The following is a 57445-nucleotide window of genomic DNA, read 5'->3' as shown; positions in this document are numbered from 1 at the left end:
TTCGGAATCCATTATAATATCCGCCACGCGATCCTTCGATCGTCTCTTCTTCATTCGGATTGCCCTGACGAAACTCCTCACGATTTGCCGCAATCAGCTCGGCTGTTTTGATGGCTGTACCTGAAGGAGCATCCAGCTTTTGATCGCCGTGATATTCGATGATCTCCACATTGGGCATATGTTTGGCAGCCTGTGCGGCAAACCTCATCATCAAAATAGCTCCGATGGAAAAGTTCGGGGCAATCAACCCTCCAATGCCTTTCTCCTGACACTGCTTGTCCAGCTGTTCAATCTGCTCCGGCGTAAAGCCGGTAACACCCATAACAGGTCTAACCCCATGACGGATTGCGATCTCTGTATGGGCATAGGCATATTGGGGGACGGTGAAGTCCACCATAACCTGTGGTTTCGTCTCTGCAAAAGCCATCTCGATATCGTCGGTCAAAAGCACCCCACATTCAGGCAGACCGACAAGTGTTCCGGCATCCGTGCCTACGCCGGAGCGGTTAACCGCCGCTGCGAGCTCCAGTTCAGGATCTTGAAGCACCAATTTCACGACTTCACGGCCCATCCGGCCAGCCGCTCCAATTACGGCAACGCGTATTACTTCACTCATCTTGGCTGCATCTCCTCACTATGTTGGCTCAATCGGCTGAATCCATTTCATAACAATCCCTTATACCCTATGAAATGGATTCTTATTGTATAGACTTCATACGCTGCTTAATTTCCTGTAATAATTGATGCAGTTGCACATTCTGCGGGTCCAGTAACAGTGCGTCACGAACGGACCTGGTTGCAAGGTCGAACTCATTCAGGTCGCTGTATGCAAGAGCAAGCATGATATGCGCTTCCACATATAACGGGTCAAGTTTAACCGCCCGTCTCAGCAAATCGGCCGCCTGAACATATCGTTCATGTGTTCCGTTCCCTGCCTGTTCGAGCAGCAATTTGGCCTGTGTACTGAGCTGTTTGGCTTCCAGAGTCTGTAAATGCAACACATACTCCTCTATGCCCTGAGACAGCTCAACAGCCTTACGTGCGTAATCAAGCGCTTGACTCAAATGCTGACTGCGGGCATGTGTAATGGAACAGCGATAATAGAGCTCCGCATGTTCCGGGTGAGCATCGATGGCGGATTCAAACCAACGAATCGCCTGTTCAAAATCATTTTGCAAAATGCAGCGGTATGCTTGCTGCATGTACTCTTCCGGTTTCATCATCCAAGCTGTCCCTCCCCATTGAGGTGATGGTACAGCATATGTAATCTACGCCTAATCGGTGTTTTTAGGAGTCCACCGATCTGCATCGCGTGTGTTAAATTTATGCATGACTTTGTTATGGGCCTCTGCCAGATCAATCCCTAGAGAGTTCGCAAAACAAATCGTGATAAATAAAATGTCCCCAAGTTCAAGCTCAATGGAATTTTCTGCTTCGGAAGACTTTTTCGGTTTTTCGCCGAACTCATGATTGACTTCCCTCGCAAGTTCTCCCACCTCTTCAGACATCCGAGCCAGCATGGCCAGCGGACTGAAATATCCTTCTTTAAACTGGGAAATATACAGATCAACCTCACGCTGCATTTCTGCAATGCTTTTCTCCATGAGAACGGATTCTCCTTTTGAAATTGTGTCGTATTTTACCTAATATATCAGTTATTTAGATTCACTTCCACCATCATAAATGACAAATCATTTTTAAAGAATCGATAAACAGGTATACTAAGGTGGGAATGATTGCTTTCACATTCTAATTTGCAAACGGAGAGTGAACTTATGAGCACTTCCAAAACCTGGGTTCAATTCAAAATGATTCTGCCCATCCTGTTGGGAACCGCATTATATGCCTTTGGACTTCTGTATTTCATCATTCCCAATCAGCTCATGGAAGGCGGAGTAACGGGAATTACGGTGCTGCTAAATTATGCGTTCGGCATCTCTCCTTCACTAACAACCTTAGTTGTTAACATTCCGCTTTTTCTGATTGGACTCAAAATTCTGGGCGGCAGACAGATGATCTATACAGGCGTTGGTATTGGAGCACTGACAGTGTTCCTCTGGTTGTTCGAAAAATGGATACAGATCGGCTGGATCGAGCCGCTACATACCGAGAATGATCTTTTGCTTGCGGCATTATATGCCGGGGTCACCCTTGGCGCAGGGCTTGGCATCGTATTTCGCTGGGGCGGAACGACAGGCGGCTCTGACATCATTGCCCGCATTCTCAATCGAAAATATGGATGGAGTATGGGACGTGTATTGCTGGGGATCGATTTCATCATTATTGGCATTTCGCTCATATACATTCCAAAAGAAAAAATACTGTATACGCTGGTCGCTGTATTTATCGCCTCTAAAGTGATCGACTTCATTCAGGAAGGAGCATATTCTGCTCGCGCCTTTATGATTATCAGTGATCATGCACCGGAAATTGCCGACTTGATTACCCGTGATATGGATCGCGGCGTCACACTCATTCCAGCTGTTGGTGCCTATTCAAAACAGGCCAAGCATGTAGCCTATTGTGTCATTTCCAGGCAAGAATTCAGACGTTTACAGACGATTGTGCGCTCCGTTGATCCCAGAGCTTTTGTTATCATCAGCGATGTCCATGATGTGCACGGAGAAGGGTTCAAGGAAAGTTGATCCAGATTGCTGAAAAAACCTCGAATCATAAGAAGAGCCAGCGAATTGGCCATTCTCGGAATCGGGGTTTTTCTATTTTTCTATTGTTTTGTTTAAATTCAGCGGCGAAAAGGAAATATCCCCTGCTGCTGTGCCCGGTATTTACGATAACCTGCATAACCAAGCGCTGCTACGATCACGGAACTAATGAACAATCCGGCAGCCCTGCGGTTGGGACCTTCAACAAATGGTACAAAGGCACTTTCGTCCTTTTCCCGACCAAACAACTGGTTCACCAGCTCTTCACCATGAATGACCATACTCTTCAATTGGGCAATATCAGGTTGCTTGGCCGTTGTCAGACCCTTGGTATGAGATAACCAGGCGTCCAGCTGGGCAATTTCGTAGGGTTCACGGCGGATCATAGCCGCAGGGCGGATGGTCTCATAATGCTCTTCCAGCAAGGCATAGCGGGTTCCTATTATCGCTGCACTTTGCTGCTGATCAGCGGCGGTTGATAGCGCATCAAGATCATTTTTCACAATTTTATAATACTGGAGCCATAAAGGTTTGGCTGGATTAGCAAGACTGTCTGCTGCAAGCCGAAGTTTGGCAGAGGCCAGCTGGAGTGACGCCTCATCACTTTTAACCCGGACGGCGGCTTCTTTCACTTCAACAATGGTTTCGGATAGGGCGTGTATGCCTTCGACTGTCGTTTGACCCTCAAAGGATATATGCTCCAGACCTTTACTGATTCGCAAAATACTGCCTCTCACTTCCTCAATATCATGATCGAGGGCATGTCGATACAGCAGCGCCGCTTCTTCATTTAATTGCTCAATTGAATTTTTGACAGAGACTTCTTTGCTCTTCTCTTCGTTAACCCCACTACTTTCCGCTGATACGCTGTATGACAAGTTCGTCCAGAACAGCAGAGCCATGAACGACACCACCATTAATCCAGTTTTGATCCTGAACGTTCTCTTCATGGACATCCCTCCCACCATCAATGTATGGCAGGGTGTAGCCCCTTAGAACAAGCTTGCTCATTGAAATTAGGCCCGTCTTGCCTGTCTCAAGGCCACCCATGCACACAGGATGCTCACCAGCGTCAGTCCTACAGTGAAATTGCGCACACCATCCAGATGATCCATCAGCGATGCAGGCAGCCAAGGGAAAATGTCATAGGTATAGTCTACTGTATCATTTAGCAAAGTCCACAATCCGGCAATCACCAGGGCCCCCCATCGGAAACCGAAGAACCGTACATACAGCAAAGCTTCAACAGCCATCGCGCTATGCGATGCAATTAACATCCAATCCTGCCAGTTTTGCGAACCTCCCTGCATCCAGCCAGCAAAAATAATGGATACCGCCCATACACCATACTTTACCGAAGTGACTACGGCGAGCGCCTGAATGACATGTCCGATCCAGTTCAGGATTCTGGACTGCGGCTTGTACAACACCCACAATAATGACAATGTGAAGAACAAGCTCGCTGTCGGACTATCCGGCACAAACACAATCTGCCACAAGGGTTGCCGTGCCAAAGTATACTCCAATTGATCCCCGTACCATATGTATCCGTACACCGTTCCCAATGCATTACACCAAAATAAAAGCCACAGGAAATAACGGTTCGTTAGAAATTCCCGGCTCCAAAAGTACGATAAAGCCACATCTTCTGCCCCTTCCATTCTATGTGTTCAGCGTTCCAAAGAAAGGTGTTGCGAAAATCTCCTCAAAAAAACCTGACCGCATAAACGATCAGGTTTCATTGCTTATTTCGATTTTACTGTTCCGCCTTCTGTTTCGCAAGCCATTCTGCCAAGTGATTGATGTCGTCATCTGTCAAACCTTGGGCGATGGCGTTGTCATACTGAGCAGGCATGCTGTTATATCCTTCTTTGATAATCGTCAGGATTTCTTCCTGGCTGTGTTTATCACCTACACCACGAAGTGAAGGTCCGCCTGCTCCCTTCATATCGGCGGCATGACATCCAATACAACCGGCCTTTTTGAAGGTTTCCATTGCCGGATCATCCTTGTCTACGATGGCCACCTCTTGTTTCTGACCTGGCGCATTCGACGTAGGAAGACCCTGCGCGTGTTTCTCCCGCGCTTCTTCTTCACGCTGAATATGTTCCGGCTTCTGACCGCTTGCTTCCAATTCATGCTTGTAATGCGTCCACGCCACGTTAGTCAGATAGAAGACCGACATTATCGACAGAATCATGAGTGAAGATGCAATAGGGCGTTTGTAGAAGCGCCGCTCTTTGCCTGTATCCAGAAATGGAGCCAGCAACAGAGCGCCGAAAGCAACTCCGCTGACCCCCAGCACCCCCAATAGGACATAATCGCCTGAAGCATACGGGTATTTCAAATACTGGTACAGAAAAAGGAAATACCAGTCCGGCATCGGAATAACCGATGCACTTGGATTGGCCGGATAGCCCAAAGGTGCAGGCTCCGAAATCGTTAATACCAGAATACCAACCAGTACAACGACACCAACCATCCATTCCTTTAACAAGAAGTTAGGTATAAAAGCCTCTGATTTGCCGGGATACGCCGTGTAGTCCGGTGGAGTAATAAACCCCGCCCCTTTACGGACCCGTGAATCCCCAACGAAGATAATCTTTTCCTGGTCATCCGACTTGTGTCCGTGAGCCATGTCGATTCCTCCCTTCTCAATTATAGTGGTCCCGAAATGCCCTGTCTGCGGATCATAATGAAGTGTCCGACCAGAAGCACCAGAAGCACAGCGGGGAGGAAGAATACGTGAAGGGCAAAGAACCGCGTTAACGTCTGTGCACCTACAATAGTTCCGCCTTGCAGGAACTCTTTAATGATCGGCCCCAGCCAAGGAACCGTATTCGCTATCTCCAAAGTAACTTTGGTTGCAAAGTAGGCTTTATTGTCCCATGGTAACAAGTACCCGGTAAGCCCCAGACCCAGCATGACAAAAAAGATCAGCATGCCGACAACCCAGTTCATTTCGCGCGGTGCTTTGTAAGAGCCGGTAAAGAACACACGCATCGTATGTAAGAACATCATAACGATAACCAGACTGGCTCCCCAATGGTGCATACCGCGTACAATTTGGCCGAAGGCTACTTTGGTCTGCAAATACTCGACACTGGCGTAAGCATTAATAATATCAGGCACATAGTACATCGTCAGGAACATTCCTGACAAAATCTGAATTACAGTGATAAAGAACGTCAATCCACCAAAGCAGTAAACGAATGCGGAAAAGTGATGAGCCGGGTTAACGTGCTCTGGAACTTCATGATCCGCAACGTCCCTCCAAATTGGCGTGATATCGAGACGCTCGTCAATCCAGTCATAGACATTTTTAAACATCTGCGTTCACGCCTCCTATTTGACTCGGGTGTTCGGAACAATGTCGCCCAAATAAACCCAGCCCTGATCTTCTTTAACCACATACTCATCCAGTGGCTTCGGGGCTACGGCAAGATTCTTGCCTTCTTTGTCATAGTGTGCGCCATGGCAGGGGCAATGATATTCATCAGGGAACTGCTTATCGCTATTCCAACCTACGGTACAACCCAAATGTTTACAAATGGGTGAAAGCGCATAAATTTTACCCTGTTCATCTTTCCTGATCCAGGCGATTAACGAAGCATTGCTCAAATACCAACCGTCTTGTTGCTGCAGTTCAAACGTAAATTCTTGAGGTTCATTCGTAATTTTGCTAATTTCTGCTACTTTGACAGAGGTGCCTTCTCCCTTGTGCTGCAAAATCGGGTCCACCGCAAAACGGACCATAGGAAGTATTGCACCGGCGGCCATGTAGGCGGTAGCTCCACCAAGCGTGTACGTCAAAAACTGCCTGCGTGACATCTCCATGCGGCTTGGCAATTTCATCGAAGCTTCGTGCTGGTCATGCTCACTGCTCATACTGTCTCCAACCCCCTTTTTCAGCCAACTCTCTCAATCGTTTTCATTATCAGAAATTCCACGACTTACTAGAACATACATAATCATATAGTAGCCCTAGAACACCGTCAAGAATTTGTCACACATTTTTAAGGTACATTTGTAAGCGTTATTAAAAAAGTGTTGGTAAATTGTCACATTTGTCACTGGAAGGTCATCTTTTCCATAACTCACGAATTTTTTCCCCGACAAAACGCGCAATTCCGTCTTCTCCTACCTCTTGAGTCAAAATGGAGCGACTTAAAACCAAATCCGCGAAAGGAATTTTGGCTTTTTCCAATACACCATCCGATGACATTACAACCACATATTTGAAACCGGAAGATTTAAGTTGTTCGCATAAGGTATTTAATGCCATTGACATATCTGGATATCCGTAATGGAATGCAGGGTAAGTCATGATACGTCCTTTAAAAGGAATCTCCACCAAATCCAAAAAATCTCTAAGCCGTTCCAGCGCTTCTGTCGTTTCAACCGGAGTCTGCTCGCCATTCAGGGCTGTATATGGAATAAGGCATGTATCCAGATAGAGTTGCAGTTCCGCCCAGCTGTCTTGAGACATCTCACTGAATTTCAATTCCCTAATTCCCCTCTCTATCCATTTTATTCCCATATTATATATGACCCTATATTATAAATCCAGAGATTCGTGTAGAACGGGTACTTTATTATCTTTTATGATGTTTTTCATAAACAAAAAAAGAAATGCGTTTCCACGCATTTCCTGTATTTTTATTTTGACATGCTCATCAGTTTATGGCTTTCAGTTCATCCGTCAGATTCCGGAAAGCTACTTCGTCTCCGGTAGCCAACGCCTTATCGATTTCCATATACAGCTTCTCACTGCGCTGTTTACGAAGCGCGTCGTCCCACACCATCTCAGCAGCCAGCCCCAACATGACTTCATACGTAACTTTCATTTTATCCAATAGGATGCACCTCCAAAACGGATTTAAGAGCTCCTATATTCCTTTCCTTTGGAGACATAACCTAGTGTAGTTCTTGACATCCGCTCAAGATCAGCATCCGTCAACTCACGTATCACTTTGGCTGGTGTGCCCAAAGCAAGGGTATAGGGCGGTATTTTAGTATTTTCAGTGACAACAGAACCGGCCCCGATCAGCGTATATTCGCCAATTTCGGCTCCATTGAGAAGGATAGTTCCCATACCAATCAGTGAACCTGTTCCGATACGACAACCATGGATGATCGCAGAATGTCCTACCGACACATCGTCTTCCAAGATCAAAGGCTGATCCGTGTTGACATGTCCAACAACATTGTCCTGTATATTACAACGTCGTCCAATTACAATCGGTGCCAGATCGGCTCGCAGCACAGCATTGAACCAGACTGTAGACTCTTCCCCCATTTTGAGATCACCTATAAGTTTGGCCCCTTCAGCCATATATACCGAAGGGTGTAACTGCGGTTGAATACCTTTGTATGGAATTATCATTCGTATCACTCCTTAATTTGGGAGTGATTTTAGCAACTTGTCCTTCAATTGTCAAACATGACAGGTGTAATGTCCTTGGACAGCGAGCGACAAGATGACGCGAGACGTGAACCCCATGCTGTCATTTGTATCGTTCGTCCATCCGTATGCTCCCCAATACGAAGCATACCCAGATGAAGCATCATTTTGAGTACCCTGTTGTCATAAATCGTCTCTGCTGTGTCGTAGTAGAACGGCTGAATGAAGGGACCTATCTGGCGGAATAAAGACTCTGCTGTTGACCAGCCGGCTGCACATTCTCCTGTCCAGTACACGATGGAGGACAGATTGGGAATAGCACCTTTATAAAGTCTTAACCAAAACCTAAATAACTGTATCATCTCGGCTGTTTTCTCTGCCCCCAGCTTGTCTTCACCTGATGGGGACAATTTCAGCATGCCATGGTCCTCACGTACCAGACGATGATGAAAAGCGTAGTCATAGATGAAGGCAAATCGGTCGGGGTAGTCTTTGAACGAACGACCATAGCCGAATCTCCATCCAGCTTTTCCCACCAGTGTTTCACTGACATGCAAATGCTCCATGATCTGCTGCTGAGAACGTCGATACATCATGCCCTCTGCATTTAGAGCAATTTCTTGCTGCTGGACAAATTGCAGAAACAGCTTGAGATCTTCCGCGAGAAGATGGTATTCATCCCTGTACACGGAAGGCTCGCTTGTCTGTGCTATCCCTGCCTTCAGGCGGTTGGCTAGTACATCCCGGAATCTCATTTGCAAATCCTGGGGTACCTGATACAGGTATCTTGTCTGCTGAGTTGTGCCATTGAACAACCATCCGCTCTTCGTAAAGCGTACGATAAGATCACGAGGACTGGCTCCAGCCTCACTATCTTTTTTGTCCATCGACTGGCGAGCAATGGCGACGAGCTCCTCCATCCCGAAATATTGCCGGGCATCAAACAGCAAGTTGTTCAAAAATCGCAGATCTACTTGATTCAATTCGCGAACCTGCTGTTCGAAAAAAGGTCTGCTGCCCAATGTAGTGAGGATACTCTGGATGAGTTCATGTTTGGAATTGGGCTTGCACTCGCATTGATAATAGTCTGCTATTCGATTAAGCTGGCCGATATCGGCAAAAGTAAGCATATCCGCTAGATTCATGGGTCCATCGCCTCGCCCGCTGACTACTTTTTGGCTGATGATTCGGGGCCTGAAGTAGTTTGGTTTTGTAAACATCGTTGACGGAATTCCCATGATCTAAACCTCTTTTTTTGGAAATTTTTTATGTTTTAACCATACTATGCCCGAAGTAGCCTGCTCAGAAGAAGAATGAGAGGTTCAAATTCATATAGAAGTTCTCATGCAAATGTTTAATTCAATATTTATAGAGTGGCAGTTATAAATTGCTATAACGCAAAAAAACAACCTGAGCTAATTACTCAGATTGTTTCGCCAGATCCATTGAAAGGTGTCTTGTGCAGTTGTAAAGCAATGGACTCCAATTCTCACGTTCCTTCTCCAGGATTGTAAGCGACAGGTTACCAATTCGTTCCGTATAGCGGTCTTTATACAAAGCTGAAAGCAGATTGGCAAGGAAAGCGCCATGAGAGACAATCAGCACATTTTTGTCCTGATAGGCCTCCCATAAATCCTCCAGAAAGCCCAAAGCTCGTGATTGAATATCAGCAATCTGTTCCTGGCCCAAATCCAGCGTCTCCCAGGTAGTGCCCCAGCGAGCGATACGTTCTTCGGATGTCAGACCTTCAATCTGACCAAAGGCCCTCTCCTTCAAACGTGCATCTGGCTCCAACAAGGGAACATTTAGAAGCCCGGAGATGATCTCTCCAGTCTCCTGAGCCCTGGACAGCCCGCTTGTAATGATATGGTCCCAGTGATACTCTTCGGAGAGCAAACGTCTTCCCAGACGCAGTGCTTGCTCACGACCTTCTGCATTCAAAGGTATATCTGTCTGCCCCTGAATGCGTCCTGCCGCATTCCAATCAGTTAGACCGTGACGAATAAGCCCAATCCTCATCTCATCCCTCATTTCTCTATACGGTGAACGAAAGCCTTACCTAAGCACGTGCACCTTGTTTGCGTTTGTTTGTTGTACGATGCATACGTCCAAGAGAGAACAACGCCATACCTATGGCGAGCAATGACAACGCCATCCAATACTGAGGGTAGGCCGGCCCCATGCTCACAACGAAGGGCTCCATAATACTCCCTCTGTCCGCTCCCGTCATATTGTACTTGTACAATCCAGAAGAAGAAGGTTCACTACCCGCCACCCCAGTCTCCAAAATACCCGTAGAGACCACTCTGGTCTGTTCAGCTTCCGATACATCCGGCTTAAACATCGCCATGTACAGAAAGCTGCATAAAAATATTGCCAGGAACGCAGCAATCCACAAAGACATATGCTTGCGGATCACAGCAGAGAAACGATTCACCTTTGCCTCTTCCGGCAGCAGCCATGGAGACTCCGCATAGATCCGGTCCATAACATTACGGTTTACTTTCTCTGCTTGTTGTTCTGTCACTGGGACCGGTATGCTGTGCAGCAGAATCTGAGCTTCTTCCCAGACCTCAAATTGCTGCGAGCACTCTTCACAACCAGCGAGATGAGCATGAAATGCAATCCGCTGAGGATGAGCTTCCGGCAAGTCCCAGACCAGTGCAAACAGTTCCTGGGCTTCATTGCAATTCATCGGTTCTTCATCCCTTCATATGGCTCGTAGACCGGTTCGAAGAAATAAGGTTCCAATTGAGTTTTTACGCTTGACCTTGCTCTGAACAATAACGATTTCACAGAACTGACGCTCTGCCCAAGAATATTTGCAATCTCCTGGTAGTCTAGTTGATCATACTCACGGAGTATAATGGCAGAACGCTGCTTCTCCGGTAAATTGTTAATCGCATCTCTAACCAGCATCACCCGCTCACTGCGCAATACAGCATGCTCTGGCGCGTTCTCGGAAGGAGCGATCGGTACAATACCGCTCTCTTCGAGCGGAACACTCCCGCTGCGCTGTTTGCGAAGCTCACTCAGTACCGTATTTCTCGCTATGGTATACAACCAGGTTGAGAATGAGGCATCCACCTCTCGGAATGAGTGCAGACTGCGGAACGCCTTATAGAAAGTCTCAGAACAGAGATCTTCCGCAAGCAGCTCCATATTGGAACTTTTCAACATATGATATACGAAAGCCAGTATTTTACGCTGATAACGACTCATCAGCTCGGAATATAACTCCAGGTTACCTTCCTTGATCTCTCGAATCAACTGGGAATCCGTCATTTGAGTGCGACCCCTCCTCGCCCATCCATGTGCTTCTCCCCGTTCGACTCTATCCATGTATTACCGAACAGGCACAAAAAAGTTGCGGTTCTCACCGCATAAAACAGCGGTCAGTGCCTTAACAGGCCTTCCCGCCAAATTCCCCTATGTAATGGCAATTTCCCCAACGTTTCTACATTAACAGTATTTATTGTACAACGGTCTGCATCATTCTGGCAAATCCAGTGCTCCTCATCGCAGCCCGACCTGTCATTCATATGCGCCATTTTTCGCCTGTATGACTTTAATTTGGGTCATTTTATACTAGCCGATATTATATTAGACGAATGGAGTCCCGAAAAAGTTGAAGGAAATAAACATCATTTTAAAATTCCTCATCATTTCTTTGATAACATTTAATTTCTCGTTACCCTGATCGGATGTATTTTAAACCAACAATTCCCATATACACCGTTTCACTGCTCCTTCGAACTGGATTAAATCCCCTGAATTGACGAAAGTTTTAATTAATTCAAACAATTTTACTCAAAGTGTTGACAAAATGAAAACGTATACATATAATAAAAGTACAGTATGGTTTCTCTCCACTCCTATCCAATAACTGTATTGCTCCACGTGAGCAATGGCCGCTTATGTAAGCGGTCTTTTTTTTGTCCTTTTTTAGTTATGTACAGTAACAACTGCTTAACAACACCAAAAAAGAGGGCTTTCGCCCTCTCTTATCTTGCTAAACCCACACCTGATACCCAAGAGAATCCAGCAATGCCTTGGCCCGTTCCATATCCTCTTCCTGACGAAAAGACAAACGCATAATGCCCGGAACATCGACCCGGTTCTCAATAATCTCCATATTACTCAAGTTAATATCATTCGCCCCAAGCTCAGTGGCAATCTTCCCGATCATCCCCGGAGCATCCTGCACATCCGTATAAAGATCAAATAACGACGAGATCATACCTTTCCGTCGTTCAGGCAACACGCTGCGGAACTCGCGTGCCTGTCGGAACGCCTCTTCAATGCCCTCACCATTCTGTTGCTCCAGCATATCGGTAAAAGCAGTCATCTGGTCATTCCAGTCCTTCAGCAGGCCCAGCAGCACCTCACGGTTGCTCAGCAGGATATCTCTCCATACAATGGCATCACTGGAGGCAATCCTGGTAATATCCCGGAATCCGCCTGCAGCCAGCATTTTATACAGAGGGTTCGATTCATTATATTCACGTACCTGATTCACTAGCGCCACCGCAATAACATGCGGCAAATGGCTGATCGCCCCCACAATATCATCATGCAGCATAGGCTCTACGCGAACAATCTGGGCACGTGTATACGCAAGAAGATCAGACAATCTGCCATAGGCTTCCTCAGGTACATGTTCTGAAGGGGTCAAGACATAATAAGCATTCTCGAATAACACAGCCGAGGCGGCATCCACACCCGCACGCTCTGATCCGGCCATCGGATGACCGCCGATAAAGTATGCATCACTCATGCGGACATGTTCAGCACATGCTGCAATGGAAGCCTTGGTGCTTCCTACATCCGTAATAATGCATCCCTTTTTCAAGGGAAGCTTGGATAATTTTTCGAAGTAGGTTTCCAGCAGACCTACAGGTACACACAAAAAAATAAAGTCAGCATCCTCTACCGCTTCCTCCAGAGAAAGCGTAGCATCATCCACTACTCCGCTTGTTATGTACTTATCCTTCAGTTCAGGCAGGTGAGCATAGCCCATCACCGATACACCAGGCTTGCCTTTAAAGCAAAGCGCAAGTGATCCGCCGATGAGCCCTACACCGATCATTGCAATTTTTAGTTTCATGGGTCCTCACTCTTTTCGTCGCCAGTATTAAGGGCGTACTATCGCCTTCTCAGCCAGCGTGTTCTCCAGTGCCGTGACAAACGCACGATTCTGTTCTGATGTACCGACGGACACACGAATGTACGTTGGGTATTTATCAAATCCAGCACGAACAATAATGCCCTGCTTAAGGAGGGATTGGAACGCATCCCGGGATGGCATACCGACATCAACCAAAATGAAATTCCCCTGCGAAGGGAAAAATGGAAGTCCCAAATGCGTAAATTCATTTTGCAAATAATCGCGATCTTCTTTATTCCGCTTGGCGCACTCCTGGATGAAGGTCTGATCCTTAAGTGCAGCCTTCGCCGCAACTTGACCGAAACGTGAAGTATTAAACGGCTCACGCACACGATTAATGAGATCAATCACTTCCGGTCGTGCAATACCATATCCAATGCGTAATGATGCCAGCCCATAGATTTTGGAGAATGTCCGCAAAATAACCAGGTTAGGATAACGCTCAATCATAGGAATGCTTTGTGGATAAGCTTCATCCGTTACAAATTCATAATAAGCTTCATCCAGCACAACCATGACATGAGAAGGCACACGGTCCATAAATGCCGTCAATTCCTGCTCTGAGATGATTGTACCTGTTGGGTTATTCGGGTTACACACCCAAACCGCTTTCGTCTTATCATTAATTTGTGACAGCATGGAAGTCAGATCATGAGTTCCATCTTTGAGGGGGACTTCAATGCTGACAGCACCCTCAATGTCCGCGTTGCTTTTATACACGGAGAACGTCTGGTCCGCCATGATGTTCTCGTCCCCCGGGAGGAAGAATGCACGAGTAATCAACGCAATGATCTCATCCGATCCACAGCCAAAGATCAGATTATTCCGTTCCACACCAAGATGCTTAGCGAGTACTTCGCTCAGCTCCACGGAACCCCCATCCGGATATATGCTTACATTAACCAACTCTTTGGTGATTGCTTCAAGTGCAGCAGGCGAACTACCGTATGGGTTCTCGTTGGAAGCCAGCTTAATCACTTGCTCCAAACCCAATTCACGTTTTACTTCTTCAATCGGTTTGCCCGGCTGATATACAGGCAAATGTACAATTTGGGACTTCGGTTTCAACCCGACCGCCTCCTGTTCGCTAAAATAGTTATGGACATGCTCAGCACGTCGCTGAGCATGTCCCAAGGATATAACATTATTCAATCCCTATCCTTTTAATTGTGCCACAAAGTTGCGAATTTGCAACAATCCCGCCTCACGTGTATCCGGGTTTTCAAGAAGAGGAATCGCTTCTTCCACCTGACGAACGATCGCACTGCCGACAACTACACCGTCACAGATACGGGAGAAGCGAGCCACCTGCTCGTGGCTGGAGATACCAAATCCTACAGCAACCGGGAGGTCTGTCAGACTTTTGACCGTTTCAATGAAGCTTTCTACGCCATCAAAGAAAGAAGCTCGTTCTCCTGTTACGCCCAGTGAAGAGACACAATAGATGAAACCACGTGCTCCTGTAACAATACGTTCGATCCGGGCGTTAGAGGTAGGAGCCACAAGTGGAACTAAGTGCACACCTGCTGAATCCGCACGGCGACGCATATCCTCTGCTTCCTCAATCGGAAGATCAGGGATGATCATGCCGCTGATTTCATGTTTGACCAACTCTTCAAAAAATTCATCCAGCCCGGTCTGCAGCACCGGATTATAATAAGTGAACAGCACAAAAGGCATCTTTACACCCTCCGCACGTGCTCTTGCTGCTGTTTCCATACAAGTCCGAATCGTGATCTGACTTTTCAGGGCACGCTCCGAAGCACGCTGAATTACGGGTCCGTCCGCGAGCGGATCGGAATAGGGAACACCGAGTTCCAAAATGTCCGCTCCCGCCTGTTCCAGCTCCTTAATGATTTCCACCGTTGTATTCACATCTGGATCTCCAACAGTAAGGAATGGAATCAATGCTGTCCGGTTCTGTTCTTTCAATTGCCGGAAGGTCTGGTCCATCAGGTTCATGCCAAGTCTCCTCCCGTATATTTCATAATCGATTCAACATCTTTGTCACCACGACCGGACAGACAGATCACAACGATATCATCAGCACTGAGTTCAGGTGCGAGCTTGATGACCTGAGCGACAGCATGTGCTGACTCCAACGCGGGTATGATCCCTTCTGTTCGGCTTAGCAATTGAAGGGCGTCCAATGCTTCTTGATCCGTAATGGGTACGTATTTCGCCCGTTCGATGTCCTTAAGATAGGAATGTTCGGGACCAACACCCGGATAATCAAGTCCTGCCGAAATGGAATGCGCTGGCTGAACCTGACCGTATTCATCCTGCAATAGGTAACTCATCGAACCCTGGAACACGCCATGTGTTCCTTTGCTCATCGTAGCCGCATGGAATTCGGTATCTACCCCTTTACCTGCAGCCTCAACACCAACAAGCTTCACATCCTGATCTTCTATAAACGGATAGAACATGCCGATGGCATTACTTCCCCCGCCTACAGCTGCAACAATTACATCCGGCAACCGTCCTTCAATCTCCTGAATCTGACGTCTGGTCTCATCACCAATGACTCTCTGGAAGTTACGAACCATCATTGGGTACGGATGAGGACCTACTACGGATCCAAGCACGTAAAAGGTATCTTCTACATTACTAACCCAGTAGCGTAGTGCCTCGTTACCTGCATCTTTCAATGTCCGCGTCCCCGATGTGACCGGAATGACTTCTGCTCCAAGCAGCTTCATCCGAAATACGTTCAGCTGTTGTCGCTGTGTATCTTCTTCACCCATAAACACTTTACATTCAAGCCCCAGCAGTGCAGCGACGGTTGCCGTGGCAACACCATGTTGCCCTGCACCCGTTTCTGCGATCACTTTCTTTTTACCCATCCGTTTAGCCAGCAGTCCCTGTCCAATAGCATTATTGATCTTGTGCGCTCCTGTATGATTCAGGTCTTCGCGTTTCAGATAAATTTTGGGACCACCCAAGCGGCGAGACAATTGCTCTGCATGGTACAAAGGTGTTTCCCGGCCAGAATACTCACTTAGCAAATAATTTAATTCCTTGTTGAATTCCTCGTCTTCTGAGAAGTGGCTGTACGCTTCTTCCAGCTCGATCAGAGCGTTCATTAGTGTCTCAGGTACAAAGCGGCCTCCGAAGGGACCGAAACGCCCGTGTTGATCCGGCAATTGATGTGTCATGCCTGCTTCACCCTTTCTACAAATGCTGTTATTTTCGCAATATCCTTCACACCTTCGGACTCTACGCCGCTGGATACATCGACGCCGTCCGGTTCATATGTCTGTATCAGTTGTTGCACATTATCCGGCTGTAATCCACCTGCCACAAACAACGCAATTCCTTGGTTTCTCGCCCATTCGGCATAGAAAGGAATTCGTTCCCAGGCAAAGGTTGTACCAGATCCCCCTCCATAGAGCGGGTCGTAAGTATCGAGCAATATGGCGTCCACCACATTTTTATATGGATCAAGTGCCATCAAGGCATTATCTTCAGTTAATGAACCTGCTTCATCCTTCGGAAAAGAAAAAGCCTTGAACACTTCAGTATCAAAGCGCTGCTTCACCTGTTCACAAAAATCCGGCGATTCCTGTCCATGAAGCTGAACGACTTCCAGGGGTGAAACCTTCATGACACGGTCCAGCTCTTCGAGCGTGGGATTCACGAAAACACCCGCCAGCTTCGGCCGATCAAACATCGTCCACTCCAAAAGAACAGTTCTTAGCTCGGCACCCTGTTCAGGTGTAATACGGCGTCGGGATGGGGCAAAAACAACACCAATGTAATCCACAGGCAAGTTTATCATCGATTTTAGCACTTCAACGTCCTGAAGTCCACATATTTTTACAGCCGCTGCCGGCTGGCTTCGCAGGTTTTTATCTACGCTGCTTGTGCCGTCATTATTGAATGCATTCATGCTTTGGGACCCATCAGTTCATATACTGCGGCCTCAACATCATCCTTGCGCATCAGATGCTCCCCAACAAGGATACCATGTACACCTGCCTCAATAAGAGATTCCAATGGCTGCGGACCGTCAATTCCACTTTCACTGATCAATGTTACGCTATCCGGAATCAAGCCCATCAAATCCAACGTGGTGTTCAGACTGGTTTCAAATGTTTTCAGATTACGGTTGTTTATACCTATAAGTGTTGCCTGCGGAATATCCAATACTTGCTCCAGTTCGGTCCGATCATGGACTTCAATTAAAGCATCTAGACCCAGACTTTTGGCAAACGTCAGATATTGACGCATCTGTTCGGGTGTCAGAATGCTCGCAATCAGCAAAACAGCATCCGCACCAAGCAGCCTCGCCTCGGCAATCTGTCGTTCATCTATAATAAAATCCTTGCGCAGCAGCGGTATGTTCACCGCCTGATGAATGGCCTGCAAATATTCGCTATTTCCCTGGAAATAAGAAACATCGGTTAATACCGAGATACAATCTGCTCCAGCCCGCTCGTATGCTGAAGCAATCTCTACCGGATGGAAATCAGGACGGATCAGTCCTTTGGACGGAGATGCCTTCTTCACCTCTGCAATGAGGCCAAGCTCACGGTTGCGGCTTTCTGATAAAGCTCGTTCGAATCCACGCGTATTGGGTAATGCCTCTATCTTTTTCAGTGCTTCGTCCATCTGAAAGGTTTGTGCGAGAACTTCAACTTCTTTATGCTTGGTAGCTACGATTCGATCAAGATACATGACTGTACGCCTCCGTTGTATGAATTAACTGTTCCAGTTTCCCGGCAGCCTTGCCGGAGTCTAAAGCTTCTGTCGCCATCAACACACCTTCTGCAATGGTGTCTGCAAGACCAGATACGTAAATGCACGCACCGGCATTCAAGAGAACGACATCACGGTATGCACTTTGCTCTCCCTGGAAGATCCTTTTAATAATTTCGGCATTCTGGGCTGCATTTCCTCCAAGGACCGATTCCAGCGGATGCAATGACAGCCCCACATCACGTGGATCAAGATCATAGGTCTGTACTTCACCGTTACGCAATTCAGATACCTGGGTAGGTGCGGAAATACTGATTTCATCCAGACCATCATGACTCGCAACGACCAAAGCTCTTTTCAATCCCAAACGATTCAATACCTCAGCAATCATCGGAGTCCGGCTGCGGTCATACAGGCCAAGCAATTGGCGATCGGCTCCGGCAGGATTGGTTAGCGGTCCAAGCATGTTAAAGATTGTGCGTACACCGAGCTCTTTTCTTGGCGCAGCTGCATGTTTCATGGAAGGATGATACACCTGGGCAAAACAGAAACAGATTCCGATATCGTCCAGACATTGTCTGGCCTGCTCACCGTTCAGATGAATATTTACACCGAGTGCCTCAAGTACATCTGCACTTCCCGCTTTGCCCGAAGCTGAACGGTTGCCATGTTTCGCGACCCGAACCGAGACGGCCGAAGCAATGATGGCGGATGCTGTGGAAATGTTGAATTTGTGAATACCTGATCCGCCTGTTCCACAAGTATCCAGCAAGCCGCTGCCATCCGTGAGGATACGTCCGCCTTGACCACGCATGGCTTCCGCAAACCCGGTAATTTCATCCACCGTTTCTCCCTTCATCCGCAAAGCCATAAGCAAACCTCCGATTTGAGCCGGAGTCGCTTCACCTCTCATAATGGAATACATCAAGTCGCGTGCTTCAGCCTGCTCCAGATGACTGCCCTCCAAAATTTTGGCAAGACCATTCTTCATTCCTTCCGCTTGGTTAGCTTCCTTTACGGACCTTTTGGATTCTTCATTCAATACTGGGTTCATACTCATATCCGGTCTCTCCTCTCTCAGTTCTGTACAGCTGTGGCTGGAGTAACAAAATAATCAGCGTTGGCCAGGTTCATGATGCTGTCCTTTTCTTTTGCCGGAAACATGGCTTCTGCTGTACGAATCGCCTTAAGGAGTGCCTTGGCCTTATTTACCGTTTCTTCATATTCATTCTCTGGCAACGAGTCCCATACGATTCCGGCTCCAGCCTGCACATATGCTTTTCCCTTTTTAAAAATAATCGTTCGAATGGTGATACAGGAATCCATGTTGCCTGAGAATCCCAGATAACCAATGGCTCCTGCATACGCACCACGCGCTTCTTTCTCCAGCTCCGCTATAATTTCCATTGCGCGCAGCTTTGGTGCACCGGATACTGTTCCCGCAGGCAAGCATGATAGAAATGCATCGAAGAAGTCCTTGTCTTCTCTAAGCTCACCTGTAACGTTGGACACCATGTGCATGACGTGCGAATATCGTTCGATTTCCATGAACATGTCACATTTCACACTGCCGAAGTTAGATACACGTCCCAGATCATTGCGGCCCAGATCCACAAGCATCAGATGTTCTGCACGTTCCTTCTCATCCTGAAGCAGATCCGCTGCCAGCGCTCGATCTTCCGCTTCCGTAACTCCTCTTGGGCGAGTTCCCGCAATTGGCCGTGTCTCTACGCGGTTTCCATCCACTTTGACCAGAGCTTCCGGTGAAGTTCCAACAATAATCTCATCATCCATCTTCAGATAGTACATATAAGGCGATGGGTTCAATGTCCGAAGAACCCGATACACGTGAAGTGGAGAAACCTCCGTATCAATGTGGAAACGCTGGGATAATACCACTTGAAAAATATCACCTGCACGAATGTATTCTTTGGCTTGCTCCACATTGCCGATAAACTGTTCTTTGGTTAGATTGGATTGAATATCCCCTAATTCAATGTCTCCTGGAATGGAGCGCGGATTCAGGTTCTCCCCAGGTCCTTGCTGCTGTAATCGTTCAGCGGCTTGTTCCAGCTTCTCTGAGGTTAAGGCATAAGCCTGACGAATATCATCATCCGTTGCACCGTCTTTCACGTGCACATTCCCCACCAGCAGCATCTGCTGCTTCACATGGTCGAACACGATAATCTGGTCACAGAACATAAAGCGAATATCGTCCATTTTCAGATCATCCAACGCATGAGCTGGGAGCTTCTCATAATATTGCAGCAGATCGTATCCAAAGAAACCAATGGCCCCGCCCGTAAATGGCGGCAGTTCATCATCTTTCGGACTGCGATACTTACGCAGCAGCGCTTTGAGTTCTTCAATCGGTTTGCCTGGCAGTTCTCGAATCTGTCCCGCTTCTTCTACCACAATCCGGCCTTTTTTGGCTGAGATCATCAGGAACGGATCTGTACCGATGAAGGAATATCTTGCCCATTGAATCCCGCCCTCCACACTTTCCAGCAGAAATGCCCGGTCGTTGTCAGCATAACGGCGGAAAATCCGAATTGGGGTCTCCATGTCTGCCAGAATCCGTTTGACTACCGGAATCAGATTATATTCATTCGACATTTTCAGTACTTGATTAACGTTTGGCGTTATCATCAGATCACGTCCTTTCAGATTAGGTAGAAGAAAAGTACTACATACAACAAAAAAGCCTCTACCATCAGGTAGAGGCTTGGTTATAAGCTGTTTCAACAGGTTGGTGCTTCATAAATAACAAGTCCCTATACATGCATCCTTACCGAATTATCACACAGGCAGTTGTATGGATGTATCATCCATCCAAAACAAAGGAAATGTAGCGGCATACACTGATCTTCTCCAATTCATGCATTCTTTCAAAAAAATGCAATAAGGATATCGAATGTGTTATACCAAAACAAACGATGTCATTGAGACACGTTCGCTTCCCTTAACCCTGTTTCAAATTCCGTAGCATGACGTACCGCGAATCAGTTGACCGGCTTCTGTTGCTCCGGCTACCACCCGCTGGACTCTGCTATATACTCCACTCATCTCAGCTGCTCTCAGCTCAATCTCATACTCTACTCAACTGGTTCTCACTATACATCATTCCGAATGATTTGACAACCACTCTCATGTTACGAATTGGAGGGTGCCGCCAAATCGGGACGGAGAGACTGTGCCCCGTTAAGATACACATGGTTGATTTCATTCTGACCTTTTGCTGTGTTGATGTGTACCATAAAACGAATGCACTGCGGCAAAGCTCCTGCAACCGGAACTTCGAGTGCACACATCAAGGGTACAAGCTCCCAGCCGTCCAACTGACGAATCGCCTTTGCCGGGAACGCAGCATCCAGATCTCCTGTCATCGTAATCCACACACTGCAAATATCTTCAGGTGTAATCTCGTTACGATCTACAATTTCCTGCAATAGTACAGCCGTTTCTTTCAAAATCTGTTCTTCGTTGTTATGCGTGACCGTTGTAGCCCCGCGAATTCCCCGAGTAACCATCGCTTCTATTCTCCCTTCTTGAGCAATTCAATGACGTCACGTACTGCCGTTACAGGCACGTCTTTTACAATTCGGGCAGCGCCGATCCGATCAGGGATAATGAAGACCATATGACCTTCACGGAACTTTTTGTCGTGCATCATGGCTTCCATTAATGCATCCGTATCCAGATGTTTTGGCATCGTCACCGGAAGGCGCAAAGAACGCAGCATGCGGACCGTATCGTCATAGAGTCCTGCCGGCGCTCCCAGCTTCTCGCCAAGCAATGCCGACCCTGCCATACCAATGGAGATGGCCTCTCCATGCAAAAATTCGCCGTAGCCGGCAATCGCCTCAATGGCATGACCAATCGTATGACCCAGGTTTAACAACGCACGTTCTCCATTTTCACGTTCGTCTCTGGATACAATCTCCGCCTTGATGCCACAGCCACGTTCCAAACCGTATCCCAGAGCTTCTGGATCAAGGGCAAGCAGTTCCTCCGCATGCTCCTCACACCAGTATGCAAAAGCTTCGTCCCGAATCAGTCCGTGCTTTAACATTTCTGACAAGCCAGCTGAAACATCGCGTGGCGGCAAGGATTGAAGAGTATCCACATCATAGAGCACAAGCTCTGGCTGATGGAATGCACCAATCATATTTTTCGCCAGTGGATGATTGACTGCTACCTTGCCGCCAACACTGCTGTCGTGCGCCAGGATCGTCGTAGGCACTTGTATAAACTTGATTCCGCGCATATATGTAGCAGCAACAAAACCAGCCAGATCTCCCACAACACCGCCACCTAAAGCAACAACAGCCGAACTGCGGTCCAGCTTGCCTTCGATGGCAACAGTCATCATATCTTGATAAACCGAAAGGGATTTCGATGTTTCACCCGAAGGAACAACTGCTGAGACGACCATAAATCCTGCCGCACGCAGCGTTTGTTCAAGATCTGACAAATATTTGGGTGCCACATTCTCGTCGGTAATAACGAGCAGCGGGCTTTTTTTAGTCAAGCCATATTGCTCAAAATATTGAGGTGCTTGAGCCAGCAGGCCGCTGCCAATCAGGATTGGATAAGAGCGTTCCGCCAACTGCACTGTCAGCTGGCGCATCTTAGTAATTCTCCAGTTGATTATTGTAGCTTTCAAAGTTTGCGCGGATTTCCTCCATGGAATCTCCACCGAATTTCTCAAGGAAAGCCTTCGCAATTTCCCAGGCTACCACATGCTCCATAACGACACTAGCTGCCGGAACCGCACATGCATCTGAACGCTCAACCTGAGCTGTAAATGCTTCTTTTGTATCGATATCCACACTTTGAAGCGGTTTGTACAATGTAGGAATAGGTTTCATAACTCCACGTACCACAACCGGCATTCCGTTGGTCATTCCACCTTCGAATCCGCCAAGACGGTTAGTCGCCCGATGGTAACCGCGCTCTTCACTATGCATGATCTCATCATGTACCTGAGAACCACGAATTGTTCCGGCTTCGAAGCCGATACCAATTTCAACACCCTTGAATGCATTAATAGACATTACACCCTGAGCGATTCGTGCATCCAGTTTGCGATCATACTGTACGTAGCTCCCAAGACCCACAGGCACACCTTCAACGATACATTCCACGATTCCCCCGATGGAGTCGCCTTCCTGCTTGATTTGGTCGATGTAGGCCTCCATCTTCTTCTCGGTTTCTGCATCAGTCACACGTACGGAGGAAGCTTCTGTCACTTCGATCAGTTCATCGATCGGCAGATCCTGATAAGGTGCTTCGATCTCTCCAATGCGCAGCACACGTCCTGCTACTTTGATCCCAAATTCAGCAAGGAATTGACGTGCAATGGCGCCACAAGCTACACGAACGGTTGTCTCACGAGCACTGGAACGCTCCAGTACGTTACGCAAGTCTTTCAGGTTATACTTGAGTCCTCCGTTCAGATCAGCATGTCCCGGACGTGGACGATGAACGCGACGTTTCTCTTCATCGCTGCCTTCAATCGGCTCAATATTCATAATCTTCTGCCAGTGTTTCCAGTCATTATTTTGAACGACCAACGCTACGGGAGCACCCGTTGTATATCCGTGACGGATACCACCAACGAAATTGGCCTGATCCTTCTCGATTTGCATCCGGCGACCGCGGCCATATCCTTTCTGGCGGCGTTGAAGCTGGAAATTCAGCTCTTCAAAGTCAATATTCAGATTACTAGGCAAACCTTCAATAATTGCGGTTAATTGGGGTCCGTGCGTCTCCCCTGCGGTTAAATAGCGTAAACTCATAATACGTTCCCCCTTTAAACTGTTAAACTTCACATTGCTAAAATCCCATAATTTCTTTGCTTATTATAGTATAGCTGACGGGCTTTGACAAGAAAGCCGATCGTTTCTTCCCCCAGATTGACCTCCTGGATTAGTGATAACCAAGATTATGACGTGTGTGGGTTATTTTCCATCCAACCGTTATACAAATAACCGCCTGGACACATGTACATGTGCACTCCAGACGGTTATGACATCAAATTGAAGTTATTTTTTGCGATAAAAGAATGTCTCCGCTGTCTCCAGACCATATTGCCCCGGGGAGAAAATCTGTTCTGTACTGCCCACAAATAAAATACCGCCTGGACGCAAGCTTGCTGCAAACTTATGGTACAGCAGGTTTTTGGCTTCCTCGGTAAAATAAATCATGACATTGCGGCACACAATCAGATCATACCCATCGTCAAAACGATCGAGCAACAGATTTTGTTTCATGAACTTGACCGAACTTTTTAATTGCTCATCAATGCGGTATACCAAGCCATCCTGCTTGAAGTATCGATTGGCCGTTTCCTTCGGTACGTCTTTGAGCGAGCGTTCCATATAACGCCCTTCCTTGGCTTTCGCGAGAGCTCCTTCATCCAGATCACTTGCTGTGATGGAGCTTCCCTTAAGAATCCCCATCGTGTCCAGTATCATCGCCAAAGTGTAAGGCTCCTCGCCTGTGGAGCAAGCCGCACTCCAGACTTTAACTCCACGTTTCGAACCCTGCAACTCAGGCAGGATTTCATCTCGCAGCACTTCCCAGCGATTGGGATTCCGCCAAAATTCCGAGACGTTAATGGTCATGCGATCCAGAAACTCGTAGAACAGTGACTTGTCTTTCTGCATGGCATCAAAAAAGATAGAAAACGTATGAAATCCGTTTTTGTTACGAAGTGTGGTCAGCCTTCTTTTCATCTGGCCTTCCTTGTATTGAGCAAGATCAATGCCTGTGCTCTCTTTGATTTTACGAATAAATCCGGTGTAATCCGGGTCTAGTAGTTGTTCCTGCTCCAGCATCGTATCACCCTTCTGGCTAATAAATTACAACCAGGCTGCGATGCTCTTGTCGTACGTTACCAGCTCATCGGGAGCAAAGAAGTTTGCTGCTTCACGGGAGGCACTTTCAGGTGAATCTGCTCCATGAATCAGATTATGCGGTGTGTGGCTGGCGAAATCTCCGCGAATCGTTCCGGGAGCCGCTTCCTTCACATTGGTTTTACCGATTACGATGCGCGCAAGCGCCACGATGTCGTCACCTTCCCAAACCATGGCAAATACAGGTCCAGAAGTGATGAAACTCACCAAATCATCGAAAAACGGTTTTCCCTCATGTTCAGCATAATGGCGTTTGGCCTGATCCTCAGACATCTGCACCAGCTTGCCTGCCACCAACTTAAATCCTTTGTCTTCCAGACGGCTAACGATACGCCCAATCAAACCACGCTGCACACCATCCGGCTTCACCATCAAAAATGTACGATCCATCGGCTCACTCCTCACTCACGGTTCAAAGTTATTTCATTATGTAAACGCAATCCCTTTGATTGTAACATACATGTCCAGATCCTCCCAATGAGGAATGTCACATGTTTGTTATTTTTTGAGTAGATTAATGAGTACGTTTGACTACAAAATGTGCGATATCACGCAGGTTTTTGGTCGTCTTGATGTTAGGCAGTTGATCCAGAGCATCGAGCGCTTTCTTCATATATCGGTCAGCCAGGGCTTCTGCTTTAGCAATTCCTTGACTTTGGCGAATCATTCCAATAGCGTCGGATGCACTTGCCCGCCCTTCCTCATGCTGAACACGGGAAATTTCCTTTAGCAAAGGTTCACGCAGCTCAGGCTCCTGCAAGGCGTACAATACTGGCAGCGTAATATTGCCCTGCTTCATGTCACTGCCTGGGGGCTTGCCCAGCTGCTTCTCGGTGCCGACCAGATCAAGTACATCGTCCTGAATCTGGAAAGCCATGCCCACATTGTAACCGTAGGTATACAGCAACGAAGATTCATGTTCCGGCGCACGAGTAGCAAGCGCCCCCAACTGGCAGCTGACAGCAATAAGAAGCGCCGTTTTGCGACGAATTCGCAAGAGATAGTTGCGTACACTTTGTCCCGTATTGAAAAAATCTCGAATTTGCTCCATTTCACCAATGGACATCTGCACCATAGCTTTGGCCAGAATACGGTGTATCGCCGGGTCGGACAGGCCTGCTGTCATTTCAAGCGCTTTGCCGTAAATATAATCTCCGGTATACATTGCAATCCGATTATCCCATTTGGATTTTACCGTTGGTTTGCCACGTCGTGTCTCGGCATTATCAATAACATCATCATGAACCAGGGAAGCGGAGTGAATCAATTCCAACGGAACTGCTACCAGCTTCAGGCGTTCGATGTCGTATGTACCATATTTCCCGCCAAGCAGCACAAATACAGGGCGTAATCGCTTTCCACCTGCCTTAAGCAGGTGAAGTGAGGTTTCGCTCAGCAGTTTCTGTTCTCCCTGAACACTGCGATACAACTCTTTTTCAATGTAATTCATGTCCTTTTTTAACAACCCGAAAATATCCAATAGTTTCATTCGTTCACCCGTGTCAGCGTATTATCAGTCCATAAATCCATGCTTACCTTCCCCTCCAGCAAGTCGGGCCTGCAGGCATAACGAAAAACCAGGGCTTGCCTTTCCTGCTTGCGTTCTTCTTTAACGTACTAACCTTGTTCGAATGTCAGGGCTGACATCCGGGAATTAAACTCTGCGACTTGTTCTGAAACATAAGTCCAGAAGCTGCCGGAGCATGGGTCAAGGCTGTGGTTCATACGAAGCTTAACCATCAGCGCTCACCAATACCCCGGTATTTGGGGGCGACCAAGTCACTTATGCACTTACGATCAGATACAAAGCGAGAGGACTTGATCCTATCCCCGTTCATCCGGTTCTCCCCATCTTGTAAACAGTTGATGTGGAATGCGCAGGCTATCGAGCACTTTACCCACCAGAAATAGAATCAACTCATCCATCGTTTGGGGCTTGTAATAAAAAGCAGGCATGGCGGGTATCATTCGAACACCAAGCCGGGTGAGCTTCAACATGTTTTCAAGATGAATCGCATGCAGTGGTGTCTCACGAGGGACCAGAATCAGTGTTCTTCCCTCTTTCATCATAACATCGGCAGCACGGGACATCAGATTGTCGGACGACCCTTGTGCAATCGATGAAAGAGTGCCCATGGAACATGGCATAATAATCATGCCTTCTGCCAGAAACGAACCACTTGCGATGGAAGCACCAATATCACTAACGGAATGATAGATCAGAGAACCGGCACGATTGCCGAATTTTTCTTCCAGCATACGGTCACGGTTCGTAACATCCCATTCCATTTCTTCTTTCAATACACGCCAGCCGGCGTTGGATATCACCAGATGCACGGTGTATTCCATATCAAGCAACGTTTCAATTAATCTGATGCCATATATACTGCCACTGGCTCCGGTAATTCCGACAACGAGTCGTTTATTCTCCGGCAGATTCATCTTTATTTCACCGCCAGATCAATTAGAGTGAATGTAAATACAACCAGGCTGAGTACACTGTTCATGGTAAAGAACGCAGTTTGCACCCGGCTCATGTCATTTGGCGATACAATATAGTGCTCATAGAAAAGAATACCATACGTAATCAGCATTCCTGCACCATACCACCAGCTCAGATCAGTCATCAATAACAGCGCAAGAAAACCAACTGCGGTAATCACGTGAAAGAACTTGGCGATCTGCAATGATGTGTTAAGACCGAAACGGGAAGGTATGGAATGAAGACCCTCACCCTGATCGAACTCCAAATCCTGACATGCATAGATGATATCGAAACCGGCTGTCCAGAACACAATCGTAACGTACAGCACAATCGCTGTCCAATCCATTGTACCCGTTACAGCTACCCAGCCCCCAAGCGGAGCCAGACCAATGGTCATGCCGAGTACTATGTGGCACAGCCATGTGAAACGTTTGGTATATGAATACAATACCAACATAAATACAGCTATCGGCAGCAGCTGCATGGATAACACGTTAAGGTTAGACGAGGCCCAGAACAAGAGCACAAACGACAATATGATAAAAATAACGACCTCACCGTTTTTTAACAAACCGGCCGGAATTGCTCTCATCGCGGTACGTGGATTTTTCTTGTCGATCGCCTGGTCAATCATGCGGTTCAAGCCAAAAGCAGCGCTTCTTGCGCCAATCATCGCCAGTAACACCCACATAATCTGCAGCCAGGTTGGGAATGTATCATTCACTACCATGGAACCGAGAATGGCTCCCATAAATGCAAAAGGTAATGCGAAAAGCGTATGTTCAATCTTGATCATTTCTAAAAAGATGCGAATTTTCCTAAACATGCTGATTCTCCTTGGTTCCAATATGCAGTGCCGCGATACCTCCGGTCAGAGGGTAGGCCTGCACTTGCTTCAATCCGGTTTCTGCAAAAATGTCGGCCAGTTCCTTCCTCCCTGGAAAAAGTGCCAGTGAGTCCGGCAGCCATTTATACTGCTCATAACGTTTGGCAAACAATTTGGCAATCTTCGGTAGTAATTGTTCAAAATAAAAATAATAAATAGCTTTAAACGGTTGCCATGTCGGCTTAGATAACTCCAGACAGACTACCATACCTCCAGGCTTCACGACACGCTTCATTTCCGACAGAACCTGACGAAGATCAGGAACGTTGCGTAATCCAAATCCAATAGTGACATAATCAAATGAATTGTCCTCAAAGGGAAGTGACATCGCATTGCCTTGAACCAGCGTGATCTGTTTCTGACGGTTTACAGCATTAACCTTCGTCTGTCCAACTTCCAGCATATTGCTGCTAAAATCAAGTCCATGCATGTGACCCGTTTCACTTGCCTGGGCCATGGCGAGTGTCCAGTCACACGTACCGCAGCATAAATCGAGCCCAGTATCGCCTTTGGACATATTCATCTTCTTCATGGTGAATTTACGCCAAGCCTTGTGCCTGCGGAAACTCAGAATATCATTCATAACGTCATATTTCCCGGCTATACTCTGAAAAACCGAATGGACAAATTCTTCTTTCGGTTTGGTCTCCCCGCTCCCCATTCGTCTGTCTCCCCCTCAATCTTCCCTTACTGCCGCGTGTGAAGGCTGCAAATACGTCAGGTAAGGCTCCAGGATTGCATCGAACTCATGCAAGCCCAATTGATCTTCCTCGTCTTGCAACAACTGCTGTATGCGGTGTGTGCAGTCGCGAAGCTTGTCCAGCAGAACCTCGCCAATCCGATGCCTGAGGACCATACTGCTCCATGTCCGTGCATCCATCTCTGGCTGACGAAGCCATTTCTGCTCGTCCTCGTTGCCGTGTTCGTAAATATGCCAGAAAGCATAACTGTGATAAAAGTTCTGATCGTGGTTCATCCGTCGCAACTCTTCCGCGATCATTTCGCAGCAGCTGAATTCCGACAGCAGATTGTTCCATAGGGACTGTTCCTTAGGACCAATCATGTCTGAAAAAGAAAGAAACAGCTGCATCTTCAGCTGTACCGTTTCACGCAAGTATTCTTCAGCCGAAACGAGGAGTTTTTTCATCCGTTCATACAGCGTCATCTTGCGTGCATTCACTTCGGATACAGCACCACTGAGTTTGCCGATCATTTCAATTCTGCCCGCATGAGCAAGCAGCTGATAGAAACGACTGCTCAGATAGTCTCCGGCAAGCACGTTCAACTGGCGTGAACGCATCTCCTGTTCTCTGCGCTCTCCGGATATCGTATCAATTCGATCATGCGTATCCATAGCCAACTGAACGAGCGAGGTTGCAAGAGCGTATAGCTCGTCATGCACCTTTTCGTCTGTGCGGCCCACAAATACCTGCAGCAGACGTGCCCGGCTATCCGGAAATGATGGGATTTCCGTATGTTGTCGAATCATGTCGTAATCCGTATATTTCTTTGCTAGTTGGGGTACGCGATATGAATTCATTCTCAGCCTCCGAGCCTTTACATTGTTAAACCATTTCTGCACTACAATCTTATATATTATAGCATATGTTTATCGGGCACGCACTGAATCCTGCTATTCTATTACCCCTGACTTGTCATTTCGAATTGCTTCTTCCACAGTTCCGTCTCCATCATATGAAACCAGTCCTTTAATTCTTCCGAGAGGATTGGACTTTTCCAGCTTCGAAGCGTTTCGATTGCATACATCGGCCATTCTCCACGCCGGAAATCAGCTGCAAGTAATAAATGCCTTTTGTGCAGCCATTCGTCCTCAGCCATTACTCGCAGCAGCACCTGGTTCACATTGTCGAGACTTTGAAAACCAAGATCAGCCACAGCAGCCATATTAGCATAGATTTCGGTGTAACTTGTGCCGGTTCCGATAACTTTCAGATCGAGCGTCAAAATCGATTGTTTCCATTCCACTCTGGCGATGGGCGTGGATAATTGAAGGGTACTCAATACATCCACCAGATTTTCTTCCGATAACTGGGCTGGATACCTTGTGGCAGAGACTGGTTGTGCCCTTTCTCCACCCCATGTTCGAATATGTAAGGTTTGTATGGCAACAAGCAGAAGGACCGCTGCAACCGTTGCCAGCAGTGAAGCAGTCACGATCATCCGCGGTTTCATAAATGCCTCCCTGCCCTTACCTGTTAGTGTAGTCTGTCCGGTAAAGGCTCATACCTCATTGTACAATGAAAAAAAGCAGGCTATGCCTGCAATTTTCATTATTCGGACTGAACCTGCCCATGCTTGGTAATCAGCGTAGCTTTTCCACGGATTTTAATGGCTGAAGTGTGGTTCGTAAATTGGGCAAACATGACTTCTCCCTTGTCCAGCTTCTCGGTATGATGAAAGCGTGTATCCTGACCTCGGGTTAAGCCGATCACCTGGACACCATTCTCCTCTGCCTTAATTACAATATAATCACTGCCGGTTGGATGATCCATCACGCACAACCCCTCTCCTAGTTCAATAGCGTTAATGATGATAAAGATTGTTTCATTTGTCAACCAACCCTTATCTGTATAGTGCGCAATATTTTGTTTCCCCTTGGTCATACTACCCTTAATCCCTCCACAGAAAGGAGAGACTTCATGAAATATGCCCCGGCAGCACTGACAGACGAGCATATTCTCCAATTAAAAGAAATAGAGCAGCATCTGTCTGCAGCCGCTGGAGAAGAACTCATTCTCATTGCCTATGCACAACAATCGGACGAGCCAGAGTCCCTGATTAAAAGGGAGACAGAACATTAGTGGGCAAAAGAAAAGGCCGTGAACAAGTCACGGTCTTTTTGTCGACATATGGAATATGTAGAAATCTTATTTAATTCCGTCTTTGAGCGCTTTACCTGGTTTGAATGCAGGAATTTTGCTCGCAGGAATTTCGATTTCTTCACCTGTTTGCGGGTTGCGTCCTTTACGTGCAGAGCGCTCGCGAACTTCGAAGTTCCCAAAACCAACCAATTGTACTTTGTCTCCGCTTTGAAGAGCACCAGAGATTGCTTCGAATACGGCATCAACCGCTTTCGTTACATCCTTCTTGGACAATTCAGTTGCTTCAGACACTTGTGTAATCAAGTCTGATTTGTTCATTGTTTTTTCACCTCCTGAATCAATGTCCTGAATGTTATACTGTGTTTCCGTTTTATAGCGAAATATACGTTCATACGCAAAAAATCTACGTACATCTTGAGCGTGATGAACACCAATCTCCGCCTGCGGTCAACAGTCATTTCCGGCAGAATGTCGCCTGAAACAAAGGTTGTTTCGGACGCCGAACAAATTTTATACTAATACAGACAGCACACAATTTCAAGTGCGGTTGCGGTTTAAGACGTAAAATGTAACTGCCAGGGCAAGCACAAGCACTCCACCTTTGACAATATCATGGGTGAAATATTGGACATTCATCATGGTTAAACCGTTAACCAGTACACCAATTAGAACCGATCCGATAAACGTTCCAATTACGTTCGGTTTACCTGCCCCAAATACAGAGAAACCGACAAACACAGCTGCCACCGATTCCATTAACAACGGAGATCCGGCATCAATTTGACCTGATCCTACCTTGGAAGCATAGATAATACCGCCAATTGCAGCAAATACTCCAGCTGCCACATAGGCCAGTGTGCGCACCTTTTTCACCTTGATTCCAGACAGACGTGCCGCTTCCTCATTGCCCCCGGTAACGTACATCTGGCGACCATACTTTGTATACGTCAAAAAGATATGAACAGCAATAACGGCAACGAGCAGCAGTATGACTGAAATCGGCATGCCCAGCCATTTTCCCTGCCCAATCAATAGAAATGTGGGATCCATCTCCCCGGCAGCTTTACTCCCGTCAGGAAATTGCATATGGTTGTAAATCGTGTATCCCTGGGCATACGTTTTATGAATACCACCAATGATATACATCGTGGCTAGGGTAGCCAACAGGTCCGGAATTCGCATTTTCACAATCAGCAAGGCATTGAGCAATCCGATCACAGCCCCGATGATCAGCGGAACAATAATGACAACGGCCAACGGTTGCTGGTACCAAATCATTAATGAGGCGGTCACGACGGTTGTCAGTGAGACGGTTGCTCCAACCGAGAGATCAAAACCATCAACAATGAGAGATAAAGTAACACCAATCGCTACAAACGTCACGATGGAGATTGAGCCCAAAATATCGGTCAAGTTACTGTACGTAAAGAAGTAAGGTAACTTAATTCCGAAAAATGCAATAACACCAATGATAACGATAATCGCGCCATAACGGAACGCAAAATCCAATGATTTATCTTTCATGCTTCCACCTCTTGTCCACCGCTTGCATAGTATAGCAGCTGTTCTTGGTTAGTCTCGCCCCGTTTGAATTCCTTGACAATAGTCCCTTCACACATAACCGCAATCCGATCACCAATACCCAATCCTTCATCCAGTTCACATGTGAAATAGATTACAGCCTTTCCTGCCAAAGCCAATTCGTTAATAATGCGAAAAATGTCGCTTTTTGCACCGATATCAACACCTTTTGTCGGCTCATCAAATATAAATACGTCTGCATCTGCATTCAGCCATTTGCCAATAGCCACCTTCTGTTGATTGCCACCGCTTAAATATTTCACTTCCTGCCGCACGGACGACGTTTTGATTCCGAGTTGCTGTACCAGAGATTCTGCGTTCTCACGTTCACGCTTTCGACTTACAAAGCCCAATGTACTCAGACGTCCCAGTAACGGCAGACTCAAATTGCGTTCCACATTTTCCTGGATCAGAATCCCCTGTTTACGACGTTCTTCCGGCACGGAAACAATGCCAAGAGCGGCGGCGTCCGCAGGTTGGGAGAGGTGAAGCTCACGGTGATTAAGCCGAATTTCTCCACTCTCCAGACGATCTGCACCAATGAGCAAGCGAGAGCATTCCGTTTTGCCGGCACCGACCAGGCCTACCACGGCAAGCACTTCGCCTCGACGAACAGACAGATTCACTCCTTTGACCCTGACTCCACGACGAAGCCCATGTGCTTCCAGCAGTACCTCGCCTATGGGCGCTTCAGTTTTGGGAAACTCTTCCTCAAACGGTTTTCCCAGCATTTGCGTCACCAGATCATTAATCGTAAGCCCCTGTGCTTCATCTGTGAACACATGCTGCCCATCTCTCATTACTGTGACCCGATCACAGTGACTCGTAACTTCTGGAAGACGGTGAGTAATGAAAATACATGCCACACCTCGATCTTTCAATACATGCACAATTCTAAAAAAGGCATCGGTCTCTTCCTGGCTCAAAGGGGCAGTGGGTTCATCAAATATAATAACCTTGGCGTCCTGAATCAGAATGCGTGCCAGTAGAATCATTTGTTTCTCTGCCAATGTCAGGTCGGCTACTTTTTTGTGTACCGATATGTCTGCTCCCAATTGCTGCAAAGCTTCAGCCGCACGCTGTTGCAATTTCCGAGGACTTTTCCACCAGCCTCCGCCAGACGACGCCAGGTGGTCCAGCATGATGTTCTCAGCAGCCGTCAACTGAGGCACCAGTGCAGCATCTACCTCTTGGTACACACAATGAATACCATTGGCCTTGGCCTCACCTGGCGAAGAAAATTGAAGCGCTTGTCCACTCAATCGGATTGTGCCTTGATCCAACTGATATGCGCCAGACAGAATTTTCATCAAAGTGCTCTTCCCCGCACCATTTGCACCCAGAAGTGCATGAATCTCTCCGCCCTTTACCGAGAACTGCACATCTTTCAGGGCAGGAATGCCTGCAAACTGTTTATGAATGTGTTCCATTTGAAGCAGAATCGGTACAGTGCTCATGACGCAAACCTCCTATCACTCCCCGCTGGGAGTATTGCTATTCTCATACAGTTAAATTTCGTCATCATGGTTGGAAAAAGCGCGCCTTGCGGCGCGCCCCTTACGCTGCTTTATTTAGCAGTAACTCCGTATTCTGACATCCAATCCTTGATTCCCTGTGTACTTCCTCCCCAACCCTCAACATACTCGGACAGCTCTGAAGTGGAGATTTGTTTGTCAGGCAGCGCCTCACGTTGCACATAGACTGGATTGAGAACCACTTGGTCTTCCGTCTCATCCCCGTTCAGTTTCTGGTAAGCATAACGAACCTGTACACGACCAATGTCTGTTGGATCAACCGCTGCGGAAGCAACCCACGGATTTTTCGGATCTTGGATCATCTGCAAGTCTTCATCACTCATATCAATGCCGTACACTTTGATTTCATCCCGTCCCGCTTGCTGAATGGCACGTGCAGCACCTTTGGCGAACTCATCCCATGCAGTCCAGACTGCTGTGATTTCACCTTTTGGATATTGTTTCAGAATGGCTTCCATCTTGGCTTGTGTATCCAAAGCTGGGTTCTGTGCTGAACCAAATGTCGCAATCTCCTTAATATCCGGGTTATCTTTCAAGAACTTGCCGTAGGCAACTTGGCGGCGTTCCATCGGTGCAAATCCGGCTACCCATACTTTTACGATGTTGCCCTGTCCATTGATGTCCTTCTTCATTTGCTCCAATGTCAATTCAGCCATCTTTTGATCATCCTGGGACAGCACTGTTGCTCCAGGAACGCTAATATCTGCGTCGAATACAACCACCGGAATATTTTGCGCTACTGCCTTTTTTACACCTGGCTCCAGCAAGGAATCCCCGTGGTCGGTCAAAATGGCATCGAACTTCTGATTAATCGCGCTATCCAGCAGCGAAACCATCTTGGCTTTATCATTATCGGCAACAAACGTAGTCAGTTCCCCACCGAATTTTTCGATTTCTTCTTTAACGCCTTGCACATATTGCTGTGAGAACGTACCTGTGTTAAATTCCATAATCAATGCGACTCTCTTGCCGCTCAATGGACCAGTGACCGCTTCGGTCTTGGGCTTGTCCTCCGTCGTCCCCGAAGCTGTAGTCGAAGCAGGTTCTTTTTTGATCCCGCAAGCGGACAGCGCTAATGTAAATACGAGCAATACACTCAACCATACCCATTTTGTATCTTTCTTTTTCATCTCTGACTCCCCCTGTTCACACTCTCTGTGATCTCGATCACAATCGTTGAATATTAATATAACGGCTAATCCCTAGTATGTAAATGGGTTTTAGCAATTTAAAGCTAAAACTCGCTAAGTTTTCACGAAACATCTATCTTTCCATCCAATTCATCCAGAATCAAGTAAAAAACGAAACAAAGAAAAAGACCGTAAAGGGGGGCCTTTACGGTCTTTTGGCATTAGAGAATAATGGCGATCAATCCACCCGAACCTTCGTTGATGATACGTCCCAGCGTCTCTTGCAGTTTGTATCGTGCATTGTCCGGCATCATCGCGATCTTACCCTGTATACCTTCTCTCACGATGGAGTGCAGCGAACGACCGAACATATCTGAATCCCATACCTTGATTGGATCGTTCTCGAAGTCCTGCATGAGGTACCTCACCAGTTCCTCACTCTGCTTCTCCGTTCCGATAATCGGAGCAAACTCCGATTCTACATCCACCCGGATCATGTGAATGGAAGGCGCGGTCGCTTTCAGACGGACACCAAATTTGGTCCCCTGCCGAATGAGTTCTGGTTCATCCAGTGCCATCTCGGCGAGAGATGGCGCTGCAATACCGTAACCCGTCGTTTTGACCATCTCCAGCGCTTCAGCAAAGCGATCATACTCTCTCTTCGCATGGGAGAATTCCTGCATTAGCTGCAGCAGATGATCCTTCCCTCGAATTTCAATACCGACGACTTCCACCAGGATCTGATCGTATAATTCATCTGGTGCATACAAGTCAATTTCCGCCACGCCCTGCCCCATATTCATGCCGCTCAGCCCTGCTCGGTCGATGAATTCATACTCCATAAACTGGGCGACAACCCGATCCACATCACGCAACCTGCGAATATCCTTAACCGTGTCGCGTACTGAGTTTTCGTAGTTGCTGCGCAGCCAGTGGTTCTCATTGAGCACCATCACCCAGCTCGGCAGGTTTACATTCACTTCATGTACAGGGAATTCATAGAGTACTTCACGAAGCACTCCTGTCACATCATCTTCTGTCATTGTCGCTGCACTGAGTGTCATAACTGGTATGTCATACTTGGCTGCAAGCTCACTGCGCAACTGCAGTGCTTCCTCACTGCGAGGACGGGTCGAGTTGATCACCAGTACAAACGGCTTACCGACTTCCTTCAGTTCAGCAATAACCCGTTCTTCCGACTCCACATAGGAGCTGCGGGCAATTTCTGCGATCGTACCATCTGTTGTGACAACCACACCCAACGTGGAATGCTCCTGAATGACCTTGCGTGTGCCGATTTCTGCTGCTTCCTGAAAAGGAATCGGCTCTTCGAACCAAGGTGTGGAGATCATGCGAGGTCCATTCTCATCCTCGTAACCCTTGGCTCCTTCCACTGCGTAACCTACACAATCCACAAGGCGCACATTGACATCCAGTCCTTCGGCAACCTTGATTTGAACCGCGTTATTGGGTACGAATTTTGGCTCCGTAGTCATGATTGTTTTGCCAGCTGCGCTCTGTGGCAGTTCATCAACTGCCCTCGCGCGGTCTGCCTCGTTTGTGATGTTTGGCAACACAATCGTTTCCATGAAACGTTTGATAAATGTTGATTTACCCGTCCGGACTGCGCCGACAACCCCGAGATAGATATCCCCTCCGGTCCGCTCGGCAATGTCCTTAAAAATGTCCACTTTCTCCAATGAAATCCCCTCCCTAAATTACTCCGAAGGAAAAATGCTAAAGAGCATCCGCTTCGTTTTTTCAATCAGAAGACTGAAATCCCTGCAACGGTAGAGCCGCCTTTGTGAGTGCCCGGAAGTCGTCCGCCGCCGAACGTTGCATTCTGATGAAACCGGCGAAAGCGGCGTTAACTCGTACATGCAATTGGACTAGTATCATCTTATGTATCCGTATGCAGCATTATGACGCGTTTTTTGTTTTTTTCTCAAGGTAGTGACCTTATGAGAATCGCCTTCTCTCGGACTGCGCGTCTTTATTTCAATCTACTTTATGTGCAAGGCGAAGCATTTATGACCTTTCCATTGATTTGTAATTGGTGGTGTTCGGCGAGCCTTACGAAAGTTATACTTAAGAGGAAACCATTATAAACAGAGCAGAGCATAGAAAAGAGATGAGCAGAGAAAGGTGAGATGAGTGTGGCACAGATCAAGATTTACGGATTGAGAGACCAACTGAATCCAATAAAAGAGCAGCTTTCACAAGTCATACATTCCGTTACGATGGATGTCTTGGGATTACCCGAGAACAAGAAGTTTCATCGGTACTTCCCTATGGAGACGGAGGACTTCCTCTTCTCTCCGGATCGTTCAGCAAATTATACAATTATTGAAATTAGCATGTTCGAGGGCCGATCCGATCTGTCGAAGAGAGAACTCTTGATGCAATTATTCTCAAGGTTAAATGATCAATTGAATTTGTCAGCCATGGATGTGGAGATTACCCTGTTCGAAACGCCGCGCAGTCATTGGGGGATTCGTGGATTGCCTGGAGATGAGCTTGACTTGTCTTATCAAGTGGATGTCTGAACAAAGTATTCTGAACTTTTTCTTGTTTACTCTGAATTGCAGATGAACCTGTCATTAAAAAAGGGATGTCCCGTAAGTCATGAGCATGACGGCGGACGTCCCTTTTAGCGTTATTGTGGTCTAACGAACCTGTGCACGTTACTTAATGAAGTTAGTGTTAAGCAAAATCAACTCGCTCTTTAATCACTTTGTGCAACCAGGGCATTATTTTCCCAAGCGTAAGCAACCGATTTTACAGGAACAAAGTAAGAATGCTCCAGCAGCACTTCACGCATATCCCCTGCTTCCGTCGGGGTATTTTCCGACTTCTCTACTGCCTGCATAATGTCAAAGGCGTAATCCACATAAACATTGCCCTCATCGTCCATCATCAAAGGAAGCTCCTGACCCGAGTATACACTGTTGAGCGTAACCACTGGAGATCCAGCCTGTGCGGCTTGTTCCATATCGACAGCATATAGCCCCGGATACAGTTTTTCCCCACTTGGCAGTTGATTATTATGTACAGATTTGTATTGATTGACCATTCGCTGGACATCATTAACTTTCTGCACTGTTTGCAGATCCATAACTTTGACAGTCGGCTTCACTTCTTCATCCTGGATGATAAAGTAAGCGCTCCCACCGCTCTCAAAAGCAGTTCCAGGAATTTCATCCAAATATCCCTGCTGTTTCAGCTTGGACAGATCGACTCTAAATTTTTCATATTTAGGTGTTTCCATATCTGCATTAACGATGGGCAATATCCCCTGATCCTGTTGGAATGCTTCTACTGCCGTCTGGATCCGACTTATACTTTCCCTGTAAGCAACCTTGGGATCAGCATTACTCTGGGATTGATACATGCAACCACTCGCTGTCAACGCAAACAGCAGGAGTAACAGCAGACACGTCATCTGCTGCTTTGCACGCCGCCGTCCGCTTAACTTCACGTATTTCCACTTCTCCCCATTCATCCGTATCCTCCTCGAATCGTTCCCTTCAGGTCTACTTAGAACCAGTCATCCTCTTCCTGCTGACGCTCTAATTGTTTGCGAATTGCCGCCTTCAGGGGATCCTCCGGTACGTGAACTGCCATTGATCCCCTTACCTTCGCTTGACAAGCAAGCCGAGTCCCTGCATCCAATAGCGAACCCAGCTTATGCTTCTCTGCATCCGTTGGTAGGTGCAGTGCTGCAAGATGCTCTGCGTCCACTTTCACCTTACACATCAGGCAGGCTGCCTTACCATCGCATCGGGTCGGTATTTTTACACCTGCACGTCGTGCAGCATTTAGCAGTGTTACCCCAGGTTTTATCCGAATCGTTTTGTTTTGTGGTAAAAATGTAATCGTGTAATCCATTATTTGTCCTCCCTCAGCCTACTGGGTCCATTCAAAACCAACAAGCTCTTCCACTTCTGCTCTGAAACGGCTTGTCCATACATTTTGCTGCCCCAATAAAACCATTAGAGGTTGATGCAATTCTGGCCTCTGCCGAATCTGTCTTGCAATGGGTTCATAACGATCAGCTCGACCTCTCAGCAGATTGAATAACAGCTCATGAGCAAGCGGCATCAGTCTTACGGAGTAGGCACCGACCTTGGCTTCAGTTGCATACTTCACCAAGACATGTTCAATCTCAATGCGATACCAGCTTTTTCTTGACCATACTTCGAACCCCCCAACCAGCTCCAACGCACAATTCCCCACCTGATAATGACTGAGGAGTGATGCGTAAGGTCCAGTCCTATCTACTACCGGCTCGTCCAACCCCACTCCAGGAGCAGATTTATGCAGTTCTTTGGCTGCGGTGATATCGGCGTAAATATCAATATCTCTGGGAGGCTGCAGTAACTCCACCTGCTGAAGCAATAGACCACAACTTCCCCCAAGCAACCATGTGTAAGGCTCTGTACTCCAGGCTTTCGCCGTTTCCAGCAAAGCCGCGTGCAATTCCGGAAAGCGTTCTGTCCGATCCTCCGTTTCATGCGGCCCCATCGGCTCACCTTCCCCTCATCCGTTTTCGTTGTGTCAGTTCTTATGATGTGTTTATGCGGATGTTATCTCTCAGGTTAGGAGGATCAGGTCAGAGAAGCAATTCCGCCGAAAAAACCAATCAGCATAATTAGAAAAGCAATTAAAGAAAGAATTCCTCGTACAATGCCTTTTGTTTTGGCACGAGCAAACGTAATCAGGAATACAGATAGTCCCATAATGAGGATGGCGACCAAAGACAGCCACATCTTGTCCATTGCGCTCATAATCCAGAAGTCTCCCCTTCAATCCGTTATTCATCACTGACACTGTGACAATTGCAATTATTATAACACGAAACTCGGCCCAACTTTCCAAAAAAAAGACAAAAAGCAAGTCGGCAGAGGCCGACTCGTCTTTTTGTCTTGCTCGACAACCTGCCAGGGCAGGTGCGATCTATTATTTTTTCATCATCATTTTCATTAATGATTCCATACTGTTTGGGTTTAATCCGCTTTTTTTGACGGCACTTACAATGTCCTGAACGGTATCTTCAGATACTGGTACTTTCGCCATAGCGGATACCTGCTTGATCAATTGGCGCAACTGAGCTTCATTCTGCATGGTGGACGGTTTCACTGTACTCGCCAATTTCTTGACGGCACCTTCTGTGATTGTTTTGCCTGTTTTTTTGTTGATCGCCTTCAGCGCATCTTTGGAAATGTTGTTACCCATTCGTCTCCCCTCCTCCGGTAATACTCATGTGTATAGTATGAGTGCACCGCAGAAAAGGTGAATAAGCTTACCGTTTCGAAGAATTTGCCTATATCGCCCTCAAATCCATATTATGAGTGCCATTGCTCCCAGGTTTCAAGCGTCATGACTTCCATTTCGGTTTTCGGATCACGTCCCATTAAGGCTTCAACCGCAGCCCGCGGCTCTCTTTCCTGAAAAAGAACGTGATACAGCTGATCTGCAATCGGCATTTGAACACCGTATTTCTGAGAAATGAAGTAGGCTGCCTGCGTGGTTCGAATGCCTTCCACCACCATGCCCATGGAATTCAAAACATCGTCCAGTTTTTGTCCTTGACCCAGCATGGACCCCGCTCTCCAGTTACGACTGTGCTGGCTTGTCGCGGTCACGACCAGATCGCCGATCCCTGCAAGCCCCGAAAATGTAAGCGGATTTGCACCCATCTCCACACCTATACGGGTGATTTCAGCAAGTCCACGGGTTAACAAGGCAGCCTTCGCATTGTCACCAAAATTAAGCCCATCGGACATCCCCGCACCAAGAGCAATGATGTTCTTGAACGCTCCTGCCAATTCAACACCCAGCATATCGCGATTCGTATAGACACGGAAATAGGCATTCATGAACAAACCTTGGGCTGCCTCGGCAAAAGCTTTGTCCAATGAAGCTACAACAACCGTTGTTGGGCAACGCTTTACCACTTCTTCCGCATGGCTTGGACCGGAGAGTACAACGATATGTCCTTCTTCACATCCAAGTTCTTCCGAAATGACGGTGGACATTCGTTTCAGGCTCTCCGTTTCAAAGCCCTTGGTTGCATGAATAATTAACATTTCCGGTTTGTAATACGCCTTAAGCTGGTGTGCCACCGAACGCATCGCCGATGAAGGAGCAACAATTAACACCGCTGAAGCCCCTTCCACTGCCGTTGCCATATCCGTTGTTGCATGAATACGGGGTGACAGCTCTGCATCGGGAAGGTAGCGTTGATTGGTATGTTTATTATTGATCTCTGCGGCCTGGTCTTCGCCACGTGTCCACATGAAAACGTCCAACTGATTGGCAGCCAATACACTGGCGAGTGCAGTTCCCCAACTGCCTGCAACCAGAACAGCAACTTTTTTAGACAACGCGTTTTCCCCCTCCAGGGTTTTTCGATCCCAATTTATTTTCCTGTCCTTTGGCGAGCTTCGCAATGTTGGTACGATGTCTCCAGAACGCAAACAGACAAATAATCAGACTCCCCCAGAAGATACTCATCGAATATCCGGGTAACACAAGGATGAAGAGCGGTGTCAAAGCTACAAAAATCAAGGAGCCCAGTGAAACATACCGTGTCATTACGATGGACAGGATCGCAAATACTCCGGCACAAAGCGCAGGAACAAGAGCAAGAGTCACGAGCACACCAATGGCTGTCGCGATGCCTTTTCCTCCACGGAAACGGAAGTACAGCGGCCAGTTATGTCCCGCAATAGCAGCAATCCCACTGAGTGCAGGAATCCAATCGGAACCGTTACTGAGCCAAACCCCAATCCAAACAGCCGCAATACCTTTAAGTACATCCAGCAGCAGTACGAGAATTGCCGGTCCCTTACCCAATATCCGCAATGTATTGGTAGCACCAGCATTTCCGCTTCCGTGCTGACGGATATCGATCCCCCGTAGTGCTTTTGCAAGGAGGACACTAAAGCTGATTGAACCGAGCAAATAGCTCAGTACAATCGCTGCGATTTGTAAAATCACAAACTTCTCCCCTAACCTTCGTCGGACTTCCTCCGAGTAAATATACGAATAGGCGTCCCTTCAAAATCAAACGCTGCACGAATTTTATTCTCCAGGTAGCGTTCGTAAGAAAAGTGCATCAATTCCGGATCGTTCACAAAAATAACCATGGTTGGAGGTTTAACAGCAACCTGAGTTACATAGTTAATGCGCATTCTGCGTCCTTTATCTGTCGGTGGCGGATTAATCGCCACTGCATCAGAGACCACATCGTTGAGCAAATGCGTCTGAACACGCATGGAATGCTGCTGTGCTACACGTTGCACAACAGGCAATAATTTTTGTAAGCGTTGTTTCGTTTTAGCTGACAAAAATACCACCGGAGCGTAAGTCATAAATAGGAAATGGTCCCGAATTTTTTTCTCAAACTCGTTCATTGTTTTATCCGACTTTTCCACAACGTCCCATTTGTTTACAACAAACATAGAGGCTTTACCTGCTTCGAATGCATACCCAGCAATATGCTTGTCCTGTTCAATAATGCCTTCTTCGCCATTAATAACAATCAGAACCACATCTGCACGTTCAATGGCACGCATGGCACGCATCACGCTGTATTTCTCCGTCGTTTCATACACTTTACCGCGCTTACGCATACCTGCTGTATCAATCAGCACATAGCGCTGGCCGTCTTTTTCGAAGGGGGTATCAATTGCGTCACGCGTCGTTCCAGCAACATCACTGACAATAACACGTTCTTCGCCCAAAATGGCGTTAACCAGTGAAGATTTCCCCACGTTAGGACGTCCGATCAGAGCTACACGAATGACATCGTCATCGTAAGTCTCTTCCTCAAGTTCAGGCAATTTCTCGACGATCGCATCGAGCAAATCACCTACACCCGTACCATGACTTCCCGATACTCCGATTGGATCACCAAATCCAAATCCATAAAACTCATAAATGAGCTCACTGCGCCCGATATTATCCACTTTGTTAACGGCTACAACGATAGGCTTGCCTGAGCGGTACAACATCTCTGCGACTTCTTCATCAGATTGCGTAATCCCTGCTTTTGCATCACACATGAATACAATAACATCCGCTTCTTCAATGGCGAGCTCTGCCTGCATCCGGATTGATTTTAGAATGACGTCCTCGCCGTCGATTTCGATACCACCGGTATCAATAATGCTAAATGGTTTACCGTTCCATTCACCGATTCCGTAGATCCGGTCACGGGTAATGCCCGGCTTGTCTTCCACAATGGCCAATCTGTCGCCGATAATCCGATTAAAAATGGTGGATTTGCCCACATTCGGTCGCCCGACAATTGCCACAACGGGTCTTGCCATACATTCCACTCCTCCTGTCCATACTTACGATACTCATCATAGCAAAAAACACCTGTCTTGGCTAACGTTTCATGCCGTTATACTCGCAATAACAACAATCGGCGAACCCGCTTGGGCTCGCCGATCTTGCTTTTATTGTTCAGCAAAATATGCAGTATATAACTAAGAACCATGCACAGATAACTTATTTGAATTTGCTGAGTTTGTCACCGAAGCGTTCGCCGAGCGTGATACTCAGACCTTGATTGCTCATGGAAACGTTCGGGTTATTGATTTCTTCACGTGGAGCGTTGTTTCTTGCTGGTCTTTCCGATTTAGGCGCTTGTGCAGGAGCTTCTTCTGTTTCTTTGATGCTCAGGCTTACACGTTGCTCAGAAGGGTTCATGTCCAAGATTTTAACTTGAACTTCTTGTCCTTCTTTCAGCACTTCATGAGGAGTGCCGATGTGTTTGTGGGAGATTTGCGAGATATGCACAAGTCCCTCTACACCAGGAGCGATTTCAACAAAAGCACCGAAGTCAACCAGACGTTTTACAACACCTGTTACGATATCGCTGGAGTTGAATTTGTCGCCAGCTGTTTCCCAAGGACCTGGTTGAACAGCTTTCATGCTCAGGCTGATTTTACCTTTTTCAGGGTCAACTTTCAGCACTTTTACGTTTACTTTATCGCCTTCAGACAGAACGTCCGATGGTTTGTCAACGTGTGTCCAAGCCAGCTCGGATACGTGAACCAATCCGTCTACTCCGCCTACATCAACAAAAGCACCAAATTGAGTCAAGCGTTGTACCGTACCTTCGATGACTTGACCTTCTTGCAAACCAGCCATAACCGTTGCTTTGTTTGCTTCGAATTCTTGCTCCAATACGTCTTTTTGGGAAAGGATCACTTTGTTGTTCTCACGGTCGATCTCTTTCACTTTAACACGCAATGTGCGTCCTTTGTAATCGCTGAAATCTTCAACGAAATGGCGTTCTACCATGGAAGCCGGGATAAATCCGCGTACGCCCACATCTGCTACCAGACCGCCTTTAACAACGTCAGCTACAACAACTTCGAATACGTCTTGGTCTTCAAAATGCTTTTGCAATACGTCCCAAGCGTTTTCGCTGTCGATTGCACGTTTGGACAGAACGAGTTTTTCTTTCTCGTCATCGATGCTAAGTACTTTAGCTTCAACTTCTTGTCCAACTTCAACTGCATCAGACGCGCTGTCTACATGTAAAGAAGACAGTTCACGAATTGGAATTACACCGTCATATTTATATCCAATGCTCACATAGGCTTGGTTATCTTCCAATTTGACGATGGTTCCTTTTACGGTATCTCCTTTTTTCAAGGAAACGAATTGATCCAACTCATCTTGGGTTGCTTCTTGATTTTTCATTTCTTCCGACATGTCAAATACCCTCCTCAATTCAAAAACCCCATTATATTCAAACCTGCCTGTAGCAGAGTTCAAAACACTTTCAGAACAGAATGCATAGCTTAGCTTCCCTCAAAAAAATGGAAACATGCACTCCGTTGTCCTACGTCACCTTGCTTACTTGCTCGGCACGCCCGTTTCCACCATTTCGTTAATCTTGGACATAATCTTCTCCGTCGCTCTCTCCAGAGCATCTCCGGATGGATCTTCTTTGAACTCGTCCAAATTAACAGGTGCTCCATACACAACTTTCATCTTACGAAAAACCTTGTAGTTACCGATAATAGCAGTAGGAATAACAGTAGCACCACTTCGGAGAGCAAAGCTTGCTGCCCCTTTTTTACCGATGCCTCCATCATTATGACGGCTCCCTGAAGGGAAAATACCGAGCACTTGACCATCACGCAAAATGTTGAGCGAGGTCTTGATGGACTCCTTGCTGACACCTCCGCGTTTAACGGGGAAGGCGCCTACGGCTTTGATAATTCGGCCAAAGACCGGAATATCAAACAACTCGCTTTTGGCCATAAAACGCACCTGACGGCTAATCTTGATACCCACCGTTGGAGGGTCAAAGTTACTGATATGATTAGAACATAAAAGTACGCCGCCTTCTTTCGGGATGTTCTCCCGTCCAACAGCTTCCAGGCGGAAAAGAAGGGTGTAAATGATCCGCAGTAATGTGCTGCAAAATGTGTAAATCATAGACCGATCTCTCCTCTGACCATTGTGCAATAAGACACGATTTTGTCAACCACTTCATGGATGCTCATCTTGGTTGTATCGAGCACTGTAGCGTCCTCAGCACAACGAAGCGGGGAAATTTCCCGACCTTCATCCAATTTGTCACGGGTGGCAATGTCTCGCTCAAGTTGCTGCAACGTCAGTCCTTCAGAGGGGTCCAGTTCTTTGAAGCGGCGAAGTGCACGCTCTTCCACACTGGCAGTCATGAAGATTTTCACTTCCGCATCGGGCAATACTGTCGTTCCGATATCGCGTCCATCCATGACGACGCCCTTGCGCAAAGCCATTTGCCGCTGTGTATCCACTAATTGTGTACGCAGCCCCTCGATTTGCGCATATCGGGACACGATTCCCGTCACTTCACGGGAGCGGATTTCCGAGGTTACATCTTCCCCATTACAGAACACTTTCTGTCCGTCGGGATCCGGTTGTAAATCAATAACCAGCTTTTGGGTTTCCTGAAGCACCTCTGGCACATCTTCCGGAGAGATTCCTTTCCGAAGCATATGCAGGGTTACCGCACGGTACATTGCGCCAGTGTCGACATATATATACGCGAGCGCTTCTGCAACCAATCGGGCCACCGTGCTTTTCCCGGCACCGGCAGGTCCGTCAATTGCAACGTTCATTTTCCCGTTCTCTGATGTGTTCTGGCTTGCCAACGGGGCATTCCTCCTCAAACGATAAGCCTCAATAAAAAAACAGGCATTGCCTGCATCGTCAAAATTATACCACACTATACACATGGATGCAAAAACAGACAAATCAGTGATGCTCCTGATCGTTTACCATTTGCACCTGAATTGGTGTACCTTCCAAACGGTCAATCCTCGTCATATTCTTTTTCAAATCAGGCACTTGAAGTAATAATTGATATATCACAAGCAGGATCAAAAGGAGCATGATCAGCTTCATAACCCTTCTCTCCATCCTCATGGATAACACATAATACAGGCGTTTGTATCTTCGGGATGCATGACGATTGTTCATGGAGCCGAACCTCCGTTTTTCCATTACCGTTCCCACTACTGTCCCTTTTTATCCCAGACAAACAACATTTTATTTCGTTCGATAATCTAATTGTCGTTCAAAACAAAACTTGATGATCTTCTGTCGTTCCGAATCTGTAATCTGCACGAACTTTAACATGCATAGCTGTCTGCCTGTTTCCAGTGTTTTGATTCGAACCACTTCAGCTTCAAAATTCGCATGTTCAATTGCTGCATTACGATAGGGAATCAGCAACCAGCATTTCAGCTTCTGTCCTTCAGCAATGATAAAGCCGGGTTCACCGTATATGGATAACCCACCGCCCCCAATATCTTCAGTCAACCCTACTGCACGGGTCAAATCTTCACTCTGGATGGCCATTTCAAGATTTGCATGGACACGCAAAAAACTGCGACGCTGGATTTTGGTAATGTCATCCGGTAATGGCTTGCGGATTCGTACAAGCCGGACAACGTCTTCTTCAAATCCGGTCACGTACGTGTTGAAATAATGACGGACCCCATCTTCCGTAATATAAGAAATGGACAACTCCTCGCCAAAAAACAACCTTTTCAGCCGACTGCTTCCTTGCTGCATCGGAACTTCGATCAGAAAACTGTTATCGTCTACATCTGCAATGCGTGATTTGTACTCTTTGCTTTCCTCTTTTTCATCTGCAGAGGCAATCTGGATGTATAGAACTTCATTTATTTTGGGAAACAAGCTGTTCACCGCCACCTTAGCTTTTATGTTCATATCGTATGTACAAGGACTATTATACCATGACCTTTCTCATAGTGAACAACAAAAAACAGACCACCACGTGGTCTGTTTGATAATCTATTTGTACTCCTAAAACGCCCCCGGCTTTGGATATCAGGTGGTTTCATTCACCGGTTTGATTTCTTCAACGGCTTCTTCCACACCTGTATCGGCGTTGATGTAAATTTTATATTTTGCACCATTAATCCGACCACCGAATTCGTAACAAAGAACTTCTTTGCTGTAATCATTCTTAATGAGTGACTTACGTGCATAGCTCTCCTTAAAATCCGGATTCAGCTTCTTGCGAGCCTGTTCGACGGTGAGAGCTGCTTTGGGAATCTCACGCTTCTTCTGATGTTCATATACAAAATCACTTGCCTGGAACCCGGTAACGTCCCCGGTATCAAGTCCTACCCGAACGGACATTTTTTCCGGATAAATCAACGTATCGCCTTGCTTGCGTACATAAGTCAAGTTGCCCAGATTGCCATATTCGTCATAATTGACAGCCTTCATATCCTTATAACCCTTATTGGAAAGGAATTGATCCGCTTTTGACATGGCATCCTTACGGCTTACTTTCTTTGCTCCAATGGGACGAGTGTCACTGTAAGAGATAAGCATACCGCCATTACGCGTGAAATCCATCATTAATTTACTGTCTTTGGATTGATCAATCGTGGCTGTATAGGATTCCCAGTCTGTACCTTTGCCGTTTTCCTGCACCTGGATCTTGCCATTCTCGGCATTGGAGAACTTGGCTGCTTTAGTTTGTATCTGCTCCTTGGTCATAGGCAATCCATCGAGCTTCTTCACCGAACGTTTGGCATATATACTGGAAACTGAAGGTCCCCAATCAAGCTCAGGGTATTCCTGAACCTTTTTGTTCACCGTCCGGAATCCGTCGACGATGCTATTGTCCATCGTTTGTTGTTCCGTTGCCATTGCTGACTCGGCATCCATCCAGCGTAAGCGATCGTTAATAACCTTCTGCTGTACATCCTGCAGATTTTTGGTTATCTCGGATGAATTCGCATACAGTTTCTTCAGGTTGCCCATTTCTTTTTCACTTAAAGGTTCATTTGTCAAATCACGCATGGACGCCTGATAAGCAAAGTTTGAAATACGGGAGAGAAATTCCTCCGTTTCATTAAACGGCAGCATCGTGAGCGGCAGTTGATTTATCTCATTTTGCGCTTCACTGGTAAGCCGCCACACGTTCATCAAACCTTTGCGATGCATTCCCTGGGACGTAGCATGAACAGCCAAAGTATTCCCAATCTCCGAATGCAATTTGTCCATATGAAAAGATAAATCGTGAAAAGCACGCTGATATTGATTCTCTGCTTTGATCAGAATTGCATTTTTCTCTTGGTTCTCTTGGTATCCCCATACGAGAGCACCGATCAGCAAAACTGCAAATATCGGGAACATAACTGAACTTAAACGTTTATACATCGGTAGAGTCTCCTTTCTTCTAAGCCACTACCTCTATTGTGGATCGAAGAAAGACCTCTTATGCATGCGATTTCCAGTCAGCCCAATAAGGGTCCGTAATTATTGGTTCATATTGTTCGTTTAATTCAGCTGAACCCAGGTCGTACCGCCATCTTCCTCAATTTCAAACTGATCCCGATTATCGCATAGACATTGTTTGAAGCCGGTCTCAATTCTCCCTCGCTCCTTCTTGCCTCGCAGCGTAAAACGTTCTCCACATTGTTTGCATCTGATTTTGATCTTGATTCTCATCACGCATATCCCCGTTTCTATTTGTCTTTCCCCGGAGATATTTAATATTGTGCAACAAAAAACACACCGGGGCATCAGGCGCAGGTTGCGCTCCATGTCCACCAGTGTGTCCGAATTTTTATAATTTAATCTCTTCCTCACGCTTCACAAAACGAAAAGGAGAACGGTTATTGGCCCTTGTAATCTTCCCGATCGCTCCGTACCATAAGCCAGCCATCAGTGGGGCTATGAACCACAACCAATGATTCACCATGGTGTTCATGATGACATCGTAAAGCGCATGCCAGAAAAACGGCAGGATGAGTGAAAGCATAAGAAACCAGCGTTTTTTCTTACCTTCCGTGAACTTGGCCCGCCCCATGTAATAACCCATAATGACGGCAAACATGGCGTGACCCGATACCGGAAGCAACGCTCGAATAAACATGGCTGAGACGGAAGCATTCCCCGCAAAGGCATACAACACATTCTCTACTGTAGCAAATCCAAGTGAAACAGCAACGGAGTAAAGAATCCCGTCATAAGGCTCGTCGAACTCCGTGTGGTTATAGATAATATGATATATCACAAACCATTTGACGAACTCTTCGACTCCACCCGAAATCAGGATGGCTTCAACATAAGGATTATCTCCAAGCCAGATCATCATGCCACGTTGAATAATCATGACGGGCAGTACCATCAGAATCCCCATAAGAAAAACTCTAAATACCATGTGAAGAGGTTCGGAGTCATAACGGTCTTTCAGATAAAAGTATGTTAACAAGGCGAGACCCGGAGCTACTGCTGCCGCTAAAACCGAAAACAAAAGCACCGAAATTCCCTCCTCTGACTAAGACGCAGTTACAACTTGAGCTTATTCTTGACGTTTGAAGTGGGTGCAGATAACCTCAATCGCTTTTTCAGGCATAACGACCTTTCCATACTCTTCCATAACAGCTGGAGTAACGGAAGAGCCTTCACCGAATTCAGCAAGCAACGCAATCAATGCTGCATGTTTGGTGGAATCCACGTCATCCGGTTCCAAATGCAAAAACCACTTGTCTTTATAGGAATAAAGTCTTCCCGCATCCGTTACGTGCTGACGCAACATATGTGCAGCCTCAATAAGCACTTCAAAATCCTTAAATGCATAGACGATGGAATCACTTTGCTCAAGTGTAACTTCCATCTCATAAACTTCTTCAGGCAGATCATCCTCATTACCTGAACCATATTGTTGCGGATCATATTTCCCCCGGGTGACAATGACAACCATCCCTTGAGCGGGAAGTGCGAATACTTCGACAGCAAGTGGACCTGTAGCATCAAATCCAAGTTCGGAATAAGCCTGGTCCATCATTTCAGTGAACAGTTCATGAACTTTAGGTATTTCCTGCCACATATCTTCTTTTTGTATTCCGCGCTCGCTCAGATCGTCAAAGGTCAGGAAAATCCGTATCTTATCGTGACTTAATCGTTCTATTTTCATACAGGATCTCCCCTTTATAAGCAAGTCTTATAACAGATTATGATGCACAAAACAATATGTGCTGAAAATAAATCTATGTAGTTATGTTATCATTTTATACCTGCAAATGCACGAAGTAAAATCGACAAAAAAAGAATCATTCCACATCAAAACAGGACTGTGGATGATTCTAATGGTGAGTTTTGGTTTATAAACCCGGTACTGTTGTGTTTGTTTGAGTTAAAATCTGCTCAACTTCATGTTTAACATCTGGATTGGTGCGAATAAAATCCTTTAACATGTTCATGTTCTCTTCTTTTTCCTGCGGAGTAACTGTTCTGGTTGTCTTTTTAAGCGAGTTCTTGTGTGACTCATTACCATGTTCATTTGGTTTGGAGCTAAATCCGTCCATGCCCGGGAATGTCATCTCCATCATCTTATGTTTGGCCTGATTCATCATGCTGCGGGATGAACCGGAAGACAGCATTGGCATTTTTCCTTTGGAAAGCCAAGTGCTGGCTGCAACGCCAACTACAATACCCCAAAAAAAGGATGACGCCTTCATTACACCAACCTCCTCTTAATGTTAAAATCACAACTAGTGTTTGCGGGAGCGCGCCATATCATTCCCCATAAATACAGGAAAGCGAGTTGAAATCATGGTTAGACACACCGCCGCCTTAATTATGATTGCATGCATGCTGTTGTCAGCATGTGGAGCCAAAGAACAAACATCACCTGAAATCGCAAGGTCCAGCAACGAATCGGCCACTTCCACCCAGGACAAGCAGAACGGTCCAACTGCCACTGGCACAGAGGAAACTCATTCCACTGATTCCCAGTCCGAAGCGGATATAACATCTGAACAGGAAACACTCGGTGATGACGGGACAGAAGCAACTGCGGATAATTTTGAAAAAAAATATCACATGAACGCCAATTATTACATTAAGCCCAATGATAAAACGAGCGAAAGCAAAGTGGTTTTGCTGACATTTGATGATGGCCCCAAAGAAGAAAAAATGATTAACGGCTTAATCGACACATTGGATAAACATGAAGCGAAAGCGATATTTTTTGTTAACGGATACCGAGTGAAAAGTCATCCCGAGTTGTTAGAGATCATTCATAAACGTGGACAGGTAGTAGGAAATCATGCGTGGGATCATGAGGATCTGAAAAAAATGTCCAGTACAGCCGCTGCCAAGCAGGTCACGGATGTCCAAAAGATTGTGAAAGATACCATCGGCGTGGAGCCCCAGTTCTTCCGTCCACCCTTCGGCTCAGGTAATGAGGCTTTGAAAGCCACTGTCAAAAAGAATGGCATGTTGTATATGACATGGTCCAATGGTTCACTGGACTGGGACAAGAGTACCAAAAACAAACCGGAGAAAGTCATCCAGAATGTACTGGATCAATTAAATCCGGGTAGTAATATTTTGATGCATGAGCTGCCCTGGACTGTTGATGCACTCGATGAGTTGTTAACCAAACTTGAAAAGAAAGGCTACACATTTGTCGATCCCCGCTCAATTGAACTGGAAGCACGCTAAACTTCACTTCTTTGGCCAACACTCAGCTTAACCTAAGTAATTTGTTGGTATTGACATAAAGGAACATACAAAGTAAAACAAACAGCCTTGGTCCCATGCGGATCAAGGCTGTTTGTTTGAGAGCATTCGCAATGTAATGATATGCATTTCTGCGGGACAACAAAGTCTGAATGGCAAATGATTTGTGCCATATCCTTTGCTAACCAGCATTTTGCCTTCCTGCTCGGTATCATTACCATCTTTTTTCAAAGAGAACCACCCGCTGGATACCGAGCGGTACGCTTTGTTGAGAAAAACGGGGCCAAAGCCGGGTAGTACCAATTGTCCACCATGCGTGTGACCACTTAATATCAGATCGACGGGTTCATTCAAATGAAGAGCCTGTAGAGGATCGTGCACGATAGCGATTCTGCAATCTTTGGCATCCAGCTCTGCAAGCAGCGAATCCCCTCGCCGTGAACGATAATCAAATCCAACCAGGCTAAGTTTACTTTTGCCTTTGTGAAGATCGGCGATAGAATCTTGCAAAAGTTGAATGCCTGTATCCCGAAATATCTGTTCTAGCTGCACAGTTCCTGCTCTTTTATCATGGTTCCCATACACGGTATAAGCTGGTGCAATATATGATAGCAAGCTCATATTATGTCTGACAATGGGCCATGAAATTCCTTTTTCCGCAACGTCTCCCCCAATGATAACCCAGTCAACCTGGTTTCGAAGGTACTCCAGATCCTTCTGTTTCAGCCTGCGTTTATGGATATCCGATAAATACAGGATTTTGCTCCCATCAAAAGAAGATGGCAAATTCGGAACCTCAACCTCTTCGGAAACAATGTGGTGAAGATGCGCCTCACGCCACATATGAACCAGCAAGATAATCCCTGCCAAAATAATGACCAAACACCAGATCAACATTACCAAGGCCATGGAAGAAACGTATTCAGAGGAGGCGCTCCTTTTACTCCCCACCAAACAAGACTTATGGTAAGCAAAATAAATATAACTATGAGTGAGTTTACAAATCGTTTACTAAGCCGCAAACGCCGAGAAGGATGAAGCTCCGTCCGTGTAGGCAGCGTACCTGCTTCGGAAACGGATTCTTTCGGTGGGGTTTGTGCTTTATTGGTGCGTGCTGGTGCCCGCTGGGGGAGTACCGGACTTTCCAACGATGTTGTATACGATTTGCGTTGTGATCTTGGTATGGAGACAGAAGTGATCTGCGGGATGATGCCCACCTCCGCGGCAGCAGCTGATTCAACAACCAAATTGACTTGAGAAGTTTCAGTACGCTCAGATGTCTTTGTCTTTTCCGAGTTACGATGGCGCTGTCTGCCATATGTCTTCATTCTGCTTAATTGCTGATTCATGATCCCCTCCGAAAACGTATCGCTAATCCAGACACCAAATCAATAATAAAATGGCATAATATTGGCGCCCATAATGTGCCGGATTGCAAATAAATCCAACCCAATCCATAACTGGAAACAAACACCCAACCTGTTGGAATCCAATGCCGCAGATATCGGATATGGATCACTGCAAATATAATACTTGTCCAGTAAGGACCTATCGCATACTGTATGGCTCCACGAAATAACAATTCTTCGCAGACAGCAACGATGGCTGCTATGCATACAATATGCCCGATCGGACGCTGTCGAAACAGCATCTCGTTAATCCCCCCGTCGTCCATACTTTCTTGAGGAATGACATAGGACAGAACCAAGTCCATTACAAGCATTATGCCAGCAAGTCCAAGTCCCCACCACAAAAAATGGTAGCTGTCAGGCCATGCAAACACATCCAACAAATTTCGCTTCTGCAATAATATCCACACAACTCCAATAATCAGAGTCAAACCTTGTGTAAAATAAAGATTGATCAGGAGCAAACGCTCGGTAAGCTGCTGTGGTTCAGCCTTCTGAATCTTGAACTTGGGAAACTTCAACTTTTTCATCGATGTGTCTGTCCTCTTGACTTATATTTGATGGATAACAAGATCGTTGTCCAATCGGATAGTATACTAAATGATAGCCAAAAAACCAAATAGGTTCAAGGCCTGCCCCAAGTCCCGGTTTCTCTGCGTAGCCATGCCCGATGAATTAGTTCATTAATGCAATAAAATCCGATTCACAAAACAGCTTGTTATCAAGCTGTTCTTATCGATTAATGATCCCAATTGCTAACATTTATGTGCTTTGTCTGCGACTGAAGAAAATGACATTCGTAAATAGGATTAAAACATTTAAGCCTATTGACATGCTCATGTCAGCCATGATACATTATGAAAAAATTAGTCAAGTTAAACACGATGATGGAAAAAAGATGTTGCCTAGTCTTACAGAGAGCCGATGGATGGTGTAAATCGGTGGCAGGCAGATGATCTTGAGCGCTCCTGAGTTATTGCATTGAAATTGGAGTAGGTGCAATCGGTTTAGACCCGTTATCCTCTTCGGTCTTCATTGACCGCTAAGACTGCCGTTGCGAAACGGCGGTGAATTAGGGTGGTACCACGACAACTCTCGTCCCTTATTGCGCAAGCAGTATGTGGGTTGAGAGTTTTTTGATTTATTTTTAAGTACAGACGTGGAATTGCCCTATTCGCTACATCCTCTCCCTCTGCTGCGACACCGCGTTGTTGAGAGGAAGGATCGAAATGGTTTTAAGGAATACCTCTTTTATGAGGTCAGACCTTGACGATATAGATACACATACCAAGGAGGAAGAAACCATGTACAAAGTGTTAGTGTCGGACCCTATTAGTGATCTGGGTATCCAGCAGCTGGTGGATGCAAATGATGTTGTTGTTGAGAAGAAAACAGGTCTTAGCGAAGATGAACTTGTTGCCATTATCGGCAATTATGATGCCCTTCTGGTTCGTAGTCAGACTCGTGTTACGGATCGTATTATGACTGCAGGTACAAATCTTAAAGTCATCGGACGTGCTGGTGTAGGTGTAGATAACATTGATCTGGAAGCTGCTACACAACGCGGGATCATTGTTATAAATGCTCCTGACGGTAACACCATTACGACATGTGAGCATACATTTGCCATGATGATGGCACTTGCACGACATATTCCTCAAGCTTATGCCAAAACCATTCAAGGTACATGGGATCGTAAAACCTTCCTTGGTGTGGAATTAAGAAACAAAACACTGGGTGTACTCGGAATGGGACGGATTGGGAGCGAAGTTGCCAAAAGAGCTAAAGCGTTCGGTATGGATATTCTTGCATTCGACCCGTTCCTCACACAAGAGCGCGCAGAAAAACTGCAAGTTAAACTGGCCAGCGTGGATGACATCATTCGCAATGCTGACTTCATGACTGTACACACACCATTAACACCTGAAACACGTCATATGATTTCCCGGCCACAATTTGAAGTCATGAAAAAGGGAATGCGTATTATCAACTGTGCCCGTGGTGGAGTTGTTGATGAAATGGCACTTGTAGAAGCCATTGACGAAGGTATCGTTGCCGGTGCTGCGTTTGACGTTTTCGAGAGCGAGCCACCAGCTGCTGATCACCCGTTCCTGAATCACCCAAGCATTATAGTTACGCCTCACCTGGGTGCATCCACAGTAGAAGCCCAAGAAAACGTAGCTATTGATGTATCAGAACAAGTACTTCACATCCTGCGCAACGAACCGTTCAAAAACGCGGTTAACATGCCAGCTGTGGCTCCAACAGTAATGAACAAATTACAGCCGTACTTTAAACTGGGCGAAACACTGGGTAGCTTCGCGGCTCAGATCACTCAAAATGCCGTTCAGGAAATTCGGATCGACTATGCTGGAGACCTGTCTGAAGTGGATACTTCCCCTTTGACTCGTTACATTGTAAAAGGGATTCTGGCAAGACATTTAGGTGGAGAAGCCAATATTGTCAATTCCATGCATTTGGCTAAAGTGCGGGATCTCAATGTAGTGGTTAGCCAAACATCGACTACCAAAGGATTTACAAATCTGATTACCGTTACACTTGTAACGACTCAGGATGCCGAGGAGCGTCGCGTTGCGGGCACATTGCTTGCCGGTTACGGAGAACGAATCGTGCGTCTGGACAAATTCCCAGTGGATATTGCTCCGGAAAGTCACCAAATTCTGATCTCGCATAATGACAAACCAGGTATTATCGGACGAGTGGGAACCTTGCTCGGACAAAACGATGTGAACATCGCCTCAATGCAAGTAGGACGGAAAATTATCGGTGGAGCTGCTATCATGATTCTGACAGTCGACAAAGAAGTTCCAAAAGACGTGCTGGTTCAGCTCGCGGCTCTTCCAGAAATAAATACAGCTGTTGAAATTGTACTTTAACTAATTAAACAATTACCCCATAATCAAAAGAGGCAATCCCGAAAGGGACTGCCTCTTTTTTTTGGTTAACTTAACTGAATAATGTTTAGTGTCGCCCCCGGAGGAGATAGAACAGCTGTAGCAATAAGCCCAAATAATTGAAACTGGATTGTTGAACCAGCAGTAACAGTCACAATAAAATCAGATTGCAATTGACTGAGCGAAAGGGTTGGAGATACTACACTCGCCGGAATTGCGGTCCCGTTAAGCAAAATTCGAGATTGAATCGCGAGTGCGACTGTCAGATTTATTTTGTAAGAGATATAGTAACGACCTGCATTTGTAAGAGTGAAGGTGTCATTCGTCCCATTAACCGTTATGCCCGTTCCTATATTTTGGTTATTTGGCAAAGCAATGAGTGTGCCACCTAATATTACAACAATCGTACCATTCGTGTTTTCTGCGAAAGCCGAATTGGAAGTTACGGAAGTTCCTGTAGCACCTGTTACGCCTGTCGCTCCGGTGGCCCCTGTTGCGCCTGTAGCTCCTGTTCCTCCGGTTACACCTACGCCTGTCGCTCCCGTGACTCCCGTATCTCCAGTAACCCCAGTCGCTCCGGTGGTTCCTGTTGGCCCCGTATCTCCCGTACTTCCGGTTACACCGACGCCTGTGGCTCCCGTGACTCCCGTTTCTCCAGTGACCCCAGTCGCTCCGGTGACTCCGGTTGCCCCTGGGGCTCCTGTACTTCCAGTTACACCGATGCCTGTGACTCCCGTATCTCCAGTAACCCCAGTCGCTCCGGTGATTCCTGTTG

The 57445-nt window shown here is 46.6% G+C and carries 67 protein-coding genes and 1 other annotated feature (1 of these 68 cut by a window edge); of the genes, 5 read left to right on the top strand and 62 right to left on the bottom strand.

Features of this window, described 5'->3' with window-relative positions:
* The 3 genes from dapB to PPA03S_RS25975 form a co-directional block, all read right to left on the bottom strand.
* A protein-coding gene (gene dapB, locus PPA03S_RS25985; protein WP_062327461.1) for a 4-hydroxy-tetrahydrodipicolinate reductase crosses the window boundary here: on the bottom strand, positions 1–616 show its 5' portion. 188 nt of this gene lie to the left of the window's left edge; the window shows 616 of its 804 coding nt (coding positions 1–616); the start codon lies at positions 614–616; the stop codon falls past the left edge of the window.
* Positions 617–698: 82 nt separating this feature from the next.
* A complete protein-coding gene (locus PPA03S_RS25980) occupies positions 699–1223 on the bottom strand; it encodes a tetratricopeptide repeat protein (protein WP_245683733.1) in 525 nt (174 codons plus the stop codon).
* Positions 1224–1274: 51 nt separating this feature from the next.
* Positions 1275–1604: a nucleotide pyrophosphohydrolase gene (locus tag PPA03S_RS25975; protein WP_062327458.1), complete on the bottom strand. Its 330-nt coding sequence runs from the start codon at positions 1602–1604 to the stop codon at positions 1275–1277.
* A gap of 171 nt (positions 1605–1775) precedes the next feature.
* Between PPA03S_RS25975 and PPA03S_RS25970 the strand changes: the two genes are divergently transcribed.
* Complete coding sequence (locus PPA03S_RS25970) at positions 1776–2645, top strand: YitT family protein (protein WP_062327453.1); 870 nt, start codon at positions 1776–1778, stop codon at positions 2643–2645.
* Positions 2646–2743: 98 nt separating this feature from the next.
* Here PPA03S_RS25970 and PPA03S_RS25965 read toward each other — a convergent pair whose 3' ends face one another.
* The 32 genes from PPA03S_RS25965 to mtrB all read right to left on the bottom strand — a co-directional run bounded on the left by PPA03S_RS25965 (position 2744) and on the right by mtrB (position 30739).
* Complete coding sequence (locus PPA03S_RS25965; protein WP_062327450.1) at positions 2744–3613, bottom strand: sporulation protein YpjB; 870 nt, start codon at positions 3611–3613, stop codon at positions 2744–2746.
* 66 nt (positions 3614–3679) lie between these two features.
* A complete protein-coding gene (locus tag PPA03S_RS25960) occupies positions 3680–4306 on the bottom strand; it encodes a DUF1405 domain-containing protein (protein WP_062327635.1) in 627 nt (208 codons plus the stop codon).
* Positions 4307–4419: 113 nt separating this feature from the next.
* The gene (locus PPA03S_RS25955) at positions 4420–5301 is read right to left on the bottom strand and encodes a menaquinol-cytochrome c reductase cytochrome b/c subunit (RefSeq protein ID WP_062327448.1); all 882 of its coding nucleotides are present in this window, start codon (positions 5299–5301) and stop codon (positions 4420–4422) included.
* A gap of 20 nt (positions 5302–5321) precedes the next feature.
* Positions 5322–5993: a menaquinol-cytochrome c reductase cytochrome b subunit gene (gene qcrB, locus PPA03S_RS25950; RefSeq protein WP_017687726.1), complete on the bottom strand. Its 672-nt coding sequence runs from the start codon at positions 5991–5993 to the stop codon at positions 5322–5324.
* A gap of 15 nt (positions 5994–6008) precedes the next feature.
* On the bottom strand, positions 6009–6551 hold the full coding sequence (locus tag PPA03S_RS25945; RefSeq protein ID WP_062327444.1) for a QcrA and Rieske domain-containing protein: 543 nt from the start codon (positions 6549–6551) through the stop codon (positions 6009–6011).
* A 193-nt stretch (positions 6552–6744) separates the two neighbouring features.
* Positions 6745–7152, bottom strand: coding sequence for a DUF2487 family protein (locus PPA03S_RS25940; RefSeq protein ID WP_245683732.1), 408 nt, complete (start codon positions 7150–7152; stop codon positions 6745–6747).
* 187 nt (positions 7153–7339) lie between these two features.
* Positions 7340–7519: an IDEAL domain-containing protein gene (locus PPA03S_RS25935; protein ID WP_024630643.1), complete on the bottom strand. Its 180-nt coding sequence runs from the start codon at positions 7517–7519 to the stop codon at positions 7340–7342.
* Positions 7520–7542: 23 nt separating this feature from the next.
* The gene (locus PPA03S_RS25930; protein WP_062327438.1) at positions 7543–8049 is read right to left on the bottom strand and encodes a gamma carbonic anhydrase family protein; all 507 of its coding nucleotides are present in this window, start codon (positions 8047–8049) and stop codon (positions 7543–7545) included.
* A gap of 44 nt (positions 8050–8093) precedes the next feature.
* Positions 8094–9212, bottom strand: coding sequence for a hypothetical protein (locus PPA03S_RS25925; protein WP_062327632.1), 1119 nt, complete (start codon positions 9210–9212; stop codon positions 8094–8096).
* 274 nt (positions 9213–9486) lie between these two features.
* Positions 9487–10086, bottom strand: a complete 600-nt coding sequence (locus PPA03S_RS25920; protein WP_062327435.1) for a histidine phosphatase family protein — start codon at positions 10084–10086, stop codon at positions 9487–9489.
* Between the two features lie 40 nt (positions 10087–10126).
* The gene (locus PPA03S_RS25915; RefSeq protein WP_062327432.1) at positions 10127–10762 is read right to left on the bottom strand and encodes an anti-sigma factor family protein; all 636 of its coding nucleotides are present in this window, start codon (positions 10760–10762) and stop codon (positions 10127–10129) included.
* On the bottom strand, positions 10759–11352 hold the full coding sequence (locus PPA03S_RS25910) for an RNA polymerase sigma factor (protein WP_062327429.1): 594 nt from the start codon (positions 11350–11352) through the stop codon (positions 10759–10761). Before PPA03S_RS25910 ends, PPA03S_RS25915 begins: the two co-directional genes overlap by 4 nt.
* Before the next feature lie 727 nt (positions 11353–12079).
* Positions 12080–13174 (bottom strand): prephenate dehydrogenase, encoded by a 1095-nt coding sequence (locus tag PPA03S_RS25905; RefSeq protein WP_062327426.1) that lies wholly within the window; start codon positions 13172–13174, stop codon positions 12080–12082.
* A 27-nt stretch (positions 13175–13201) separates the two neighbouring features.
* On the bottom strand, positions 13202–14302 hold the full coding sequence (hisC, locus tag PPA03S_RS25900; protein ID WP_062327424.1) for a histidinol-phosphate transaminase: 1101 nt from the start codon (positions 14300–14302) through the stop codon (positions 13202–13204).
* A gap of 87 nt (positions 14303–14389) precedes the next feature.
* Positions 14390–15196: a tryptophan synthase subunit alpha gene (gene trpA, locus PPA03S_RS25895; protein WP_062327422.1), complete on the bottom strand. Its 807-nt coding sequence runs from the start codon at positions 15194–15196 to the stop codon at positions 14390–14392.
* Positions 15193–16392: a tryptophan synthase subunit beta gene (gene trpB, locus PPA03S_RS25890; RefSeq protein WP_062327420.1), complete on the bottom strand. Its 1200-nt coding sequence runs from the start codon at positions 16390–16392 to the stop codon at positions 15193–15195. The genes trpA and trpB overlap by 4 nt, the downstream gene beginning before the upstream one ends.
* Positions 16389–17126, bottom strand: coding sequence for a phosphoribosylanthranilate isomerase (locus tag PPA03S_RS25885; RefSeq protein WP_082704318.1), 738 nt, complete (start codon positions 17124–17126; stop codon positions 16389–16391). Before PPA03S_RS25885 ends, trpB begins: the two co-directional genes overlap by 4 nt.
* Positions 17123–17914, bottom strand: coding sequence for an indole-3-glycerol phosphate synthase TrpC (trpC, locus tag PPA03S_RS25880; RefSeq protein ID WP_062327418.1), 792 nt, complete (start codon positions 17912–17914; stop codon positions 17123–17125). Before trpC ends, PPA03S_RS25885 begins: the two co-directional genes overlap by 4 nt.
* Positions 17904–18926, bottom strand: coding sequence for an anthranilate phosphoribosyltransferase (gene trpD / locus PPA03S_RS25875; RefSeq protein ID WP_157284375.1), 1023 nt, complete (start codon positions 18924–18926; stop codon positions 17904–17906). The genes trpC and trpD overlap by 11 nt, the downstream gene beginning before the upstream one ends.
* An 86-nt stretch (positions 18927–19012) precedes the next feature.
* Entirely contained in the window at positions 19013–20584 is a 1572-nt protein-coding gene (gene trpE, locus PPA03S_RS25870; RefSeq protein ID WP_062327416.1) for an anthranilate synthase component I, read from the bottom strand.
* Between the two features lie 503 nt (positions 20585–21087).
* Positions 21088–21465 carry a chorismate mutase gene (gene aroH / locus PPA03S_RS25865; RefSeq protein WP_062327414.1) on the bottom strand — a complete coding sequence of 126 codons (378 nt, stop codon included), beginning with the start codon at positions 21463–21465 and terminating at the stop codon, positions 21088–21090.
* Positions 21466–21470: 5 nt separating this feature from the next.
* Positions 21471–22565 (bottom strand): 3-dehydroquinate synthase, encoded by a 1095-nt coding sequence (aroB, locus tag PPA03S_RS25860; protein WP_062327412.1) that lies wholly within the window; start codon positions 22563–22565, stop codon positions 21471–21473.
* 1 nt (position 22566) lies between these two features.
* Positions 22567–23736 (bottom strand): chorismate synthase, encoded by a 1170-nt coding sequence (gene aroC / locus PPA03S_RS25855; RefSeq protein WP_062327410.1) that lies wholly within the window; start codon positions 23734–23736, stop codon positions 22567–22569.
* 246 nt (positions 23737–23982) lie between these two features.
* Positions 23983–24777 carry a CheR family methyltransferase gene (locus PPA03S_RS25850; protein WP_062327407.1) on the bottom strand — a complete coding sequence of 265 codons (795 nt, stop codon included), beginning with the start codon at positions 24775–24777 and terminating at the stop codon, positions 23983–23985.
* Between the two features lie 24 nt (positions 24778–24801).
* Positions 24802–25245, bottom strand: coding sequence for a nucleoside-diphosphate kinase (gene ndk / locus PPA03S_RS25845; RefSeq protein WP_062327404.1), 444 nt, complete (start codon positions 25243–25245; stop codon positions 24802–24804).
* A 124-nt stretch (positions 25246–25369) separates the two neighbouring features.
* Positions 25370–26344, bottom strand: a complete 975-nt coding sequence (locus PPA03S_RS25840) for a polyprenyl synthetase family protein (protein WP_062327401.1) — start codon at positions 26342–26344, stop codon at positions 25370–25372.
* A gap of 335 nt (positions 26345–26679) precedes the next feature.
* Positions 26680–27297 (bottom strand): UbiX family flavin prenyltransferase, encoded by a 618-nt coding sequence (locus tag PPA03S_RS25835; protein ID WP_062327398.1) that lies wholly within the window; start codon positions 27295–27297, stop codon positions 26680–26682.
* Between the two features lie 2 nt (positions 27298–27299).
* Complete coding sequence (locus PPA03S_RS25830; protein WP_062327396.1) at positions 27300–28166, bottom strand: UbiA-like polyprenyltransferase; 867 nt, start codon at positions 28164–28166, stop codon at positions 27300–27302.
* Positions 28159–28887, bottom strand: coding sequence for a demethylmenaquinone methyltransferase (locus PPA03S_RS25825; protein WP_062327382.1), 729 nt, complete (start codon positions 28885–28887; stop codon positions 28159–28161). The genes PPA03S_RS25830 and PPA03S_RS25825 overlap by 8 nt, the downstream gene beginning before the upstream one ends.
* Before the next feature lie 15 nt (positions 28888–28902).
* Positions 28903–29766: a heptaprenyl diphosphate synthase component 1 gene (locus PPA03S_RS25820; protein ID WP_062327379.1), complete on the bottom strand. Its 864-nt coding sequence runs from the start codon at positions 29764–29766 to the stop codon at positions 28903–28905.
* Positions 29767–29867: 101 nt separating this feature from the next.
* Positions 29868–30419, bottom strand: coding sequence for a hypothetical protein (locus tag PPA03S_RS25815; protein WP_062327375.1), 552 nt, complete (start codon positions 30417–30419; stop codon positions 29868–29870).
* A gap of 98 nt (positions 30420–30517) precedes the next feature.
* Positions 30518–30739 carry a trp RNA-binding attenuation protein MtrB gene (mtrB, locus tag PPA03S_RS25810; protein WP_062327625.1) on the bottom strand — a complete coding sequence of 74 codons (222 nt, stop codon included), beginning with the start codon at positions 30737–30739 and terminating at the stop codon, positions 30518–30520.
* A gap of 147 nt (positions 30740–30886) precedes the next feature.
* Here mtrB and PPA03S_RS33060 point away from each other — a divergent pair, with 147 nt between their 5' ends.
* A complete protein-coding gene (locus tag PPA03S_RS33060; protein ID WP_157284369.1) occupies positions 30887–31048 on the top strand; it encodes a hypothetical protein in 162 nt (53 codons plus the stop codon).
* A 66-nt stretch (positions 31049–31114) separates the two neighbouring features.
* On the opposite strand, the gene hbs is transcribed toward PPA03S_RS33060, so the two are convergent.
* The 5 genes from hbs to spoIVA all read right to left on the bottom strand — a co-directional run bounded on the left by hbs (position 31115) and on the right by spoIVA (position 37015).
* The gene (gene hbs, locus PPA03S_RS25805; RefSeq protein WP_062327372.1) at positions 31115–31387 is read right to left on the bottom strand and encodes a non-specific DNA-binding protein Hbs; all 273 of its coding nucleotides are present in this window, start codon (positions 31385–31387) and stop codon (positions 31115–31117) included.
* Positions 31388–31606: 219 nt separating this feature from the next.
* Complete coding sequence (locus tag PPA03S_RS25800; protein ID WP_062327369.1) at positions 31607–32593, bottom strand: ABC transporter permease; 987 nt, start codon at positions 32591–32593, stop codon at positions 31607–31609.
* Positions 32590–34107: a sugar ABC transporter ATP-binding protein gene (locus PPA03S_RS25795; protein WP_062327366.1), complete on the bottom strand. Its 1518-nt coding sequence runs from the start codon at positions 34105–34107 to the stop codon at positions 32590–32592. The genes PPA03S_RS25800 and PPA03S_RS25795 overlap by 4 nt, the downstream gene beginning before the upstream one ends.
* A gap of 110 nt (positions 34108–34217) precedes the next feature.
* Positions 34218–35315 carry a sugar ABC transporter substrate-binding protein gene (locus PPA03S_RS25790; RefSeq protein WP_062327363.1) on the bottom strand — a complete coding sequence of 366 codons (1098 nt, stop codon included), beginning with the start codon at positions 35313–35315 and terminating at the stop codon, positions 34218–34220.
* Between the two features lie 221 nt (positions 35316–35536).
* Entirely contained in the window at positions 35537–37015 is a 1479-nt protein-coding gene (gene spoIVA / locus PPA03S_RS25785; RefSeq protein ID WP_024630674.1) for a stage IV sporulation protein A, read from the bottom strand.
* A 456-nt stretch (positions 37016–37471) separates the two neighbouring features.
* Here spoIVA and PPA03S_RS25780 point away from each other — a divergent pair, with 456 nt between their 5' ends.
* Positions 37472–37861: a tautomerase family protein gene (locus PPA03S_RS25780; RefSeq protein WP_062327344.1), complete on the top strand. Its 390-nt coding sequence runs from the start codon at positions 37472–37474 to the stop codon at positions 37859–37861.
* A gap of 179 nt (positions 37862–38040) precedes the next feature.
* Here PPA03S_RS25780 and PPA03S_RS25775 read toward each other — a convergent pair whose 3' ends face one another.
* From PPA03S_RS25775 to PPA03S_RS25695, 18 genes are all read right to left on the bottom strand, one after another.
* Positions 38041–38817 (bottom strand): YphF family lipoprotein, encoded by a 777-nt coding sequence (locus PPA03S_RS25775; RefSeq protein ID WP_082704317.1) that lies wholly within the window; start codon positions 38815–38817, stop codon positions 38041–38043.
* Between the two features lie 35 nt (positions 38818–38852).
* The gene (locus PPA03S_RS25770; RefSeq protein ID WP_062327342.1) at positions 38853–39203 is read right to left on the bottom strand and encodes a 2Fe-2S iron-sulfur cluster-binding protein; all 351 of its coding nucleotides are present in this window, start codon (positions 39201–39203) and stop codon (positions 38853–38855) included.
* An 18-nt stretch (positions 39204–39221) separates the two neighbouring features.
* A complete protein-coding gene (locus PPA03S_RS25765; protein ID WP_062327340.1) occupies positions 39222–39839 on the bottom strand; it encodes a hypothetical protein in 618 nt (205 codons plus the stop codon).
* Between the two features lie 83 nt (positions 39840–39922).
* The gene (locus PPA03S_RS25760) at positions 39923–40102 is read right to left on the bottom strand and encodes a DUF2768 family protein (RefSeq protein ID WP_017687688.1); all 180 of its coding nucleotides are present in this window, start codon (positions 40100–40102) and stop codon (positions 39923–39925) included.
* 172 nt (positions 40103–40274) lie between these two features.
* Positions 40275–40550: a stage VI sporulation protein F gene (locus PPA03S_RS25755; protein WP_056696692.1), complete on the bottom strand. Its 276-nt coding sequence runs from the start codon at positions 40548–40550 to the stop codon at positions 40275–40277.
* Positions 40551–40660: 110 nt separating this feature from the next.
* Positions 40661–41701, bottom strand: a complete 1041-nt coding sequence (locus PPA03S_RS25750) for an NAD(P)H-dependent glycerol-3-phosphate dehydrogenase (RefSeq protein WP_062327338.1) — start codon at positions 41699–41701, stop codon at positions 40661–40663.
* On the bottom strand, positions 41694–42317 hold the full coding sequence (gene plsY / locus PPA03S_RS25745; RefSeq protein ID WP_062327335.1) for a glycerol-3-phosphate 1-O-acyltransferase PlsY: 624 nt from the start codon (positions 42315–42317) through the stop codon (positions 41694–41696). The genes PPA03S_RS25750 and plsY overlap by 8 nt, the downstream gene beginning before the upstream one ends.
* 11 nt (positions 42318–42328) lie before the next feature.
* The gene (der, locus tag PPA03S_RS25740; protein ID WP_024630683.1) at positions 42329–43651 is read right to left on the bottom strand and encodes a ribosome biogenesis GTPase Der; all 1323 of its coding nucleotides are present in this window, start codon (positions 43649–43651) and stop codon (positions 42329–42331) included.
* Between the two features lie 184 nt (positions 43652–43835).
* The gene (rpsA, locus tag PPA03S_RS25735) at positions 43836–45050 is read right to left on the bottom strand and encodes a 30S ribosomal protein S1 (protein ID WP_062327331.1); all 1215 of its coding nucleotides are present in this window, start codon (positions 45048–45050) and stop codon (positions 43836–43838) included.
* A 144-nt stretch (positions 45051–45194) separates the two neighbouring features.
* Positions 45195–45782 (bottom strand): lysophospholipid acyltransferase family protein, encoded by a 588-nt coding sequence (locus tag PPA03S_RS25730; RefSeq protein WP_062327329.1) that lies wholly within the window; start codon positions 45780–45782, stop codon positions 45195–45197.
* Positions 45779–46483, bottom strand: coding sequence for a (d)CMP kinase (gene cmk / locus PPA03S_RS25725; protein WP_062327326.1), 705 nt, complete (start codon positions 46481–46483; stop codon positions 45779–45781). Before cmk ends, PPA03S_RS25730 begins: the two co-directional genes overlap by 4 nt.
* Positions 46484–46586: 103 nt before the next feature.
* On the bottom strand, positions 46587–46811 hold the full coding sequence (locus PPA03S_RS25720) for a hypothetical protein (RefSeq protein ID WP_062327322.1): 225 nt from the start codon (positions 46809–46811) through the stop codon (positions 46587–46589).
* Between the two features lie 69 nt (positions 46812–46880).
* Positions 46881–47534 (bottom strand): flagellar brake protein, encoded by a 654-nt coding sequence (locus tag PPA03S_RS25715; RefSeq protein WP_062327320.1) that lies wholly within the window; start codon positions 47532–47534, stop codon positions 46881–46883.
* Positions 47535–47687: 153 nt separating this feature from the next.
* Entirely contained in the window at positions 47688–49034 is a 1347-nt protein-coding gene (gene ypeB, locus PPA03S_RS25710; RefSeq protein ID WP_062327317.1) for a germination protein YpeB, read from the bottom strand.
* Positions 49035–49154: 120 nt separating this feature from the next.
* Complete coding sequence (locus tag PPA03S_RS33460) at positions 49155–49325, bottom strand: hypothetical protein (protein ID WP_167666101.1); 171 nt, start codon at positions 49323–49325, stop codon at positions 49155–49157.
* Positions 49326–49443: 118 nt separating this feature from the next.
* A complete protein-coding gene (gene prsW, locus PPA03S_RS25705) occupies positions 49444–50139 on the bottom strand; it encodes a glutamic-type intramembrane protease PrsW (RefSeq protein WP_062327315.1) in 696 nt (231 codons plus the stop codon).
* A gap of 42 nt (positions 50140–50181) precedes the next feature.
* Positions 50182–50796 (bottom strand): genetic competence negative regulator, encoded by a 615-nt coding sequence (locus tag PPA03S_RS25700; protein ID WP_062327312.1) that lies wholly within the window; start codon positions 50794–50796, stop codon positions 50182–50184.
* 187 nt (positions 50797–50983) lie between these two features.
* Positions 50984–51340: a hypothetical protein gene (locus PPA03S_RS25695; protein WP_062327309.1), complete on the bottom strand. Its 357-nt coding sequence runs from the start codon at positions 51338–51340 to the stop codon at positions 50984–50986.
* 94 nt (positions 51341–51434) lie between these two features.
* On the opposite strand from PPA03S_RS25695, the gene PPA03S_RS25690 reads away from it, so the two are divergent.
* Complete coding sequence (locus PPA03S_RS25690; RefSeq protein WP_062327306.1) at positions 51435–52328, top strand: polysaccharide deacetylase family protein; 894 nt, start codon at positions 51435–51437, stop codon at positions 52326–52328.
* 102 nt (positions 52329–52430) lie between these two features.
* On the opposite strand, the gene PPA03S_RS25685 is transcribed toward PPA03S_RS25690, so the two are convergent.
* The 3 genes from PPA03S_RS25685 to PPA03S_RS25675 are packed head-to-tail and all read right to left on the bottom strand — an operon-like array spanning position 52431 to position 54285.
* The gene (locus PPA03S_RS25685) at positions 52431–53255 is read right to left on the bottom strand and encodes a metallophosphoesterase (protein ID WP_062327304.1); all 825 of its coding nucleotides are present in this window, start codon (positions 53253–53255) and stop codon (positions 52431–52433) included.
* On the bottom strand, positions 53243–53695 hold the full coding sequence (locus PPA03S_RS25680; RefSeq protein WP_062327301.1) for a hypothetical protein: 453 nt from the start codon (positions 53693–53695) through the stop codon (positions 53243–53245). The genes PPA03S_RS25685 and PPA03S_RS25680 overlap by 13 nt, the downstream gene beginning before the upstream one ends.
* On the bottom strand, positions 53692–54285 hold the full coding sequence (locus PPA03S_RS25675) for a type II CAAX endopeptidase family protein (RefSeq protein ID WP_062327298.1): 594 nt from the start codon (positions 54283–54285) through the stop codon (positions 53692–53694). The genes PPA03S_RS25680 and PPA03S_RS25675 overlap by 4 nt, the downstream gene beginning before the upstream one ends.
* A gap of 345 nt (positions 54286–54630) precedes the next feature.
* Positions 54631–54861: a binding site (T-box leader), on the top strand.
* A 198-nt stretch (positions 54862–55059) separates the two neighbouring features.
* Here PPA03S_RS25675 and serA point away from each other — a divergent pair.
* Positions 55060–56652 (top strand): phosphoglycerate dehydrogenase, encoded by a 1593-nt coding sequence (gene serA / locus PPA03S_RS25670; RefSeq protein ID WP_062327295.1) that lies wholly within the window; start codon positions 55060–55062, stop codon positions 56650–56652.
* Between the two features lie 65 nt (positions 56653–56717).
* Here serA and PPA03S_RS33455 read toward each other — a convergent pair.
* Positions 56718–57445 (bottom strand): BclA C-terminal domain-containing protein (locus tag PPA03S_RS33455; RefSeq protein WP_068964244.1); only part of this gene is annotated, 728 nt, incomplete at its 5' end.

This window comes from Paenibacillus pabuli NBRC 13638, from assembly GCF_001514495.1.
GTDB lineage: Bacteria > Bacillota > Bacilli > Paenibacillales > Paenibacillaceae > Paenibacillus > Paenibacillus pabuli.
Note: the sequence above shows the minus strand (reverse complement) of the source record. Positions and strands in the feature narration are given on the sequence as shown.

Bases quoted from the DNA above. Each gene is read 5' to 3' on its own strand.
- PPA03S_RS25980 (WP_245683733.1), bottom strand. From the start codon at position 1,223: ATGATGAAACCGGAAGAGTACATGCAGCAAGCATACCGCTGCATTTTG.
- PPA03S_RS25975 (WP_062327458.1), bottom strand. From the start codon at position 1,604: ATGGAGAAAAGCATTGCAGAAATGCAGCGTGAGGTTGATCTGTATATT.
- PPA03S_RS25970 (WP_062327453.1), top strand. From the start codon at position 1,776: ATGAGCACTTCCAAAACCTGGGTTCAATTCAAAATGATTCTGCCCATC.
- PPA03S_RS25965 (WP_062327450.1), bottom strand. From the start codon at position 3,613: ATGAAGAGAACGTTCAGGATCAAAACTGGATTAATGGTGGTGTCGTTC.
- PPA03S_RS25955 (WP_062327448.1), bottom strand. From the start codon at position 5,301: ATGGCTCACGGACACAAGTCGGATGACCAGGAAAAGATTATCTTCGTT.
- qcrB (WP_017687726.1), bottom strand. From the start codon at position 5,993: ATGTTTAAAAATGTCTATGACTGGATTGACGAGCGTCTCGATATCACG.
- PPA03S_RS25945 (WP_062327444.1), bottom strand. From the start codon at position 6,551: ATGAGCAGTGAGCATGACCAGCACGAAGCTTCGATGAAATTGCCAAGC.
- PPA03S_RS25940 (WP_245683732.1), bottom strand. From the start codon at position 7,152: ATGTCTCAAGACAGCTGGGCGGAACTGCAACTCTATCTGGATACATGC.
- PPA03S_RS25930 (WP_062327438.1), bottom strand. From the start codon at position 8,049: ATGATAATTCCATACAAAGGTATTCAACCGCAGTTACACCCTTCGGTA.
- PPA03S_RS25925 (WP_062327632.1), bottom strand. From the start codon at position 9,212: ATGAATCTAGCGGATATGCTTACTTTTGCCGATATCGGCCAGCTTAAT.
- PPA03S_RS25920 (WP_062327435.1), bottom strand. From the start codon at position 10,086: ATGAGGATTGGGCTTATTCGTCACGGTCTAACTGATTGGAATGCGGCA.
- PPA03S_RS25915 (WP_062327432.1), bottom strand. From the start codon at position 10,762: ATGAATTGCAATGAAGCCCAGGAACTGTTTGCACTGGTCTGGGACTTG.
- PPA03S_RS25910 (WP_062327429.1), bottom strand. From the start codon at position 11,352: ATGACGGATTCCCAGTTGATTCGAGAGATCAAGGAAGGTAACCTGGAG.
- PPA03S_RS25905 (WP_062327426.1), bottom strand. From the start codon at position 13,174: ATGAAACTAAAAATTGCAATGATCGGTGTAGGGCTCATCGGCGGATCA.
- trpA (WP_062327422.1), bottom strand. From the start codon at position 15,196: ATGAACCTGATGGACCAGACCTTCCGGCAATTGAAAGAACAGAACCGG.
- trpB (WP_062327420.1), bottom strand. From the start codon at position 16,392: ATGACACATCAATTGCCGGATCAACACGGGCGTTTCGGTCCCTTCGGA.
- PPA03S_RS25885 (WP_082704318.1), bottom strand. From the start codon at position 17,126: ATGAATGCATTCAATAATGACGGCACAAGCAGCGTAGATAAAAACCTG.
- trpC (WP_062327418.1), bottom strand. From the start codon at position 17,914: ATGTATCTTGATCGAATCGTAGCTACCAAGCATAAAGAAGTTGAAGTT.
- trpD (WP_157284375.1), bottom strand. From the start codon at position 18,926: ATGAAGAATGGTCTTGCCAAAATTTTGGAGGGCAGTCATCTGGAGCAG.
- trpE (WP_062327416.1), bottom strand. From the start codon at position 20,584: ATGATAACGCCAAACGTTAATCAAGTACTGAAAATGTCGAATGAATAT.
- aroH (WP_062327414.1), bottom strand. From the start codon at position 21,465: ATGGTTACTCGGGGAATTCGCGGGGCTACAACGGTCACGCATAACAAC.
- aroB (WP_062327412.1), bottom strand. From the start codon at position 22,565: ATGCGCCAGCTGACAGTGCAGTTGGCGGAACGCTCTTATCCAATCCTG.
- aroC (WP_062327410.1), bottom strand. From the start codon at position 23,736: ATGAGTTTACGCTATTTAACCGCAGGGGAGACGCACGGACCCCAATTA.
- PPA03S_RS25850 (WP_062327407.1), bottom strand. From the start codon at position 24,777: ATGCTGGAGCAGGAACAACTACTAGACCCGGATTACACCGGATTTATT.
- ndk (WP_062327404.1), bottom strand. From the start codon at position 25,245: ATGGATCGTACATTTTTGATGGTGAAGCCGGATGGTGTGCAGCGTGGT.
- PPA03S_RS25840 (WP_062327401.1), bottom strand. From the start codon at position 26,344: ATGAAACTATTGGATATTTTCGGGTTGTTAAAAAAGGACATGAATTAC.
- PPA03S_RS25835 (WP_062327398.1), bottom strand. From the start codon at position 27,297: ATGAATCTGCCGGAGAATAAACGACTCGTTGTCGGAATTACCGGAGCC.
- PPA03S_RS25830 (WP_062327396.1), bottom strand. From the start codon at position 28,166: ATGTTTAGGAAAATTCGCATCTTTTTAGAAATGATCAAGATTGAACAT.
- PPA03S_RS25825 (WP_062327382.1), bottom strand. From the start codon at position 28,887: ATGGGGAGCGGGGAGACCAAACCGAAAGAAGAATTTGTCCATTCGGTT.
- PPA03S_RS25820 (WP_062327379.1), bottom strand. From the start codon at position 29,766: ATGAATTCATATCGCGTACCCCAACTAGCAAAGAAATATACGGATTAC.
- PPA03S_RS25815 (WP_062327375.1), bottom strand. From the start codon at position 30,419: ATGAAACCGCGGATGATCGTGACTGCTTCACTGCTGGCAACGGTTGCA.
- mtrB (WP_062327625.1), bottom strand. From the start codon at position 30,739: ATGGATCATCCAACCGGCAGTGATTATATTGTAATTAAGGCAGAGGAG.
- PPA03S_RS33060 (WP_157284369.1), top strand. From the start codon at position 30,887: ATGAAATATGCCCCGGCAGCACTGACAGACGAGCATATTCTCCAATTA.
- hbs (WP_062327372.1), bottom strand. From the start codon at position 31,387: ATGAACAAATCAGACTTGATTACACAAGTGTCTGAAGCAACTGAATTG.
- PPA03S_RS25800 (WP_062327369.1), bottom strand. From the start codon at position 32,593: ATGAAAGATAAATCATTGGATTTTGCGTTCCGTTATGGCGCGATTATC.
- PPA03S_RS25795 (WP_062327366.1), bottom strand. From the start codon at position 34,107: ATGAGCACTGTACCGATTCTGCTTCAAATGGAACACATTCATAAACAG.
- PPA03S_RS25790 (WP_062327363.1), bottom strand. From the start codon at position 35,315: ATGAAAAAGAAAGATACAAAATGGGTATGGTTGAGTGTATTGCTCGTA.
- PPA03S_RS25775 (WP_082704317.1), bottom strand. From the start codon at position 38,817: ATGAATGGGGAGAAGTGGAAATACGTGAAGTTAAGCGGACGGCGGCGT.
- PPA03S_RS25770 (WP_062327342.1), bottom strand. From the start codon at position 39,203: ATGGATTACACGATTACATTTTTACCACAAAACAAAACGATTCGGATA.
- PPA03S_RS25765 (WP_062327340.1), bottom strand. From the start codon at position 39,839: ATGGGGCCGCATGAAACGGAGGATCGGACAGAACGCTTTCCGGAATTG.
- PPA03S_RS25760 (WP_017687688.1), bottom strand. From the start codon at position 40,102: ATGAGCGCAATGGACAAGATGTGGCTGTCTTTGGTCGCCATCCTCATT.
- PPA03S_RS25755 (WP_056696692.1), bottom strand. From the start codon at position 40,550: ATGGGTAACAACATTTCCAAAGATGCGCTGAAGGCGATCAACAAAAAA.
- der (WP_024630683.1), bottom strand. From the start codon at position 43,651: ATGGCAAGACCCGTTGTGGCAATTGTCGGGCGACCGAATGTGGGCAAA.
- rpsA (WP_062327331.1), bottom strand. From the start codon at position 45,050: ATGTCGGAAGAAATGAAAAATCAAGAAGCAACCCAAGATGAGTTGGAT.
- PPA03S_RS25730 (WP_062327329.1), bottom strand. From the start codon at position 45,782: ATGATTTACACATTTTGCAGCACATTACTGCGGATCATTTACACCCTT.
- PPA03S_RS25720 (WP_062327322.1), bottom strand. From the start codon at position 46,811: ATGAACAATCGTCATGCATCCCGAAGATACAAACGCCTGTATTATGTG.
- ypeB (WP_062327317.1), bottom strand. From the start codon at position 49,034: ATGTATAAACGTTTAAGTTCAGTTATGTTCCCGATATTTGCAGTTTTG.
- PPA03S_RS33460 (WP_167666101.1), bottom strand. From the start codon at position 49,325: ATGAGAATCAAGATCAAAATCAGATGCAAACAATGTGGAGAACGTTTT.
- PPA03S_RS25700 (WP_062327312.1), bottom strand. From the start codon at position 50,796: ATGAAAATAGAACGATTAAGTCACGATAAGATACGGATTTTCCTGACC.
- PPA03S_RS25695 (WP_062327309.1), bottom strand. From the start codon at position 51,340: ATGAAGGCGTCATCCTTTTTTTGGGGTATTGTAGTTGGCGTTGCAGCC.
- PPA03S_RS25690 (WP_062327306.1), top strand. From the start codon at position 51,435: ATGGTTAGACACACCGCCGCCTTAATTATGATTGCATGCATGCTGTTG.
- PPA03S_RS25685 (WP_062327304.1), bottom strand. From the start codon at position 53,255: ATGGCCTTGGTAATGTTGATCTGGTGTTTGGTCATTATTTTGGCAGGG.
- PPA03S_RS25680 (WP_062327301.1), bottom strand. From the start codon at position 53,695: ATGAATCAGCAATTAAGCAGAATGAAGACATATGGCAGACAGCGCCAT.
- PPA03S_RS25675 (WP_062327298.1), bottom strand. From the start codon at position 54,285: ATGAAAAAGTTGAAGTTTCCCAAGTTCAAGATTCAGAAGGCTGAACCA.
- serA (WP_062327295.1), top strand. From the start codon at position 55,060: ATGTACAAAGTGTTAGTGTCGGACCCTATTAGTGATCTGGGTATCCAG.